Source organism: Mesorhizobium sp. M1217 (assembly GCF_040318275.1).
Classification (GTDB): Bacteria; Pseudomonadota; Alphaproteobacteria; order Rhizobiales; family Rhizobiaceae; genus Mesorhizobium.
Genome location: NZ_JAMYMA010000008.1, coordinates 224,513 through 280,465, shown reverse-complemented (window position 1 = coordinate 280,465; position 55,953 = coordinate 224,513). Strand labels below are relative to the sequence as shown.

Sequence of the window (55,953 nt, the reverse complement as noted above, 5' to 3'; positions counted from 1 at the left end):
CCGATGCCGGACCGCGCGACTTCCAGTACATGCGCCGGACGGCAGAAGACAAAGGCTTCGACGTTACCGTCACCGACGTGACCGAGAAGTACGTGACCGTCGGCATCTGGGGTCCGAATGCGCGGGCGGCATTGAGCAAGGTCGTGGAAAATCCCGACGGACTGACGCCGGAGAATTTTCCCTTTGCCGCCATCAAGCCTGTCAGGATCGCCGGCAAGGACGTGACCGCCTTCCGCATCTCCTATGTCGGCGAGCAAGGCTGGGAACTGCATATGCGCTACGAGGACGGCCTGGCCGTCTGGGACGCCCTGCGGTCGACCGGCGTAATGGCCTTTGGCGTCGAGACCTATGCCAACAGCCGCCGCATGGAGAAGAGCCTGCGCCTGCAGAACGCGGATCTCTTGACCGAGTACAATCTGCTGGAGGCTGATCTTGCCCGGCCGAAGGTCAAGGAGGCCGATTTCTGCGGCAAGGCAAAGCATCTGGAATATCGCGCCCGGGCGCATCAGCCGGCCATGCTTTGCACCCTTGTGATGACGGACAATACCGATTCCAACGGCGTTCCCCGCTATCCGGTCGGCACGATGCCGGTGATGGACCCGCAAACCGGTGAGACGCTGGTCGACGAGCTCGGCCGTCGGTCGTTCACGACCTCGGTGGCCTATGGTCCGACCCTCGGCAAGAATATCGCGCTCGCCTACCTGCCCTGGGCTTATTGCCAGGAGAGCCGCAAGTTGAGCGTCGAATATTTCGGCGAGAAATACCCGGTCGAAGTGGCCGCCGTCGGCTACAGGCCGCTCTACGACCCGGAGAACCTCAATCCGCGCAGCTGAACTTAGAGACGTGCTCGCAAAAACGTGACTGGAACAGCCGCGCTCTCGGCCGGGCTTTCCTCTTTGTCGGTCGTCGATTTTAGCTTACCGTGCGGCATGTCTGCTTTTGCCTGTGCAAGACATCTCGTCTCGGGTGCCGCCGCGCTGGCGTCGGTGCTATGGCCGGCGGCAATCTCCCGCGCCGCCGAGCCGGTTGACGTCGAACTGGTGCTGGCAGTCGACGTGTCCTTGTCCATGTCGCCCGACGAGCTCGAAATCCAGCGCCACGGCTATGCGGCGGCGCTGACGCACGACGACGTGCTGCAGGCAATCGGCGACGGCGCTCACGGCAAGATTGCCGTCACCTACGTCGAATGGGCAGGCGCGACCTGGCAGCAGGTCGTTGTGCCGTGGACGGTAATCGCCAACCGTGCCGACGCCGAGCGGCTGGCAGCGCAGCTTTCCGCTCATCCGCCGGCCAGTGCCAGGCGCACCTCCATCTCCGGCGCGCTGGAATTCGCCAGCGATCTGTTCGCCGAAAGCGGCTTCCAGGGCGTCAAGCGGGTGATCGACATTTCGGGCGACGGCCCCAACAACCAGGGCGCACCTGTCGACATCACCCGCGACGCCGTGATCAAGCAGGGCATCACTGTCAACGGCCTGCCGCTGATGACCAAGGGCGGCGGGTTCAGCAGCGCTTACGATGTCAACAATCTCGACCGTTACTACAGCGATTGCGTCATCGGTGGGCCGGGTTCCTTCATGATCCCGGTCAATGACTGGACGCAGTTTCCGGAGGCCATCCGCCGCAAGCTGGTGCTTGAGCTTGCCGGTCCGGCCTCGCCGCAGCGAGCGGCGGAAGAGGCGGCGCATCCGCCATTGGTCTTGGCACAGGACAGCCCCGTCACCGACTGCCTGGTCGGCGAAAAAATGTGGCGCGACCGCAGCTGGATGTACAACACCCGCTAATGGCGAAGTTTGCTGCCGGCGGTGAGATACCGCAGTGCAGCATCGGCTTCATTGACAAGCCTGCGGGCGTCTGTGACACAATTCCGATCCGAACAAAAAAGGGGAACCGACATGAACAGGATCGGAATTCTTGCCACAGGCTTGACGCTTGTCGCTGGGTTGTGCGCGCCGGCGATGGCCGCCACATCGGTCAGCATCGGCATCAGCGGATGGACGGGCTTTGCGCCGCTGACGCTCGCCAAGCAGGCCGGCATCTTCGAAAAGCATGGCCTCGACGTCACCTTGAAGAAGGTGCCGCAAGCCAGCCGGCCGCTCGCCATCGCCAGCGGCGACTTGCAATGCGCCGCCACCACGGTCGAGACCTGGCTGGTCTGGAACGCCAACGGCGTGACGACCAAGCAGATATTCCAGCTCGACAAATCCTACGGCGCCGACGGCATCGTCGCCCGCAACGACATCAAGACCGTTGCCGATCTCAAGGGTAAGTCGGTCGCGTCTTCGGCGCCGGGCACGTCGCCCTATTTCATGCTGGCCTGGGTGCTCAACAAGAATGGCATGTCGACCAAGGACGTGACGGTCGTCAATCTGGAGCCGGATGCCGCGGCGCAGGCGTTTCTTGCCGGACAGAACGATGCGGCAGTCACCTATGAGCCGTTCATCTCGGCGGTGCGCGAAAAATCCGAGCAGGGGCATATCCTCGTGACCACTCTCGACTATCCGATGGTGCTCGACACCGTCGGCTGCACGCCGGAGTTCCTCAAGGCCAATCCGGATGCGGCCAAGGCGCTTGCCGACAGCTATTTCGAGGCGCTCGACCTGATCAAGAGCGATCCGGCGAAATCCTATGAGACCATGGGCGCCGACGTGAAGCAGTCGGCCAGGGAGTTCGAAGAGTCGGCCAAATACCTGAAATGGGCGGACAAGGCCGAAAACAAGCAGTTCTTCACCAAGGAGTTCCAGGACTTTTCCAAGACCGCTGGCGAGCTTCTGCTGCAGATGGGCCTGATCAAGGAAGCGCCCGACGTCTCGACATTGGCCGACACCAGCGCCGTCGCCGACTGACCGGCAGGATTGTCGCCCGGCGGCGGTGCCCTGCGCCGCCGCTTTTTCATTCAGATCAAAGGACGGTTGACGATGCCGCGCCCCTTGCATCCGGTCTCGCCCGGCATTCGAACCGTGCTCGGCATCTCGTTCTTCGTGCTGTTCGTGGCGTTCTGGGCGTGGATCACGCTTGGCGGCCACGTCAATCGCATCTTCCTTGCCGATCCGCTTTCGATGCTGAGAGACGGCTGGCGGCTGCTGGTCGAGGACCGCTTCTGGCTCGACATCCTCATCACCATCTGGCGCGTCTTCGGCGGGTTTCTGATGGCAGCCATCGTGGCCGTCCCGCTCGGCATCGTGATGGGCGCCTGGAAGCCCGTGGAGGCGTTCCTGGAGCCGTTCGTCTCCTTCGCCCGCTATCTGCCGGCATCGGCCTTCATCCCGCTGCTCATCCTGTGGGCGGGCGTCGGCGAACTCGAAAAACTGCTGGTGATCTTCGTCGGCTCGGTGTTCCAGATCATTCTGATCATCGCGGTCAAGGTCGGCGGCACACGGCGCGACCTGGTCGAGGCGGCCTACACGCTGGGCTCGTCCGACAACGGCATCGTGCGGCGCGTGATCATGCCGGCCAATGCGCCGGAGATTGCCGAGACCCTGCGCCTGGTGCTCGGCTGGGCCTGGACCTATGTCATCGTCGCCGAGCTGATCGGCTCGTCGTCGGGCATCGGTTACATGATCATCAACAGCCAATCGCGGCTGGCGACGGGGCAGATCATCTTCGGCATCATCGTCATCGGCCTGATTGGGCTGTTGTCCGATTTCGCCTTCAAGGCGCTCAACCGTTGGCTGTTTCCATGGAGCCTGGCGTGAGCAAGCTTCTTATTGAAGGCGTCTCGCGCACGTTCGCCGGTGTCGGCGGCGGGCAGCCGGTCCAGGCGCTGATGCCGATCGATCTGGCGGTCGCCGCCAACGACTTCATCACCATCCTCGGGCCGTCCGGCTGTGGAAAGTCGACGCTGCTGAGGATCGTCGCCGGCCTCGAAGCGCCGAGTGAGGGCCGCGTGTTGCTCGACGGCAGGGTGGTGGACCGGCCGGGTCCAGACCGTGGCATGGTTTTTCAGTCCTATACACTGTTTCCGTGGCTGACGGTCGCCGAGAACATCGCCTTCGGCCTGCGCGAACGCGGAATGGCCGACCGCGAGCGCAGCGACATCGTCGCGTCCTATGTCGATCTCGTCGGGCTGAGAGGTTTTGAGAACCATTGGCCGAAGCAGCTTTCCGGCGGCATGCAGCAACGCACGGCGATTGCCCGGGCACTGGCCAACGATCCGGAGATCCTGCTGCTCGACGAGCCGTTCGGCGCACTCGACAACCAGACCCGCGGGCTGATGCAGGAACTGCTTCTCGGCATCTGGGAGCGCCGGCAAAAGACGGTGCTGTTCGTCACCCACGACATCGAGGAGGCGATCTTCATGGCGTCGCGCGTGGTGGTGATGACGGCGCGGCCCGGCCGCATCAAGTCGGATGTTGCCGTCGACCTGCCGCATCCGCGCCACTATACGCTGAAGACCAGCCCGGAGTTTTCGGCACTGAAGGCGCGGCTGACGGAAGACATCCGCGTCGAGGCGATGCGCACGGCCGAAGCGCTTTAACTCGGTGGACTTTCTTCAGCTGATGGCTCGGATCAAGCCGCCAGAAGCTGCTTGCGGTCGACGCGTTCTTGTTGCGGCGAGCGGGCATAGAGTTCGCGATAGCATTTGGAGAAATGCGAGGCGGAAACAAAGCCGCAGGCGACTGCCACTTCGACCACCGGCAACGACGACTGGATCAGCAGGTGCCGGGCGCGGTCGAGGCGGATTTCCAGATAGTAACGGGCAGGGGAGCGCCCCATCTCGGTGCGGAACAGGCGCTCGATCTGCCGTCGTGACAGGTCGACATGGTCGGCGATCTCGATCAGCGAGAGCGGCTCAGAGAGATTGGCCTCCATCAGCTCGATAATGGTCAGAACCTTGGAATTCTGCACGCCGAGACGGGCGCGCAGCGGCAGGCGCTGGCGGTCGGTCGGGCTGCGCACGCGATCGGTCAGCACCTGCTCGCAGACGCGGTTGACGAGGCTCTCGTCGAAATCGTCGCCGATCAGCTTCAGCATCATGTCGAGCGCGGCGGTGCCGCCGGCGCAGGTGTAGATGTTCTGGTCGATCTCGAAGAGGTCGGCGAAGACATTGGCCTTGGGGAACGCCTCGGAAAAGCCCGGCAGGTTCTCCCAATGGATGGCGCAGCGCTTGTTGGACAGCAGGCCGGCGGCGGCCAGGATATGCGCGCCGGTGCACAGGCCACCGACGGCAACGCCGCGATTGTACTCCTCGCGCAGCCAGGCAAAGGCCGATTTGTTCTGGTAGCGCTCGACATTGATGCCGCTGCAGACGATGGCCATGTTCGGCCGGTCCGGTCCGGACATTTTCTTGCGCTCTTCCTCCAGCGAGGTGTTGACGGCGCATTCGACGCCATTCGAGGCGCGCACCGGCTTGCCGTCGATGCTGGCGAGCCGCCAGCGATAGGCTTCATAGCCGAGCATGCGGTTGGCCGAACGCAACGGATCAAGCGCCGTCGCGAAGGCGATCATGGTGAAATCGGGGACCAGGAAGAATACAAACGATCGCCGGATCGGGTGCTTTACGACGTTCACGGATAGATCCTCACGCTGCAATGGCGCGAACAGGATGTCGCGATCAGCATAGCGACATCAGGAAAAACGTTTCCTGTCAATTGGCTAGATGGCAACGGAAAAACTTTATTTGCGACATGGGTCGCAAATGGGCAATCGCTATGCGGCGAAGGGCACAGCGTGCCGCCGGATTCTCCAAACGAGCCGACGCGGCCTGCGCACACGAAAACGCCGCCTCGGCAAAGCCGAAGCGGCGCTGGGTCGACTTCGAAGCAGCGCTAGGCTGCTTCTGCCAAGATTTGCTGTCTCAGGCGACAAAGCCGAGGCGCGCGGCGGCCATGGCACCGGTCTGGCCAGGCATGGTGTTGGCCAGGCGCTGGCGCTCGAGCGCGGTCGTCAGGTTCATTTCGCGGCGGGCAAAGAGGCGGGCAAAAAGCTTCATGATCATCTCCATTCGGTTGCTCAGACGGGTCGCCTTCGCTTGATGGAGTGGGGCAGCTCGTTTGTTGATGATGATATAGGCTTAGGTGAGGGGAAACTAAATCGCAAAAGCGAAGCACTTGATATGAAAAGCGACACGGAATGCGACAAATTTGGGCATTCTGCCCAGGATTTACGATTATTTACAACGTGTTGATTGCCGGCGCGGGCTGCTATGCGACTTGCTCATATGCGTCATGCGGCGGCGACATGGCTCGGGGAAATCATTTGAATACAAACAAAAAGGCCTGCCGGGCTGATCTGCGCGGCAGGCCTTCAGCTGTTGATACACACGGTTACTTTGCTCCGGCCCAAGATCCCACACCATGGCGATTGCCGGTCTTGGCATCGGCAGCTTCGGGCCAGCCGATATCCTTCTGCAGTTCAATCGGCAGCGCGCGGATGGCGCGTTCCGTCTGGTAGCGGGCACGGGCCTCGCTGAACTCGGTCGCGATCCGACCGATGGATGACAGGATAGACATCTCATTCTCCTTCGCGTTGGGCCGGGATTGTCCCGGCGCTTGCAGCGTCAGGCGGTACACCGGGTTTGTTTCAGCTTCATTTCGTGTCGATTGCAGGTCCGTGTCATGGTTGTTTCGGGACCACTTCTACGTGTCTTGCCTTCGATGGAGTTGACTATCCTCCCAAACTGATGTTCAATCAAACGAAATGGAATGATGGTTTGCATCAGAAAAATTGAAGGTCGCTTCCCATGAACGCCCCACTCAATCATCCGCTGCCGCTGCTCGATCTCGACGTCCTGCGCACTTTCGTCGCAATCGCCGAGACCGGCAGTTTCACCACTGCGGCCAATGCGGTCTTCCGCACGCCGTCGGCCGTCTCCATGCAGATCAAGAAGCTGGAGGACATTCTCGGCCGCTCGGTGTTCGCGCGCGACGCCCGTTCGGTGACGCTGACCACCGATGGCGAGATGCTGCTCGGCTATGCGCGCCGGCTGCTGTCGATCAATCGCGAGGTGGTGTCGAAGTTCATCATTCCAGACATTGTCGGGGTGGTGCGGCTCGGCTCGCCGGACGATTACGGCGAACGTGTGCTGCCGCATGTGCTGAAGCGGTTCGCACAATCGCATCCATCGATCGCGGTCGACGTCACCATCGACCAGAGCGTCAATTTGCGCCGGCGCATGGACGACCGGGCGCTCGACATCACGCTGCTCACCAACTCCTACAAGACCAGCGCGATCGGCGCCGAAGTGCTGCTCACAGAGCCGATCGTCTGGGCCGGTGCCAAGGGCGGTTGCGCGCATCTGCGCGAGCCGCTGCCGGTCTCATTGTGGGAAGAGGGCTGTGCCTGGCGGGCAGGGGCATTGGAGGCGCTTGGCCGCGAGGGCCGCAACTACCGCATCGCCTATATGAGCGCACACACGGCCGGCCAGCGCGCCGCGATCATGGCGGATCTTGCAGTCGCGCCGCTGCCGAAATCATTTCTCGGCAGTGACATGGTCGAGTTGTGCCCGAAGGACGGCATGCCTGACATCGGCACCTACAATCTCGCCATGGTGGTGACGCCAGACGCCAGCGCGCCGGTGAAGGCAGTCGCCGACCATATCCGCGCGACGTTTGAGATGTTCAGGGAAACTGGGAAGTTCTGACCCAAACTACGACCTGAGCGGCGCAACCAGATCGCGAGGGGTTCCGTCGCGGTCTGTCCTCTGCAGCGACAACACGCCTGCCGTGGCATGATAACTGTCAGTTTCGTTGGTCAAGAAGGCCACTATACTGTCCCGCGCGCGTCGCGCCTCCGGCATGTCGATCAACGGCCAGACATGGAACATGCCTTGCTCGTGGACGACCTCAATTTCGACGCCGGCCGCGCGTGCCTTTTCCGCGAAGATCAGATTGTCGGGGGTGAGCAGATCGCGTGAACCGGTCAGCAGCAGCGTTTTGGGCAGCACCGACAGGTCGCCGTAAACCGGGCTGATGCGCCAGTCGGTGGGATCTATACCGGCGCTGTAAAGCCGGATCGCCTCGCGGCCGCCAGCAATGCCCAGCCACGGATCGTTGCGTTCAGCCTCATACATTTCTGGGTTGGCGAGCGACACGTCGAGGCCGGGCGAAATCAGCACGTGGCGTGATGGCAAGGGCAGGCCGTCTTGCGCAGCCATCATGGTCAGCACGACGGCCATGTTTCCGCCGGCGGAATCGCCCATGAAGATGATGTCATTCGCCCCGGTTTCGCCGAACATCTGGCGGTAGACGGCGCCGACCATGCCGAACATGGCGTGGAAATCGTGTTCGGGAGCAATGGGATAGATCGGCACAGTGATGCCGAACCCGAGACGGTCGGCCATGTCCGCGATCAGCCGCCAATGATAGGGTGTGATTTCAAAGACGTAAGCGCCGCCGTGCAGGTAGAGAATCCGCCTCCGCTCGCCAGCCTTGGGCGCGATCTCGTAGACGGGGAAGCCGCTGATCGTGCGGGTTGTGATCTCCAGGCGCGACTGCAGCGACGCAGGCGGCTGATGGTTTTCAGTCTTGCGCGCATAGGCGATCCAGCGCTGCAGGTTCTCCGGGCTGGAAAACGCCTTCTTGCGGCTGTACCTGAGGACGAACGACACGACGTGGCTTTTGAGGCTGAGCATACAGATACACGGACTTCGGCTGAGCCGACTAAGAGAACCCCCGACTATTTCGAAGATTGTGTCGCCACCAAAAAAGTCAAGATTTATGCGATCTCAACACGGTGGTTTGATCCCGGCCGGCGACAAAGCGTCCGGCCTATGGAGTCCCTGGCCCAGCGGCGCAGCTCAACGCCGGGGCAGTAATGCGGCGCGCAGCCAATTGCTGGGTGCAGCCGGAGCCGCATTGCGGCCCCGGCGAATACCGAGCAGCTTGCATTTGTCGGTGAATTTCATCCGCGCTGCATGCCCCAGCCGACCGAAAGCTGCTTTTTGCTCGATCGCGGCGACACCGGCCAGCCAATGTCCTTCTGGATCTCAGGCGGCAGGCTGTTCAGGATGCGCAGCGACTTGCGCGCTTCGCGTGCTTTCTTGAAGGCCGCACCATAGCGGCCGAGGCTTTCGAACATCGACATCTTGATCTCCTTTGGAGCGTTGCGGTGGCCGGAAACTGGTTCTGCCTGCCGTTCGATGCCGGTTAAATGCACCGCCTATGTATCTGGCGGATTTCACGAAAACGCGATTTCGTTTCCAGATCGGCGCGATCTGGAAACATTTGCATACAAATGAAAATGGAAGGTATGACAGGCCTAGCGGGGGCGAGTCATCCCCGCCCGCGCCGCGCGGCGTGGCCTTCGCGCGAACGCCGCCGCGGGGCGGCGTCGCCGGCAATGCCGTCTTCGCTCACCGTCTTGCGCGGCGGCAGTTTGACCGCCGCCGAAAGCTTGGGGAACGGGTCGATCTTGTTCGGCAGCGCCATGGCGTAGACGAAATGCTCCTGGAATTTCGGCTCCAGGGCCGTCTCAATCTTCTCGATCCTGCTGACGGTTTCCTCGATCTCGCGGCGATAGCCGCGGTTCAACAGCGCCATGCGGGCACCGGCGCCGGCCGCATTGCCAACGGCCGAGACCTTGTCGAGGTCGCAATCCGGGATCAGGCCCAGCACCATTGCGTATTTCGGGTCGATGAACGAGCCGAATGCACCGGCGAAGTGGATGCGGTCGACATGATCAGTGTGCTGCTTTTCCATCAAAAGCTTGGTGCCGGCATAAAGGGCGGCCTTGGCAAGCTGGATAGCGCGCACGTCGGTCTGGGTGATGGTGATCTTGGGCCCGCCTTCCTTCAGCACATAGGAGAAGGTGCGGCCGTTGGCGACGACGCGCGGCGAGCGGGCGCTCAGCGATCCGTCGACGACACCGTCCTCGGAGATGACGCCGGCGAGATACATCTCGGCGACTACCTCGATGATGCCGGAGCCGCAGATGCCGGTGACGCCGGTCGCCTGCACGCTGTCGAGGAAGCCCGGCTCGTCGGACCAGAGTTCCGAGCCGATGACGCGATATTTGGGCTCCAGCGTTTCGGGATCGATACGGACGCGCTCGATGGCACCCGGTGCGGCGCGCTGGCCGCCGGAGATTTCCGCGCCCTCAAAGGCCGGGCCGGTCGGCGAGGATGCCGCCACGACCCGCTGGCGATTGCCGAGCACGATCTCGGCATTAGTGCCGACATCGACGATCAGCATCATTTCGTCCTGGCGGTGCGGCCCCTCCGACAGCGTCACCGCCGCCGCATCGGCGCCGACATGGCCGGCAATGCAAGGCAGCATATAAAGCCTGGCGCCCTGGTTGAGCTTCAGGCCGATATCCGATGCCTTGATGTGGACGGCGCCGGAGATCGCTAGCGCGAAGGGAGCGCCGCCGAGCTCGGTCGGATCGATGCCGAGGAACAGATGGTGCATGATCGGATTACCGACGAAAACGGAATCCAGTATGTCGTTGCGCTGGACGCTGCCTTCGGCGCAGACCTTGTCGACGAGGCCCGAAATGGCCTCGCGCACGGCGACTGTCATGCCTTCGCGGCCGTCCGGGTTCATCATCACGTAAGAGACGCGGCTCATCAGATCCTCGCCGAAGCGGATCTGCGGATTGGATGTACCCGACGAGGCGGCGACGCGGCCCGACAGCAACGACACCAGATGCATGGCGATCGTGGTCGAGCCGATATCGCAGGCAAGCCCGTACGCCTCGTTCTTGAGGCCTGGCCACAAGGCGATGACCCGTGCGGTCTCGCTGTCGGTGTCCTTGTGGATGGCGGCGGTCGCGGCCCAGTTGCCTTTGCGCAAAATGCCTTGCACCTGCGGCAACAGATGGAAATCGAAATCGAGGCTCTTGAGGCCCCAGTCCTTCATCAGCGCGATTTTCAGGCGGTCGAGGTCGCCGAGCGGCTTGTGCATGTCGGGTTCTTCGATCTCGACATAGCACATGCGGATTGCCGCATCGCGGGCGATGACCCTGGTGTCGGCGTCTTTGCGGATGGTTTGCGCGTTGATGACGGTGTCCTGCGGCACGTCGACGACGAGATCGCCGAGAATCTGCGCCGAGCAGGACAGGCGGCGGCGTTCGGGCAGCCCACGAACGCGCTCGTAGCGCTCTTCCTTTGCGCCCTTGGGCGAGATGTGGTCGTTGGAGGAAACGATCTTGTGCTTGGCGAAATTGCCTTCCTGCACCTCGATCTGGCAACGCCCACAAGTGGCACGCCCGCCGCACACGCTCTCGACATAGACACCGAGCTGGCGTGCGGCATCCAGCACCGGCGTGCCGACCGGAAACCGCCCGCGCTTGCCAGACGGCATGAACAGCACGAGCGGATCGGTGATGTTGACGGGAGAGTTCATACGTTCCAGACTTTACTTTCTACGCTGCTCAGGTCTTGGCCGCGGCAGCGATGCCGCAGTGTTTCGGTTCCTCCCCAGTCCTAGGCCCCATATCGTGTCGGCCAAGCCATGGCTCAACCCCGGGCCATCCGCGCTTCGCGGCCGCCGCGCCTGCGTCCGCCATTGCCATTGCCATCGCCCGGCGCGTTGACCTGCGTCCGGGCGGCAACGGCCTGGCCGCCTTCGGCAGGCTTGTAATCCTTGTAGGTCCTGATCCAGTTGGTGCAGTTCTCATCGGTGCCGTTCAGCACATTGGCGCCACGCACCGCTTCCATTTCCTGCGGCCGCACCGGGTTCATGATCGCCGAGGTCATGCCGGCGCCGATCACCATCGGAATGAAGGCGGCGTTGATGCCATGACGGTGCGGCAGGCCGAACGAGATGTTAGAGAGGCCGCAGGTGGTGTTGACCTTGAGCTCCTCGCGCAGGCGGCGTAGCAGTGCAAACACCTGGCGGCCGGCATCGCCCAACGCGCCGATCGGCATGACCAGCGGGTCGACGACCACGTCATGCGCCGGAATACCGAAGTCTGCGCAGCGCTGAACGATCTTCTTGGCGACGGCGAAGCGCACGTCGGGGTCCATCGAAATACCGGTCTCGTCGTTGGAAATGGCGACGACCGGAACGTTGTATTTCTTGACCAGAGGCAGGATGGCCTCGAGCTTTTCCTCCTCGCCAGTGACGGAGTTGACCAGCGGTCGGCCCTTGGCGACTTTCAGCGCCGCTTCGATCGCCGCGGTCACCGAGGAGTCGATCGACAGCGGCAGGTCGACCAGGCCCTGCACGATCTCCAGGGTCTGCACCAGCAGGCCGGGTTCGGTCTCGTTCGGGTTGACCGAGGTGACGCCGGCATTGACGTCGAGCATGGTTGCGCCGCAGGCGGCCTGTTCCAGCGCATCCCTGATGACGGTCTCAAAATTGCCCGCGATCATTTCGGCGGCCAGCTTTTTGCGGCCGGTCGGGTTGATGCGCTCGCCGATCACGCAGAAGGGCTGATCGAAGCCGATGATGATTTCTCGTGTCGCCGAGGCGACGATGGTCCGGGTCATGAAATCTCTCCATCGTGATATAAAGAGTTCTTTATATCGTTATCTGTTTCCGATCAAGCGAATGCTGACGATTCGCGCTGTCAATGCGCGGTCTTGACCATGTCGACCTGGGTTTCGGTGAGGTCGTCATGCAGTATGTGGTCGAGCCGGTCGGCAACGAGCTGGTCGTCGCGGCGGATTTCGCGCTTCCACGGCCGGCGGCCCTTCAGCACGCCGGACTCGTCGACGATCTCGGCGACATACTCTTCCTGGCGATAGGCCATCACATGGACGCCGGACACACCTGGAATTTCCTTCACCTCATTGATGATGTCGATGCAGAGCTGCTTGCCTTCCTTCTTCTGATCCTGAGCGCCTTCCAGGCGCTTGACGATCTGATCGGGAATGTGAATGCCCGGCACGTTTGAGCGGACCCATCTGGCCGTCTTGGCCGAGGCCAGCGGCCCGACGCCGCACAGGATGAAGCATTTCTCGGTATAGCCGAGATCGCGAACCTTCTGCATGTAGGTGCGGAACATCGGTACGTCGAAGCAGTACTGGCTCTGCACGAACTGCGCGCCGGCGGCGATCTTCTTGCCCAGCCGATAGGGCCGGAAATCAATCGGCGGCGCGAACGGGTTGATGGCCGCGCCAAGGAAAAGCTGCGGCGGCGTCGTGAGTTTACGGCCGGACAGGAATTTTCCGTTATCGCGCATGATGCGGCAGGTTTCGAGCAGCGACATGCAGTCGAGATCGAACACCGGCTTGGCGCCGGGCTGGTCGCCGGCCTGCACGCCGTCGCCAGTCAGGCACAGCATGTTGGCAACACCCATCGCAGCACCCCCAAGCACGTCGCCCTGGATGGCGATGCGGTTCCGGTCGCGGCAGGCGATTTGCATGATCGGGGCATAACCCATGCGGGTCAGCAGCGCGCAAATACCGACCGACGACATGTGGCAGTTGGCCCCGGAAGCGTCGACGGCATTGATCGCGTCGACCCAGCCGTCGAAAATCCTGGCGCGGTTGTAGACGTCTTCCGGATCGGCGCTGTCGGGCGGATTGAGCTCGGTCGTCACTGCGAACTCGCCGCGCCGCAGGACCCGCTCAAGCCGGCCGCGCGAGGTGTGACCGGGCAGGGGATCGAGCGGCAAATGGATGCCGGCCGGATTCTCGTCTGGCTGACGGCCGATCATGCCGACGCTCCGGTGTTCGTAGTATTCTGGGCCGCATTGCGGGCGGCCGCGGCCTGCGCGGTCACCCGCAGCCAGGCGGAGGTTTCGCGCAAGGACTGATCCACCGGCTTCTGCACGTCCAAAATCTTGTCGCCATGCACCATGTTCTGCGAGCCTTCCCAGGCCTTGACCCAGACGCAAGGCATATCAGGCTCGACCTCGCAATTGCCGTTGGCGCGCACACCGCCGCAAGGGCCGTTGCGCAATTGCTTAGGGCAGTTCATCGGGCACGACATGCCGGTCGAGGAAAGAATGCACTGACCGCACATGCGGCAGTCGAACATGAAGCCCTTGACGCGCTTCTCGACGAATTTCACCGGCCCTTCGACACGGCTGTAGCCGATGCCCTTCCATAGCGGGTGGAGAGTCAGGAACATGTCGGCGAATTTGGCGTAGAACCATTCGAGCAGCCGCGAATGCCGCACCGACCAAAGCCGCACCGCAAACGAGCGCTGCACGCGCCGCTGCGGCGACACGTCAGCCGGCTTGTAGTCGGATTTCGGCGCCGCCTTCTTGACGATTGTCGCCTGGGTCACGCCGGCTTGAGCCGTCGTCACCGGCATTGATTGGGGATCAGACATTTTCTTTGCCGCCCGCCTTGACCAGAGCGACCAACCGCTCACGGTCGTATTTCGCATCGAGCTCCTGAAGAGCCTTCTCGGCCTCAACTTCAAGATCGTCACTGACTGGGACGGGCTCTGCCTTGCGCCATTCGGCAAGATAGTCGTCGGTGCCGCCGGCGCCGGTGCGCATGGCGCACATGTCGATCGCCTCGGTGAAGCGCAACGGCAGTTCGCGCTTGGCGTTCTGCCGGCCCTTCTTGATGATGACCTGGGCGGGGATGTCGCGCCAGTAGACGACGATCAGATCGGCCATGAATTCCTGCTCCTGGAGAGCGCCGCGCGTCCAATCGAACGCACAAACGATGCTCTACCACCTAACTCCGTTGCATCGTGCCCTGCGAAGATCGATTCCGATCCTTTGGGCCGATGCAGTGGTTTCGAGCATTGCCGGAAGCGCTGTTGGGCTGCTTGTTATGGGACGACGCGGGGGCCTTCAAAAGCGACGCAATCGACGGCCGCGGCCGAAAGCGGAGTCTCTTCCAGCACTGGTCAGCCGGCGCGGCCATCGAAGCTGCCGACCAGTTTCCTGTGGAAGCGCATGTAACCTCGTTCGGTCGTGCGTAAATGCTCCGCGATGATCGCATGGAAGCGCGGCAGGCGATGGAAGGGAACGGCCGGATAGGAATGGTGCTCGGAATGGTACGGCATGTTCCAAGCCACGAAGCGCACCAGCCTTGAGGTGAAGGTGGTGCGAGTGTTCTCGAGCATGTTGGCGACATGCGGGCACAATGCATGCTCGGCCAGCAGGTAGGCCCGCAAAAACGGCTGTCCGACCAGCACCGGCACGATCCAGACCCACAACAGCAGCGCCGACTGTGCGGCGAGCGATCCGGCCAGCAACACCGCATAGCCGATCAGGAACAGCCGCGCTTCAAAAACCACCTTGCCGCGGCCCTTTTCCGGCACAAAGCCGTCGCGGTTGCGGCCCGCCGCATTGGTTGCGAACACACGAGCCATGCCTATCCAATAGGGGCCGCCGGACAGATAGCGCAGATATTGGCCGATGGTCTCCGGCTTCGGGGCCATCAGTTCGGGGTCGTTGTCCGGGTCGTGGGTGTGGCGGTGATGGGCGAAATGGAAATAGCGGAACCATGCGGGCGGCAGCAGGATCAAGAAGCCGGCCACGGCGGCAACAGCGCGATTGAGCCACGCCGTTCTGAACGCCGTTTCATGGATGGTCTCGTGCAACAGCGTGAAGAAGAAGACGATCAGGATCCCCTGCGGCAAGACGAGAAGCGGCCAGAACGGGATGCGGGCGGCGATCAGTGCGCCCAGCACGACAACCAGCCCGCCATGGACGGCCAGCCGGACAATGCCTGGCCCGTCGACCCGGGCGGTGAGGTCGCGACGTTCCTCAACCGAAAGGCCGGCAATGATGGTGCGGTGGTCGATGTCGCTCATGATGCAATGTTAGCGGCGGGTGGCTGTCGGGTAAATCGGCGCGCGTGTCACCAGACGCCGTTTCTTATCCCGGTCCAGAGATAGAACCAGACCGTCGGATGATACCATTGTCTCGAAGGCAGACCGGGATCGACCGTGCCGAGCTTGCCGGCCAGCGCATCCCTGACCGCCTCGACGCAGATGTCGCGCGAGAATGCCGCCTGCCGCAACGCGTAGCTTGAAATAGTGTCGCTAGGTTGGGGTTTGCCGCGTGCCTGCCGCAACACCCCGCCAGTGTCGACGCCGGCGTCGACCAGATGCACGGTGGTGCCGAAGTTTTCCGCATCGCCTGAAGCCAGCGCCCAATAGCCGCCGTTCATGCCACGATATTTCGGGGCGATGCCGGCATGGTAGTTGAGGACCGGGCAAGGGATTTTCGCCAGCGTCTGCCGCGACAGCAAGCGGCAGCCGGCGAGCAGCACGACACCCGGCTGGATTTTCTCGATCGCCTGCAGGCACTCCGGCGCGTTGGCCGACGAGACCTGGACGATCTTTTGCCCAGGCTTCGGTTCGGTTTGCAGCTTTTGCTCGGCGGCGAGCCGTGCTGCGTGGCCGGCGAAGAAGCGCTTGCCGAGCCGGGTCAGCATCATCGTGCCGAGTTGACCGATGGCCGAGGTCCAGCCTTGCCGCCGCGCCCGCCCGAGAAGCAATTGTTTTTTGGATTCAGGGGTTTCGAGGATGACGCTGACAGGCGCGAGGTGGTCGGCGATGGCGTTGACGATCGCCCAGATATGCGGGCCGCCTTCGGTGACGACGACGATCGGCCGTTGGTTTGTTTTCGACCGTGCCATGCTTCGCGACCCCCGCAAAGAGCTGTTCTTTGTGCGCGAATGCTAGGTTGACCGGGTTAACCCTTGGTGATCGGGGGCGGGCTCAGCGCTTGAATTCGAGGATGTCGAGCTTCGATTCGTAGTGGGGCGCCGGGAACTCGATGCGCCATTCGCTGGCGCTGTGGCGGAAGGCATAGCCGACCTGATCGCTTTCCGGGCCGCTGCCGTAGGGCTTTGCCGGATCGTCGTTGACGTAGAAGGAACCTAGATAGATCGCGCGTTTCTCGCCATCGTCGAAGAAGCGGCCCTTGGTGCGCTGCGAACCGGTGATCTTTTCCAGTCTCCAGCCGGAACCGTCGTCGCTCACCTTGCATTTGAACCAGCCATAAATGACGAGCGGGCTCAATCCGCCGGCCTTGATGGTGCGGCATTGCCAATTGCCGGTCAGGTCCTTGTCGGAGAAGGAAACCAGCGGCTTTGCCAGCAAGGCGTCGAGCTGCTTGACCTCGGCGGGATCGCCGGCCTTCGCCTCATCAAGCGCTGCCTTGCGCGTCTCGCCATATTTGTCGAGGCGCGCCTTGTCGGCAGCGGTGATCAGCTTCTGCACTTCGCCATCGGCGAACGCGGGCAACGCCAAGCAGAGGACAGCTGCTACGGCAAACATAAGGCGAGCGATCATTGGTGGCGTTTTCCCTTTTGATGACTGGAGCAGCCTGTTTTCTTGTCTGGCGCATACCTTAATGTTTCGCCGCGCTCTGTCATCCTTGCTTGAGCATCGACAGCAGAAACGAGGTGGAAAGAATGCGGATCTTGCTGACGGGATCGTCGGGTTGGCTGGGCAGGGCCTTGGCGCCACGCCTGCGGACTCTCGGCCATGACGTCACTGGCCTCGATCCCGTCCCATCCTCGGAAACGCGAATCGTCGGCTCAGTCGCCGATCGCGACCTGGTCATGAGGGCGGTCGAGGAGAACCGCATCGAGGCCATCATCCATAGTGGCGCGCTGCACAAGCCTGACATCGAACATCATCGCAACGAGGATTTCGTCGAGACGAATGTGCGCGGCACGCTCAACCTGCTCGATGCGGCGGCAACTTTCGGCGTTCAGCGCTTCATCTTCACGTCGACGACATCGCTGATGATTACCCAGGCCATCCGCGCCGGCTTGCCCGGCAGGGCGGCTTGGCTAACGGAAGACATGTCGCCTGAACCGCGCAACATCTACGGCGTGACAAAGCTTGCGGCGGAACATCTTTGTCGGCTCTACCATATCCAGTTCGGCCTGCCGGTGATCGTACTGCGCACCGCCCGCTTCTTTCCCGAAGCAGACGATATGGCGCATGTGATCGAACAGTCGGACGCCAACACCAAGGCCAATGAGCTGTTGTTTCGCCGGCTGACGGTGGAGGATGCTGCCGACGCCCACATCGCTGCCTTGGAGAAAGCGCCGCAATTGGGCTTCGACACCTTCATCATCTCGGCACCGACACCTTTCCAGCCCGACGATTGCGCGGCATTGATCGCCGACGCACCGTCGATCGTCGCGCGCTATTTTCCGGATTATCCGGCACTCTACTTGAAGAAAGGCTGGACGATGTTTTCGTCGATCGACCGGGTCTACGATGCGTCGCGGGCGAGGGACCGGCTGGATTTCGTCTGCAAGACGAGCTTTGCCGATGTGCTCGCTGGGCTCGAAGCTGAAGAAAACGGTGCCTAAAGTGTCAGGCCAGGGCTGAGGCCCCAGCTAGTTCCTTCGTCAGGTCGCCGTAGCCGGTCGAGCGGCGCTCATAGGCGAGGCCGAGCATTTTCGCCGCCTTTTCGGCGACCTTGTCGAGTTCCGGGTCGTCGGTCTGGGCGATGTAGATCAGCTTCTCGTAATTGCCGAAATAGTCCTTGATCAGCTCCGGGTGCTTGTCGAGGCCGAGCGGCTTCATGAAGAAGGCATCGAATTGCCGGCAGAGGAAATCGGTCATGTAGAACGACATCATGTCGTCATCGGCAACCTTCGCATAGGCATCCATGCCTTGGTAGAAGGCAAAGCAATGCGGCCCGGCCATGCGCTCGACGCCATGCTTCTCGCAGATCCGGTCGAGCAGGCCACCCGTGCCGCAATCGGCATAGCCGACGAAGATGTGTTTGTAGCCGTCAGCCCTGGCCTTGGCGATTGCCTTGTCCATGGCCGGCGCAATGCGGTCCGGATAGAAATGGAACTCCGCCGGGAGGCAGGTCAGGTCGAGATGGTCGAGCCCGAGCTGCTCCTTGACCGCCAGAACTTCGCGCGCAATCATCCCGCAGGCGATGACGAGCAGCCTGTCGCCTTGATCGGATTGTTGTTTTCGCGCGGTAGTCATGGAACCAGTCTAATCCATCTTCGTTGCTGTCCAGCGAATTTATATTCTGAGGGAGACACCAATCATGAAATTGTTCCGCGTTGCGCCAATCGCTATTCTCGCCTGCGCCCTGGCTGTTTCGGCCTGCGCCAACACGGTGCGCGGCGTCGGAAAGGATATCAAATCCACTGCGAAGGCGGTTGACGATACCGTCAAGAAACCCTGATCTGCACGATTTCAAACATTTGGGAATAAAAAAGCCGCACTGCAAGGCGCGGTTTTTCTCGTCGGTGCCGAATTTATTGACTCAGGCCGAAGCGCGGACGTTGTGCTTGCGCTTCATGAAGTCCTTGGCGGTCTCGACCGCCACCGCGGCGTCGCGGCAATAGGCGTCGGCGCCGACGGCTTTGCCGAATTCCTCGTTGAGCGGCGCGCCGCCGACCAGCACGACATAATCATCGCGAATGCCTTTTTCCTTCATCGTATCGATGACGACCTTCATGTAAGGCATGGTCGTCGTCAGCAGGGCCGACATGCCGATGATGTCGGGCTGATGCTTTTCGATGGCATCGAGATATTTTTCGACCGCATTGTTGATGCCGAGGTCGATGACATCGAAGCCGGCGCCTTCCATCATCATGCCGACGAGGTTCTTACCGATGTCGTGGATGTCGCCCTTAACGGTGCCGATCACCATCTTGCCCTGCTTCGGCGCGCCGGTGGCGACAAGCAACGGACGCAGGATGAACATGCCGGCCTTCATCGCGTTGGCCGACAGCAGCACTTCCGGAACGAACAGAATGCCGTCGCGAAAATCCTCGCCGACGATGCGCATGCCTTCGACCAGAGCCTCGGTCAGCACCTTGTAAGGCGCCCAGCCGCGCTCGAGAAGGATGTTGGTGCCTTCCTCGATTTCTTCCTTCAACCCATCATAAAGGTCGTCGTGCATCTGCTGCACCAACTCGTCGTCGGAGAGTTCCGAAAGGATGATCTCGTCGTCGGCCATTTTTTCTCAGGCTCCTTGCCGGCTGCAACTATCGCGGCAGCTTAAAAATATCGCGCCATTACCTAACCCGCGCGGGCCAGTTGTCCATAGCTGATTTGCGACTTCCCGCAAAACGAAAGCGACCGTAAATCTCTTGGAATTCTTGTCGATTTTGCGACAGGCGTTGGCGCTGGCGGGCCGTTTCGAATAAGGTGCATGGCTACGATCCGGCCAGAGACCGCAATATGCGGCTGCAAATGGATTTCAGGCCGGAACAAGAGCCCGGCCAAAGCAAATCAGGCCAGAACGAAAGCCAGGGAAGAACGATTATGAGTGAGAACGCGCCGGTCGATCAGGAAGCGTCAAACGCACGGCGCGGGCGCGCTGCCAGCGGTGGCGCCGCAGCGCGCCGGGCTGCACGTTCGGGCGGCGGCCCCGGTACACAGCTCACCTATATCAAGCGCAAGATCAACGTCTATGAAGTGCTGGACGAGGAAGGCCTGGCGCTGATCGAAAAGAACACCGACACGGTGCTGGAAGAGATCGGCATCATCTTCCGCGACGACGCCGAGGCACTGCAGCTTTGGAAAGAGGCGGGCGCCGACGTCAAGGGCGAGCGGGTGCATTTCCCCAAGGGCCTCTGCCGCTCGCTGTTGAAGACCGCTCCGTCCGTCTATACCCAGCACGCCCGCAACGGCGAGCGCTCGGTGCAGATCGGCGGCAACGCGACCGTGTTCGCGCCGGTCTATGGACCGCCCTTCGTGCGCGATCTCGGCGGCGTCAGGCGCTACGCGACGATCGAGGATTTCCGGAATTTCGTAAAACTTGCCTATATGGCGCCATCGATCCACCATTCGGGCGGCACGGTTTGCGAGCCGGTCGACGTGCCGGTCAACAAGCGCCATCTCGACATGGTCTACAGCCATATCAAATATTCGGACAAGCCGTTCATGGGCTCGGTGACCGCGCCCGAGCGCGCCGAAGATACGGTGGCGATGGCCAAGATCGTGTTTGGTGACGATTTCGTCGAGAACAACACGGTGCTGACCAGCCTGATCAACGCCAACTCGCCGATGGTCTTCGACGAGACCATGCTGGGAGCGCTGAAAGTTTATTCGCGCCATAACCAGGCGTGCATCGTCACGCCGTTCATCCTTGCCGGCGCGATGAGCCCGGTGACGGTCGCCGGCACACTGACCCAGGTTTTGGCCGAGGTTCTGGCCGGGGCGTCGTTCACACAGCTGATCCGGCCGGGTGCGCCGGTACTGTTCGGCACCTTCGCCTCGTCGATCTCGATGCAGTCGGGCGCGCCGACCTTCGGCACGCCGGAGCCGTCGCTGGTCTCCTATGGCGCCGCCCAGCTTGCTCGCAGGCTCGGGCTGCCGTTCCGCACCGGCGGCTCGCTTTGTGCTTCGAAAATCCCCGATGCGCAGGCGGCCTATGAGAGCGCCAACACGCTGAATTCGACGATCCTCGCCGGCACCAATTTCGTGCTGCATTCGGCCGGCTGGCTCGAGGGCGGGCTCGCCTCCTGCTACGAAAAGTTCATGATGGATATCGACCAACTCGGCATGACGCAGAAGTTCTCCGAGGGTGTCGACCTGTCGGAAAACGGTCAGGCGATGGATGCCATCCGCCAGGTGGGTCCGGGCAGCCATTACCTCGGCTGCGATCACACCCAGGCCAATTTCCAGACCGCGTTCTACCGCTCCAACATCGCCGATAACAATTCCTACGAGCAGTGGCTGGCCGAAGGCGAAAAAACCGCGCCGCAGCGCGCCAACGAGCTCGCCCGCCGCTGGCTGGAGAGCTACGAGGCGCCTTATCTCGACCAGGGCATCGACGACGGGCTGAAGGACTTCATCGCCAGGAAGAAGGCGTCGATGGCCGACGCCTTCACCTGAAAGGAGCCCGAATCAGGCGGGGCTAAAGTCGCCAACATCATCCACAAGGAAGTCTGGCGGAGCGCCTTCTCCGACCCCGACAAGAAGGGATGATTCTCGAGCGCGGCATGGTCGAAACCATCGCGGCCGCGCTTTCCGCCCACGGCCTCATCCTGCGCGGCGGCTTCAATTTTGCGGGCGGTGAGCGGACACCTTCCGGTCTCTCCGGCGCCGCCGCCAGATCCGTCCTGCTGGTGGGGCAGGCAGGCGCCGCACCTTGGCCGCACTTCCTGCGCTGGTTGGAGAAACAGTCACAGCCGATCGACGATCCGCTCGACAGATGGTCGCGCGGAGTGATCGGCGCTGTGGCCGAAAAATTCGGGGCACGCGCGGTGTCACCGTCCGACAGGCCTTATCTGCCGTTCCAGCAATGGGCGATGCAGGCGGAGGGGCTGAAGCCGTCGCCGCTCGGCATCCTCATGCATCCGCAATACGGGCTCTGGCATGCCTATCGCGGCGCGCTGTTGTTCGAGAACGAGATTGCGCTCCACGAACGTCGCGACGTGATTCACCTTTGCGACACATGTTTGGAAAAACCTTGCCTGAAATCCTGTCCGGTCGCGGCTTATTCTGCGGATGGTTTTGTGCATGAAACCTGTCTGGCGCATGTGCGTGGGCAAAACGGCGGACCTTGCCGGACCGGCGGCTGCCTTGATCGCAACGCCTGTCCTTACGGCATCGATTATCGCTATCCGGCCGAGGTTCAGGCCTTTCACATGGCAGCATTCGCGCGCTAGCCAGACAAGACCCCGCTGCACGCAAAGACGTCGACCGTTCCGATCTCAGGATTTTTGGCCGAAAGCCAGCCCCGCCGCGTGAAAGAGACCCATCAGCAGCACCCCGATGGCACCAGAGACCAACGAGACGATGGGATACTGTGCGAAGTTGGCCCCGTACGCGAAGAGGGTTGCCACCACGAAGCTCGCCCAGCCGGCTATCAGATTGGCCACGGCGGAGTTACCGAAGACGCACGGGTAGGAACCCTTGGTTATCCCACTCACGAAATGTGGGACGCCATTGGCGCCAAAAACACCCGCGAAAAAAGCAAGGAATGCCGTCAGCCACATATGAGCTCCGTCCCTTGGCAAATTGAAGCGCGCCGTTCACTTCAGGCCGCCATAGCATGGCAGGCAGTCGGCGAAATTGTGCACAAAGCCAGCGTAAAGCAACCCCGATACGCATTTGTGAACGTGGCGGCTCCACATAGTGCCTTCGATGCAGCCGGCGCCGAACGCCACTGGAAGCGGCTGACGATGCTGTTTGCGGAGACGCTCGGCCAAGGCGCGCCAACCATTACGACGTGACTGCCCGCCAAAAAATTCTTCCCATCACCCAAGGAATCGCCATTAGCCTTCGTCCAACAGGCAAATGATGGCGATGATGCTGGACGAAAGCGAAGCCTCCGACGCCGAACTGATCGGGCGGGCGAAGGGCGGAGACAGGGGTGCTTTCGGCAAGTTGCTCGAAAGGCACTACGGTTTCGTCTATCGCGCCGCCTATCGCTGGTGCGGGAAAAAGGCCGACGCCGAGGATATCGCCCAGGAAGTCTGCGTCCGGCTCGGCCGGGCGATCCGCGACTATCACGGCAGCGGTGCCTTTACGACATGGCTCTACACCATGACGCTGAATGCGGCGCGCGACATGATGCGCAAGACCGCCCGCGAGACGGTCAAGACCGAGGCCTATGGCGCCTATGCGCTGATTTCGGGGGAAACCTCGTCCGAGGCGGAAGACCCGGCCGAGGCGCTCTGGGCAGCGGTGCGCAAGCTGCCGGACAAGCAGCGCGACGCTGTGCTGCTGGTCTATGGCGAAGGGCTCAGCCACGCAGCCGCCGCCGAGGCGATGGCGATCTCGGAGACGACGGTTTCCTGGCACATCCATGAGGCGAAGAAACGGTTGAAGACGCTGATGCGTTCAGCCGGGGAAGTGTGACCATGGTCGACGATAATCAACTGAACAGGCTGCGCGATATCGCAGCACCGGCGCCCGACGCGGATGCAAAGGCGCGTGCCCTCCAGGCCGCGCTGCGCGCCTATGACATGGAAGAAAAAACTTTACCGGCCGCCCAAGGATCGGCAGGCGGGCTTCGTCTCACAGAGCGAGCACAAAGGCTCTGGAGCGAAATCATGCAAAAGAAACTCTTCGCCACGCCGGCCATTGCCGGGCTCGTTGCCCTGCCGATCGCCGGATACGCCACCATCTATATGCTTGGGGAATCCAAATTCGGCGGGCCCGAATTCGGCGGGGACGATAAGATCACCGAAACGCTGGCTGACAAGCCGGCGACCGTCAAACCGCCGGTCGTTGCCGAAGCAGATAAGCAGAAGAAGGCGGACGCCGACAGCGAAAGCCGCGACGCCGGCGAGGCGCTTGTGGCGCCGACATCGCCGCCGAAAGCGGAATCGACCGCGGTCGGCGGGTTGACGCAGCAGGATGTGCTCACCCGCAATGCACCCGAACCGGCGCAGAGCGGCGAGTTTGCGCTGGATGGCGGTGCAAACTCCGTGGCTCCGGCAGTCGATGGTGGCGCGCGGGTCGGACGCATGCCTGGCACGGTTGCCGAGTCCAAGCTGATGGCACAGCAGCCTGCCGCTGCGCCGGCCGACCAGATGCTGCCGCGAGAGGAAAACCGTGACCGGGTCGAGGATTTCAAGACCAATCCGGTGCATGCCGCACTCGAAGACCCGGTCTCGACCTTCTCTATCGATGTCGACACCGCTTCCTATTCCTTCGTCCGGCGCTCGCTGAAGGAAGGTTTTATCCCGCAGGCCGATACGGTGCGCGTCGAGGAGATGGTCAACTACTTCCCCTATGACTGGAAAGGCCCGGACTCCGCCTCGACGCCGTTCAACTCGACCGTCAGCGTCATGCCGACTCCGTGGAACGAGCACACCAGGCTGATGCATGTCGCCATCAAGGGTTTCGACGTGAAGCCGGCCGAGCAGCCCAAGGCCAATCTGGTCTTTCTGATCGATGTGTCGGGCTCGATGAACGAGCAGGACAAGCTGCCGCTCCTGCAGTCGGCCTTTCGGCTGCTGGTCAACAAGCTGAGACCCGACGATACCGTCTCGATCGTCACCTATGCGGGCGATGCCGGTACCGTGCTGGAGCCCACCAAGGCTTCGGAAAAGGACAAGATCCTCGCTGCCATCGACAACCTGACATCCGGCGGCTCGACGGCAGGCGAGGCGGGCATCAAGGAAGCCTACAGGCTGGCGCAGAAATCCTTCGTCAAGGACGGCATCAACCGGGTGATGCTCGCCACCGATGGTGATTTCAATGTCGGCCAGACCGACGACGACGACCTGAAGCGGCTGATCGAAAAGGAGCGCAAGACAGGCGTGTTCCTGTCGGTGTTCGGCTTCGGCCGCGGCAACCTGAACGACCAGATGATGCAGACCATCGCCCAGAACGGCAACGGCACCGCCGCCTATATCGACACTTTGGCGGAGGCCGAGAAGGTGCTGGTCGAGGATGCCTCCTCGACACTGTTCACCATTGCCAAGGACGTGAAGATCCAGGTCGAGTTCAACCCGAACAAGGTCTCGGAATACCGGCTGATCGGCTACGAGACCCGCGCCTTGAACCGCGAGGATTTCAACAACGACCGCGTCGACGCCGGCGAGATCGGCTCAGGCCATTCGGTCACCGCGATCTACGAGATCACGCCTAAGGGCAGCGGCGGCGAACAGATCGATCAGCTGCGCTATGGCCAGGCCTCGGTGAACAATGGCGGTGTCGCCAATGCCGACGAATATGCCTTCGTCAAAATCCGCTACAAGCTGCCGAACGAGGACACTTCGAAGCTGATCACCACGCCGGTGACGTCAGCCAACGAGGTGGCGTCGTTCGACCAGGCCAGCACCGACCAGCGTTTCTCCGTTGCCGTCGCTGCCTTCGGCCAGAAGCTGCGCGACGAGGATGCGACCGCGAAGTTCGGCTACGACAAGATCATGGAGATTGCCACCGCCGCCAGAGGAGCCGACCCGTTTGGGTACCGGTCCGAGTTCCTCTCGCTTGTGCGCCTTGCCTCGGCGCTCGGCGGTAACCGGTAGTGGCAATGATGGCCGGTTTCTTTCAGATGGGATCGTTCTGACAGGGGGAACCGGCCTACGGGCGGGTGAGGCAGGCCGGCGAGGGAAACCTTGCCGGCCTTTTTTCGTGGCTGCACCGCTTCGCGGACCGCGTCGCAGCCGAAAGCGTCAGGCGCGTCCGCGGCGCCGTTCGCGGCGGGCTTCGCTGGTCTCGGCGACGTTGACCGTCGCCTGCTTGTTGCGCATCGGGCCGATGCGTTCGACGATCTGCTCGACGGTCGGGCGATCCGACCTGGTGTGCGCATCGAGCGCCTTGCGCATGGCGGCAAGGTGCTGGAACGAGGTACCGCAGCAGCCGCCGACGATCTTGGCGCCGGCATCGACGGCCAGGCGCACATAATCGGCCATCAGCTCGGGCGTGCCCGAATAGTAGATCTCGGCACCGCGAAATTCGGGGATGCCGCAATTGCCCTTGACGATCACCGTTGCCTCGGGCTTCGCCTCGGTCATGTCGAGCAGCGAAGCGAGAATATCGGAGGCGCCGACACCGCAATTTGCGCCGACACCGAGCGGCGTCTGCGACAGGCCGTCGACGACACCGTGGATGTCCTTCGGCAGCAGCCCCATCATGGTGCGGCCGGCGGTGTCGAAGGAGCCGGTATAGGTATAGGGCAAGCCGACGCGGATGGCGGCTTCGGCGGCGGCACGGATCTCGTCCGGCGCCGACATGGTTTCGATCCAGGCGACTTCGGCGCCGCCGGCCTTCAGGCCCTCGATCTGCTCGGCAAAGGCCTCGACCGCCTCGTCATAGGTCATGGCGCCGAGCGGCACCAGCAATTCGCCGGTCGGGCCGACTGAGCCGGCCACGATCACCTTGCGGCCGGCCTTGCCGGCGACGGCGCTTGCGATCTCGGCGGCGCGCTTGTTCAGTGCGTGGACGCGGTCCTGCGCATGGTGCAGCTTGAGCCGATGGCGGGTCCCGCCAAAAGAGTTGGTCAGGATGATGTCGGCGCCGGCATCGACAAAGTTCTGGTGCAGGCTGGTGATGGTGTCGGGCGCGGTCTCGTTCAAGAGCTCAGGAGCCTCTCCGGCCTCAAGGCCCATCGCGAACAGATTGGTGCCGGTGGCGCCATCGGCGAGCAGGACGCCCTTTTCGGCAAGCAGAGCGTCGATCGGATTGGTCATGTGAAATACGCCTTCCCGGAAGAATAACTGAGATAAGGATATAAAGAATTCTTTATGTGCCGTCAATGTCGACACGGAGAGCAACCGGTCAAAATCGCATCTCCGCCAGCTTTCGTGTGAAGCTGGCCGCTTCATGCGCGTTGACGTCCGCGGCACGGATCAGATTGTCGAAATGGCTGGTCAGGATGCGGATCGGCTGCGTGGCGTTTAGCACCAGATACATGTCGCCGACGTAAATGGCGGCGCGATAGGGCCCGAAGATGGTGTACGGGATCGAATAGCGCATCCGCCCGTCATAGAGAAACAGGCGGAAGGTGGGATAGAGGTCGTCGAGTAGCGTCGCCATGTGCAGGAGCTGCTGGTGGCGGTCGGCCTCCGGAAAGCGGTCCCACACGCCCAGCCCGCGCGCGAAGATCTCCAGCGTGTGGCGCGGCATACAGACTTCCATGTCGGTTTCGGGCCGTCGATTGTAGTCGATGCGGTACTGCGTTTCGCCGGCCTGTGCCTCGCGGCTCTTGTTGGCGATGACGGCTTCATAGTCGACAAGCGCCTCGGTTCGCAGAAGATCGGGAATGCCGGCCGGCACGTAGCGGATTTTCGTTCCCGCCGCCTCGGCATGCCAGCGAGCCAGCAGCGTGCGGTCGAAGCCGTCCGGCGCCTCCTCGATCTCAAGGCTCTCGCGGATTTCACCGGTGACGCCCTCGTCCTGGCTGAGGCCGAGCAGCCAGTCGAGCGAGACTTTGAATTCGGCGGCGATGTTGAGCAGCGTTTCGGCGCGGGGAAGGCGGATCGACGCGCCGGAGAGCAGCTGCGACAGCGCCGAACGGTCGATGCCAACCGCGGCGGCGAAGGCCGACTGGTTCAAATCGGACCTTGTCAAGAGCATTTTCAGGCGCTCGCGAAAGATCGTCGACAGGTCGCGCTTGTCCAAATCTCTACTCTCCCTGACGTGAGCAAAATTTTGCGCCGAAGCGATCTACATGGCGTTTCGAGCGCAAATGAATCTACGAGCTTGTTTACAATAGATAACATCTGCAGCCGAAAATGCGCAATCGCAACAGTTTGTGCGCTTTATCGCGTTGCAGCAATGCAACGCTCCTGACACAATGCTGTCAGGAATCAAACGGGTTCCGGCGACTGGAAGGCAGTGGTCGATAGCATGACGAGCATGGGCAACAGGCGACATGGCGCGGCGACCATCGAATGGCCGACGGTGTTTCTCGCACTTTTCTGCTACGGCGGCTGGCTCGCTACCGGCTTTCTGCTCTGGCCATCCTACCCGCTGTTGGCGCTCGCCCTTCTGGCCCTGATTGCGGCGCTGCAATCCTCGCTGATGCACGAGGCCCTGCACGGCCACCCAACCCGGAACGCGCGGCTCAACGAAGCCGTTGTGTTCCTGCCGATTGGCCTTGTCTGGCCGTTTCGCCGGTTCAAGACCATTCATCTGCGCCACCATGCAGACGAGCGCCTGACCGATCCGCTCGACGATCCCGAAAGCTATTACAAGGCGCTCTGGCAGCACGAAGAGCTGCCGTCGGCTATGAAGTTCCTGCTGAAGGTCAACAACACGATGCTCGGGCGTTTGGTGCTCGGTCCGTGGCTCTCCTGCATCGGCTTCTTCATCGACGACGCCAGGCAGGTTGCCGCGGGCGACAATTCCATCCGCAAGGCATGGCTGCTGCACACGATCGGCCTCGCCGTGGTGTTGCCTGTCGTGCAGTTCGGCTTCGGCATGCCGTTGTGGCTCTACATACTGGTGCCGGTGTGGCTGGGACAATCGCTGATTTCGATCCGCACCTACGCCGAGCACCAATGGTCGGAACATCCGGAAGGCCGCACGATCATCGTCGAGCGCTCGCCGCTATCCTTTCTGTTCCTCAACAACAATCTGCATTTCGTCCATCACAAGAGCCCGACGGTGGCCTGGTACAGGCTGCCGAAGCTGTTTCGCGACCGCCGCGACGAGTGGCTGCGGATGAACAATGGCTACGCCTATCCGAACTATTTCGCGCTGCTCAAGGCCTATGCCTTCAAGGCGAAGGAACCGATCGTCCATCCCGTGCTGCGGCGCATGCCGGAACCAGGACGCGCATTCAAGCCGCGCGTCAGGGCACGCAGCCTCAATGGGCTTGGCAGCGCACCGGTACCCGCCGAGCCGCCGAAGGAATGATCCTTGCGGCATTGTAGGAGCTGCCGCGCGGCAACGCTTTCTTGACCTTGTCAATTTCCCCACATAACGGTCAAATCCCAGCATGGGCGAATTCATTGCGGCTTTGCCGATGTACGACTGGCCGGAAGCGCGGGACGAGGTCGACGCAGAATGGGCGCGGCTGCGCGATGCTTTCAGACAAAAAGGCATCGATGCGCCGGAGACGATCATCCGCCGCAACGGCGATTTGCCCCCGGTGCCTGGCGGTATTCGCGACAATCAGGGAAAACTCATCGCGCCTGATCCGGCGACATTGCCGCCGGACGAGCTGGATTTTCACCGGCTCTGGCTGCACCCGGCGCTGCTCTTTGCGCAAACCTGCTGGGGACCGATGGAACTCGGCCTGTCGCAGCGTGTCCACCTCGTCGGCCAGCCGCGCTACGACGCCTTTGAAGGCGGACAGGGCGAACTCTATTCGAGCGCCATCGTCATGAGGGCGGGCGAGGCACCGCCGGCAAGGTCGCCGGCCGACGGCGGCGCCGTCATTCCGCTCGATCAGCTTCGCGGCAAACGTTTCACCTTCAACAGCCTCGATTCCATGTCGGGCATCATCGCGCCGACACGCGACCTGCAAGCACTGGGCGAGAGTTTGGATATCTTTTCCGCGCTGAGCGAAAGCTGGGGGCACCGCGCTTCGATTGTTGCTGTTGCCGAGGGCAGGGCGGACGTCGCGGCGATCGACTGCGAGAGCTGGGCGCTGGCGCAGCGTTTCGAGCCTGCAGCGCAGAAGATGACGGTCGTCGGCTGGACAAGGCGGCGCAAAGGATTGCCGTTCATCACGGCCAGGACGACGCCGGAAACGATCGTCGCCGCGATGCGCAAGGCGATCGCTACGCTCACGTAAAGCGCGTCGCGTTCGGTCGGCCTCATGCAACGCGCGTTAGATTCTTGTTTTACGCATGTCGTTATCGCAAAACCGCTGCACACTTTTGCGCGACATGCATTAGCTTCGCTCAGCCGCCAAGCAGCCGATTGTCGAGCGGGTAGGTCGAAAGCTTCTCGTTGCCGGTGTCGGTGATCAGGACCTGTTCCTCGATCTTGACGCCTTCGTAGCCGCCAAGCCTGCCGATGTAGCTCTCGACGCACAGCACCATGCCCGGTTCGAGCACGCCGTCCGGTGTGTCGTCGGTCCAGTCGCCGGCATGCGGCAATGTCGGGTATTCGTCGGCCAGGCCGACGCCGTGATAGAGCACCCCGTAGCGCGCCGGGAAGCAGTCTCCCGGCGGCACCGACGAGCCCTCGACGAGGTCGCGGAAGGATATGCCCGGCCGCATCAGCTCGGTGTTGTGGGCGATCTGGTCGGCAGCGATCTGAAACAGGTCACGCTGTTCCTGCGACGGCGGCGCGTCACCGCAAAGCCAGGTGCGCGACAGGTCGGCGCAGAAGCCGTAAGGACCGATCAGGTCGGTGTCGAAGGCGACGAGATCGCCGGCCTCGATCGTCCGCGACGAACACTCCTGGAACCACGGATTGGTGCGCGGACCCGACGACAGGAGCCGGGTTTCGATCCATTCGCCGCCGCGCGCGATGTTGCCGCGATGGAGTTCGGCCCACAATTCGTTCTCGGAGATGCCAGGCCTCAGCGCCTGCTCCATCTCGCCCATCGCCGCCTCGCAAGCGACGATCGCCCGGCGCATGGCAAGGGTCTCGTCGGGCGATTTGATCAGCCGCGCATTTTCCATCACCGCCTCGCCATTGCCGGTCGAAATGCCGAGACGGGCGAGTTCCTCGATGCCCTCGGGGTTGATGTGATCGACCGCGATACGGCGATTGCCGCCGCCATGTTCCAGTACCAGCTCGGCGATGCCGGCTGCCCAGCGGCGGACTTTTTGCCCGGTCAACTCGCCGCTGTAGAGATACGCCCACGACACCGCCGGCCGCACCTCGTCGACGACGCCGGAATGGTCGGAAAGGTGCTCACAGGAAAAATAGTCGAACAGTACCACCGGCCCATCGGTGGCGACGAAACAATGCCTGGTCGGATTGTGCGCGACCCAGAGCTGCATGTTGGTCGCATCGGTCGCGTAGCGGATGTTGACCGGATCGTAGAGCAGGGCTCCCGCATAGTCGCGGCGCTTCAGCTCGGCGCGGATGCGCTCGAGCCGGTATCGGCGCATGGCGGGCAAGTCAGGAGCGTCAATACCCGCCGCCTGCCACTCGGCTTCCGCCAGCGCACCATAGCCCAGCAGATGCTGGTTGAGTTCAGCGGCCTTCAGGCGCGATTTTTTGCGCAGCGCATCGATCGAGTCCTCCGGCTCGAACGGCATGATCTTGCGATGATGACGGGGCCGGTCAGTCGGATTCCTGTCCACCCTCGACTCCTTCGCCAGCGCCTTCCTTGGGCGCCATGGCTCCTTCCATTCTCTTCAGTCGGACGAATGCGCCGGGCCGGGCGGACTTGTCGGTGCCACGCAACAGCGGAACCATGATTTGCCGCGGTTGGCCGTCCGGCTCATAGCCGGCCGCTTTGAGCTGGTCCAAAATGACCGGCCGCGGATCGTCGTGATCAAGCCAGACGAGTACGGCCGGCCCCCGCATCAGCGTTTCGAAATCAGGCACTTCCTGGTCAAGTGCGACCAGTTTTTCGTCGACCAGCCGCAGGTTGCCGACCCATGCACCGTCGGATATTGCAGTTTTCACCGGTCCGTCCGCGGTCAGTTGGCGATAGAGGGCCGGGTAATCCAAGCGGATCATGCGGGAGAGGCCACTGGTCCCGTTTATCTGGACGTACCAAGTGGCGGGCGCGAGCAACACGGCGATGATCGCTCCAGCCGCGATCACCAGGAGCTGCGCATTCCTGCCGCGCGGCGCCAGCCGTTCCATAGTGGCGACGATGGCCAGCGGCAACATGAACAGGACCGGCAGCAGCCAGCGGTCCTTGACAACCGTCACGCCGGTGGCCAGCACAAGTATTGCCAGCATAGCCAAGCCGAGCGCCAAGCTACGCCACAACAGAATTTCCCTGGCCGGACGTTTCGGGTGCCGCTCGGAGAAACGGAACTTCGCCACCCCGAAGGCCAGCGCGGAAACGAGCACCGGCAAGACCGCGAAATTGAAGGTCCCCATGACAAACTTGCCGGCGCCGACAAAGGCCGCCGCGATGCGCCCTTGTTGCGGGTCTATTCCGAACTTCTCGCCTCTCGACAATAAATCGGCGGGATGCATGAGGCTCCAATAGGTGGTTGGTGCCAGCACCAATATCGCGACCGCTATGCTGATTGCGAACTTTGGATCAAGGATGGCGCTGCGCAATTCGCGCAGCGACAGCGCTGCCGCAACAAGGGCCACCACGAGGAAGACATCGTTATACTTGGCAAGAATTGCCGCCGCCGTGGCTAGGCCAAACGCCGCATAGGCAATCATGCTACGCCGTTCGAGAAGATAGGCCATGGTGAGCAGGAGCAGCGAGCAGAAGCCGACGACGGCGACGGAATGCGACAAAGCGCGCTGCGATTCCCAGACGACCTGCGGGATCGTAAACAGGCCGAACATGGCCGCCGCCGCTGTCGCCTTGGTGTAGCCGAACCGCCGCATGGCGGCGAACACGCTGCAGGCGGCGAGGAACAGCACTGAGTATTTGACGAGCTTCAACGTGAAGATACTGGTGCCGAAAACATGCGCGGCCAGCCAATTGATCCAGGTGTAGAGAGGTGGTTGCGAGCCGCCATATCCAGCCCAGAGATACGGTACATAGATCAGCTGCTCCGCATCGTCGATGCCGACGCCGGTTCCCGCCCAAGAGCTCAACAGGGACAGTATGATGGTCTGCAAGGCAAAATAAGCCGCGACCATGACGATCGCCGCCGGGAAGGGGCCGATCCGTCCCTCGGCCAGCCACTCGGCCCATTTCATGTCGTACTTCAAGGAAGTCTCATCGCCCCTGCCGGCACAGTTGCCGGCTGGGCTAGCATGAAGAGCGTGCTCCGCACAATGCGACCGGCTGGCTGCACCTACGTTCGCATCTTTTCGCCACTCGGATCGAAGGGCGGCTCGACGTTGATGCGCGCCGACCGCCGGTGTCCAAGGATCTCGATCTCGAACAGCCCGGCGCTCTCGTTTTCGGCAAGCACTGCCGGTACGTAGCCTTGCGCCATCGACTTCTCGACATAATGCGCATAGCCGCCGGAGGTGACCCAGCCGACCACGCGCCAGTTGCCGTCGACAATACCGCGCACGGCAGACGCGCCTTCAGCGGCGTTCGAGCCGCGCACTTCCTTGCCGCCCGCGTCGAAGCGCGGCGCGCCATAGCCATGCGGCTTTTCTACCGTGCCGAAATCCTTGTCGCCGACCTTGGCCCAGATCGGCTCGTCGCCCATGACGTCGGCATCCGCAGCATCGACGATAAAGGAAACGCGGCGCAGCTTCGGCCCTGCCGCCTGTTCCTTGGCCGCTGCCTCGCGGCCGATGAAATCGTTCTTCTCCAGCTTGATAAAGCGGTCCATCGAACCTTCGAACGGTCCGTAGATCGGACGTAGCTCGCGGAACCAGGTCGGAAAGTTCTTTTCAAGCCGCATCGAGAGCAGGGCGCGCATGCCGAAATCAACAAGTCCGAACTCTTCGCCGGCCTCCTTGATCGCCTTGTAGACCAGACGCTGATAGGCCGGCGCCATCCAGATCTCATAGCCGAGATCGCCGGTGTAGGTGATGCGGTTGACCATGCAGGGCGCGCCGCCGACCGCCATCTCGCGGAAATCCATGAAGCGGAAGGCCTTGGTCGAGATGTCGACGTCGACCAGTTTCTGCAGCAGGTCGCGCGATTTCGGCCCGGCGATGGAGAGGCCAACCAGCGTCTGGTCGAAGCGGTGGATGCGCACCTCCGACGCCCTTGGACCGTCCTTCGGCAGATGCTTCTCGAACCAGCGCATGTGATATTTTTGCGCGGCCGAAGAACCCCAGATCATGAAGCGTTCTTCGCCCGCCTTGGCGATGGTGAAGTCGCCGATCAGTCTGCCGAACTCGTTCAGCATCGGCGTCAGCACGATGCGGCCGGTCTTCGGCATGCGGTTGGTCATCAGCCGGTTGAGGAAATCCTCGGCCCCAGGTCCGGAGACTTCGTATTTGGCGAAGTTGGCGATCTCGGTGACGCCGACCCTCTCGCGTGTGGCGCACACTTCCTCGCCGATCGCGCCGAAATCATTCGAGCGGTGGAAGGACACGATGTCCTTCGGCTCCGAGCCTTTCGGCGCGAACCAGAGCGGGGTTTCGAGACCCCAGCTGTCGCCCATGACGGCGTTGTTGGCGAGCATGGTGTCGTAAAGCGGGGTCGTCTGCGCCGGTCTTGCCGCCGGCAATTCCTCGTTGGGAAAGCGGATGGAGAAACGGCGCGAATAATTTTCGCGCACCTTTGCGTTGGTATAGCGCAGCGTTGCCCATTCGCCGAAGCGCGCAACGTCCATGCCCCAGACGTCGAAGCCGGGGTCGCCATGGACCATCCAGTTCGACAGCGCCAAGCCGACGCCGCCGCCTTGGCTGAAGCCGGCCATGACGGCGCAGGCGCACCAGAAATTGGTCAGGCCCTGCACAGGGCCAACGAGCGGGTTGCCGTCGAGCGCGAAGGTGAAGGGGCCGTTGATGATCTGCTTGATGCCGGCTTTCTCGATGCCGGGAAAATGCTTGAAGCCGATCTCGAGCGACGGCGCGATGCGGTCGATGTCGGGCTGCAGCAGCTCGTGGCCGAAATCCCATGGCGTGTTGACCGGCGACCACGGCTTGCAGGCTTTTTCATAGGTGCCGAGCAGGATGCCGTTGCGTTCCTGGCGGGTATAGATCTCGCCCTTGAAGTCGAGCACGCCGATCATCTCGCGCCCGGTCGACTTGTTGAATTCCTCGACCTCCGGCATCGGCTCGGTCAGGAGATACATGTGCTCCATCGCCAGCACCGGCAGCTCGACGCCGACCATGCGACCGATCTCGCGCGCCCAAAGGCCGCCGCAGTTGACGACATGCTCGGCTTTGATCGTGCCTTGCTCGGTGACGACGTTCCAGGTGCCGTCGACCTCCTGCGTCAGTTCGACGACGCGGTTGCGCAGCACGATCTCGGCGCCGAGCTTCCGGGCGGCTTTGGCATAGGCGTGGGTGGTGCCGGAAGGGTCGAGGTGGCCCTCGACTGGATCCCACATAGCGCCGACGAAATTCGTCTCGTCCATCAGCGGGAACATCGCCTTGGCTTCGGACGGCGTGATCAGTTCGGTGTCCATGCCGAGATAGCGGCCCTTGGCATGGGCGAGGCGAAGGAAGTCCATGCGCTCTGGCGTGTCGGCCATCATGACGCCGCCGGTCAGGTGCAGCGAGCAGGATTGGCCGGAAATCTCCTCGATCTCCTTGTAAAGCTGCACCGTATAGGCCTGCAGCTTGGCGACGTTGGGATCGCCGTTCAGCGTATGAAAGCCGCCCGCCGCATGCCAGGACGAGCCGGAGGTGAGCTCCGAACGCTCGATCAGCATGATGTCGGTCCAGCCGGCCTTGGCCAGATGATAGAGCACTGAGCAGCCAACGACGCCGCCGCCGATAACAACCGCTTTTGCATGACATTTCATGAAGATAGTTCCGTTTTTGAAGAGATTGAATCGAGTGAGCGGGGCGCGAAAACAAAGCGGAAATCGAATACAGCGATGTTTTCGGCCAGCCTGCCATCAAGCGCGGCAAGAATGGTTTCACAGACGGAAGTACGATGTTTCAGGACGTCATGGCTCCAAAGACGCAGGATCGAGTAGCCTTGGGCGCGCATGAAATCATCGCGGCGGCGGTCATATGAACTGCCGGCGTGCTGTTGTCCGTCGACTTCAACAACAAGCCATTTTTCGCGGCAGACAAAGTCTGCAAAAAAGGCGCCGATGGAGAACTGACGCGTAAAGCGATAGCCGCCAAGCTTGCGCGCCTTTAGTTCAGGCCAAAGCAGTGCTTCGGCCTGATTGCCTGCTTGCCGCAGGCTACGCGCTCGCTGGGTTGTGCCTGTTTTGCGGCGGCTGCGCGTTTCATGAACGGCTTCCCCCACTCCGTCGCCGCTTCGCGGCGCCACCTCTCCCCCCTCCGGGGGGAAAGGAAGGGCGCCAACTGGAATCGTTTCGCGCCCTTCCTCTACCCCGTCGATCGGGGGAGAGGTGTCGAGCGAAGCTCGACGGAGTGGGGGTCGACTACTCATCAGATGATCAGAAATCGGTCGGGGCGCCGCCTTCGGCCCGGCGCTTGTCGACGAAAGCATTGAGCTCCTCGCGGATCGCCGGGTCCATATAAGGCTCTTCATAGGAGGCCAGCCGCTCCTTCCAGACGCGATTGGCTTTTTCGAGCGCGGTCGGTGACCCAGCCTCCGCCCAACTCTCGAAATTGCGCCAGTCCGAAATGATCGGCGCATAGAAGGCGGTCTTGTAGCGGTCCTGCGTGTGCTGGGTGCCGAAGAAATGGCCGCCGGGGCCGACCGACTGGATGGCGTCGAAACCGAGCGCCTCGTCGGAAAGATCGAGCGGCGTCAGGAACTCGGCGACCATCTGCAACAGGTCTATGTCGAGGATGGTCTTCTCATAGGAGCAGCGCAGGCCGCCTTCGAGCCAGCCGGCGGCATGCATCATCAGATTACCGCCGCCCTGGATGGCACCCCACAGCGAGAACACGCTTTCATAGGCGGCTTGCGCGTCGACGGTGTTGGCGGCGCAGGTGTTGGAGGTGCGGTAGGGGATGTTGTAGCGGCGGGCGAGCTGGCCGCCGACCAGCTGCGCCTTCATATATTCCGGCGTGCCGAAGGCCGGCGCGCCGGACTTCATGTCGACATTCGAGGTGAAGCCGCCGTAGCCGACAGGCGCGCCCTTGCGCACCATCTGTGCGAAGGCGATGCCGGACAGCGCCTCGGCATTCTGTTGCACCAGCGCGCCGGCAATCGTCACCGGCGCCATGGCGCCCGACAGGGTGAACGGCGTCACGATGACCACCTGGCCCTTGCTCGACATCTGGATGATGCCTTCCATCATCGGCACGTCGAGCTTGAGCGGCGAATTGGTGTTGATGATGGTGAACACCGACGGCTCCGCAAGCAACTGCTCGTGGCTGATGCCACGTGCGATTCTGGTGATCTCGATGCCGTCGACGTTGCGCTCTTTGCCGAGCGAATAGATGTGGAACATCTTGTCGGTCAGCGTGGCGAGGTCACGGATGCATTCGAGGTGTCGCACGGACGGATGGATGTCGATCGGCTCGACCGGATAACCGCCCGTGCAATTCAATATGTTGTGCATCTGCGCAAGCTTGAGAAAGTTGCGGTAGTCCTGCTGGTTGCCCGGCCGGCGGCCGCGGTCGACGTCGGAGCAATTGGGTGCCGACGCCATCATCGAGATGATCAGATTATCGCCACCGAAGCGCACATTATGCGCCGGGTTGCGGGCGTGGATGGTGAATTCCGGCGGGCAGTGCGCAACCAGTTCCAGGATCATGTCGCTGTCGAAGCGCACCCGCTCGCTGCCTTCGCGGACATCGGCGCCATGCGCCTTCATGATGCGCCGGGCTTCGTCATGCAGCACGTCGACGCCGATTTCCCGCAGCACCCGCAGAGAGGCGAGGTGGATGGATTCCAGCTCGTCGTCGGAAACCAGCCGGGTCGGCGTCAGCGGGTTCTTCAACTGGCGAAACGGCGGCTGCTCGAACACCGCCGATCCGCCGGCACGCTTCCCCGCGCGGCCGCCGCGACGGGCGCGGTCGTTTGCCAGTGCCGGTTCGGCGGGCTGAAGGGCGGCGGTCATGATAGTCCTCGTACGCTGCGGCAATGCGGCGGCATAATGGACTGCCGGCCGTCCGGCCATTGCGGAGGCGGCGACCACTAGGACGAGGGAAGCGACATGCCCTGGGGGCAGCCGGCGGGATCGTCAGCCTCTTGATCGCGTTCCGGCTGGCGCAAGCGGTTTTCGGTGCCGGTGCTTACTGCGACGGAACCGAAACGCTAATCCTGCATCATGGACCGGGCGGAACAGAACAGCGGCGAGGCAGTGCAATGGGCGGCGATCACCGGCGTGATCGCGACTGTCTCGGTGTTCGCCATTGCGCAAGGGCTGAGCTACCCGCTGTTGAGCTTCATCCTGCAGCGCCAGGGCGTCTCGCCGGCCATGATCGGCCTGTCGGCGGCAATGACGCCGATCGGCTTCATCGTCTCCTCGCCGTTGGTTCCAGCGCTGGCGCGCCGTTTCGGGGCCGGGCGCACCGCGCTTACTTGCGCGGCACTTTCCGCGCTGGTGCTGGCGCTGATCGGCTGGACGCAAAATGTCTATCTGTGGTTTCCGCTGCGCTTTTTGATCGGTGGGGTCACCAACCCGCTCTACGTGCTGAGCGAAGTCTGGGTGATTGCACTGGCGCCGCCAGCACGCCGCGGCCGCGTCATGGGCATCTATTCGACGATCATTTCGGCGGGCTTTGCGGCGGGGCCGCTGTGCCTGCTTGCGGTCGGCACCGTGGGATGGCCGCCGTTTCTGGTCGGCATCGGCGCATTCCTGTTTTGCGGCGCCTGCCTTGCCTCGGTGCTGGCACGGCTGCCGAGGGTCGACGAGAGCGGGCACCGGGTTTCGGTGCTGGGATTCGTGCCGCAGGCGTGGCTGCTGTTGTCGGCGGTCGTGGTGGCCGCCGGTTTCGAACAGGCAGTGCTCGCCTTGCTGCCGGTCTACGGAACGCATTACGGCATCGCCGAAGCGCGCATGTCGGCGCTGCTGTCGGTGATGATCGCCGGCAACATCGCTATGCAGGTGCCGCTCGGCCTGTTGGCGGAACGACTGACGGCGCGGCTGGTGCGGTTCATCTGTGTGGCGGTGACGGTGCTCGGATGCGTGCTGTTGCCGGTTCTCATCGAGACGCCGCTCATATGGCCATGCGTCTTCATCTGGGGTGCGGTTTCCTACGGCATCTACACGATGTCGATCATCGAGCTCGGCGAGCGGTTCACCGGCTCGGCGCTGGTCGCCGGCAACGCCGCCTTTTCGCTGATGTGGGGCGTCGGCGGCATCGCCGTGCCGCCGCTGGCGGGCGGCGCCATGGATGTTGTTGGCGCAGGCGGCCTGCCGCTCACGCTTGGCGCCATTTGCCTGGCGCTGGGGCTTGTAACGGTCATTCGAAGGCGGATGGTGTGAATGCCTGAAGTCGCCGTTCTGACGCAATGACTTGAATATTAGCGGCCCCGTGTCGATCTTGGCGATGCCGACGCCCGACTCAACCGGAGACCTCATGACCAAATTGAACAGCCAGGCCCAACCGGATCCGGCGGCCGAAGATCCCTTCCTCTGGCTGGAGGGCAGGACTGACCAGCGAGCGCTCGACTGGGTTCATCGCCAGAATGAAATCACTGTCGCCGAATTGCAGGGTGACCCGTCCTACCAGGCAACGTTCCAGACCGCGCTCGACCTGATGACGGCCGAGGATAACATCGCCGTCGGGGCCGCTATCAACGGCCATGTCTATAATTTCTGGCAGGACCGCACGAACGTACTCGGCCTCTGGCGGCGCACCACCGTCGCGTCCTACAAGACCGACAAGCCGGATTGGCAGACGATCATTGACTTCGACAGTCTGGCGGCGGAAGAGGGGGTGAAATGGGTGTTCAGCGGCGCCAGCCGGCTTTACCCCGATTTCAGCCGCTGCCTGCTCAGCCTGTCGCCGGATGGCGGCGATGCCAGCGAGATGCGCGAATTCGATATCGAAAGCAGGTCCTTCGTCGAGGGTGGCTTTCGTGCTCCCGCCTCGAAATCGAACTTCAGCTGGCTGGACGAGGACACGGTCATCGTTTCCGCCGCCTTCGAGGAGGACGACAAGACCCAGTCCGGCTATCCGCGCGTGGTCAAGCTCTGGCGGCGCGGCACGCCACTGGAAGCGGCGATGCCGACCTTCGAGGCGCTGAAGCAGGATCTCGCCGCCGGCGGATCCGTCGAATTCGACGGTGACAGGCGCCACGTCTTCCTGGCCCGGACGCTCGACTTCTTCGCCTCGCACAGTTTCCTGCGGCTGCCTTCTGGCGAGAACCGGCGCATCCCGTTGCCGGACGACGTCACCGATACGGCGCTGTTCAAGGGCCAGCTTGTCTTCGGCGTGCGTACCCCGTGGACGGCGCCGGACGGCACGCTGTGCAAGCCCGACGGGCTCTATTCACTCGATTTCGAGCGCTGGATCGAAACCGGTCTGTTCGGATCCATCGATATCGTGCTCGAGCCGGCGCACCGTGTCTCGATCGCCGGCATCGCCCGCACGCAGGCCCGGCTGTTCATCAATTTGATGGACAATGTGCGCGGCAAGGTCATCGCCGGCGAGCGCAGCGACAGCGGCTGGGAGTTCAAGCCCGTTGCATTGCCCGAAAACGGCAATGTCGGCATCAGCCATGCCGAGCATTTCGGCTCCAGCGTCTCCTTCTCCTTCACCGATTTCCTGACGCCGAGCTCGATCATCTGGTCGGACGATAATGCCGCGGCGCTGGCAACGGTGAAGTCGCAGCCGGCGCGCTTCGATGCGTCGTCCCTGGTCTCCGAACAGTTCGAGGCGCGCTCGAAGGACGGCACGATGATCCCGTACTTCGTCGTCAGGCGGCGCGACCAGGACGGGCCGGTGCCGACATTGCTTTACGGCTATGGCGGCTTCGAAGTGCCGCTGCTGCCCGGCTATGCCGGCGTGCGCGGCAGGCTGTGGCTGGAGAAGGGCAATGCCTATGTGCAGGCCAACATCCGCGGCGGCGGCGAGTTCGGCCCGAACTGGCACCAGGCGGCGCTCAAGGCCAATCGCCAGAATGCATTCGACGATTTCGCAGCGGTGGCGCAAGATCTGGTCAAACGCGGCATCGCCACACCGGCCACGCTGGGCATCCAGGGCGGTTCGAACGGGGGCTTGCTGACTGGCGTCTCGCTGACGCAACGCCCGGAATTGTTCGGCGCGGTGATCATCGACGTGCCGCTGCTCGACATGCTGCGTTACACCGAGCTGCCGCCCGGCGCGTCATGGATGGCCGAGTATGGCGATCCGGCGAAGCCGGAAGAGGCAGCTTGGCTCGCCTCCTATTCGCCCTACCAGCATGTAGACACGGATGCAGCCTATCCGCCGGTACTGCTGACGACCTCGACTGCCGACGACCGCGTCCATCCCGGCCATGCCCGCAAGATGGCGGCGCGGCTGCAGGCGGCGGGCCATGGCAAGACGCTGTTCTTCGAAGAGACCGAGGGCGGGCATGGCGGGCGCGGCGATCGGCGGCCGCAGGCCGCACAGGCGGCGATGAAGTACGTCTTCCTGCAGCGGGCCCTGACTGGCACCAATTGACCGACATCGCTTGACCGGTACGGCTTGAACTGAGGGCTGGAGGCAGCCTAAGGTACATGCATGGCTCGGCTGGCGAAATCGGGGTGCGCATTTGGGGTGGCGGTGACGCCGTCGCCGCGCACGCTTCGCGCCGAGCTGTTGCGGCTGTGCGCCCGTATCGGCTATTCGCCGCCCGCTGTCCTCTAACGAATCCGCCCCGGCGCGAAAGCTGCCGGATTGGTTCAAGAGGAAAGACCAGACATGACCTACCAGAATTATTCGCTGAAGCAGCTTCAGCAGATCGATGCCGCGCATCACCTTCATCCGTTCACCGACCACAAGGAGATGCGCGAGACCGGCTCGCGCATCATCACTCACGCCAACGGTCCGTTCATCTACGATGCCGAAGGGACGGAAATCCTCGACGGCATGGCCGGGCTATGGTGCGTCAATGTCGGCTACGGCCGCGACGAGCTTGCCGACGCCGCCTACGCCCAGATGAAGGAATTGCCCTACTACAACTCCTTCTTCAAATGCTCGACGCCGACGCCGGTTCTGCTGTCGAAAAAGCTGGCGGAGATCGCGCCAAGGCACATCAACCAGGTGTTCTACGGCTCATCCGGTTCGGAGGCCAACGACACGGCGCTGCGCCTCGTCCGCCACTATTGGGTGCTGGAAGGCAGCCCCGAGAAGAACCGCATCATCTCGCGCAAGATGGGCTACCACGGCTCGACCATAGCCGGTGCCTCGCTCGGCGGCATGGATTTGATGCACAACCAGCTCGGCGGCGCCGTGCCCAACATCGTCCATGTGATGATGCCCTATGCCTATGAGTTGGCACTGCCCGGCGAAAGCGACCATGATTTCGGCCTGCGCGCGGCAAAAGCGGTCGAGGACGCGATCCTCGAAGCTGGCGCCGACAAGGTCGCCGCCTTCATCGGCGAGCCGGTGATGGGGGCAGGCGGGGTGAAGATCCCGCCGATGAGCTATTGGCCGGAAGTGCAGCGCATTTGCCGCAAATACGATGTACTGCTGATGCTGGACGAGGTTATCACCGGCTATGGCCGCACCGGCGAATGGTTCGCCGCACAAGCCTTCGACGTCGAGCCCGACACCATCACCACGGCCAAGGCGCTGACCTCCGGCTATCAGCCGCTGTCGGCGCTGCTTGTCGGCGACCGCATCGCGGCGACGCTGGTCGAAAAGGGCGGCGAATTCTATCACGGCTACACCTATGCCGGGCATCCGGTGGCCTGCGCGGTGGCGCTGAAGAACCTCGAGATCATCGAGCGCGAGGGCCTGATCGAGCGCGTCAGGAACGACACCGGGCCTTACTTCGCCAAGGCGCTGCAGGAACGTTTCGGTGGGCATGATCTGGTTGGCGAGGTGCGCTCGTTCGGGCTGATGGGGGCGATCGAGATCGTCAAGGACAAGGTGACCAAGGAGCGCTTCCTGCCGGCCGGCAGCGCGGCGGTGATGGTTCGCGACCACGCCCTTGCCCAAGGCATGATGCTGCGCGCCACCGGCGACACGATGATCCTGTCGCCGCCGCTGATCTGGACGCGCGAGACGATCGACATGGCCTGCGACCGCATCGCCAGGGCGCTCGACCTGGCCGAAGCAGATTTGCGCAAGCGGTAAGATGGAACGATCGCCGGGCGTCCGGTAATCGGGCGCCCGGAGTTTGAATGCCGCTTTATGGCGAAGAGTTCGCCAGGCGAGGCTGTTGGCAGTATCGACGACCACGCGTGATCACTGGCCCGCCTTGACACCGATGACGTGCCCCTTCGCGTCAGTGACCAACATCCCTTTCGATTGGTCCAAGATCACAACAATGTTGCCGAAAGGATCGCGGACACGGGCGCACCGCCCGACCGCGATCTCGAATAGCGGTTGCACAGCCTCACCGCCGGCGGCCAAGAATTCCTCAAACGCGTCGTCCACGTTATCGACCAGGATGTCGGTCTCGGGACCGATATGAAGATGGACAACCAGCTCCGCATCGGTTTCAGGCAGCGCAAAGCCGGCGGCTTCATCGTCCCGCCAAACGAGCGCATGACCGAGACGATCCCCATAGAACGATACGGCTGCATCGAGGTCGCTCACCCGCAATAGATGATTATCGAGCTTGCGGAATAATGGTCTTTTTCGAGGCTCGTGCGCCATTGCGGGACCTCAATATGTGAAGAGATTCGTGCGGCCGTATAGCCTCTAATGAAATAGTCTTCGCGACTATGTCTGCAACTGGGTTGCCTTCAAGCTTTCGAGCCCGCTCGGTGGAAATGGTAGCGAGCCGAAATTCATGTGGGGGTCGTGAGCGGAAATTCAAACTGAGACAGCACCGAAGGGCCGCATCAGCGACGCGGCAATCGGAATAGAGCTCCGACGACATGGCGAAAACGCAAAAACCGCGCTCCATCGGAACGCGGCTTTGCCAGATACGCATGGTGCTTCGCCAACAATACACTTGCGAAACTTACGGCGAAACTTACGGGCTCCGGTACGCGAGACCTGATCCGGAGCGCCGGGCGGATGTCCGCCTCGCAATCCGTTTTAAACGCACATCGTTACTGCAGGGTTAGCAAGAGCTTAAGCAAACCTAAATTTGCAGACTTTCCGCTTTGGGCAGATCGAAAACTATGAAATTTGACCTTACGCAGGGTCACCGCGCAGGAAATTGATGATGCCGGAAAAATCCGCGCCGGCATTGCCTTGTGCGTTGAACAGCGCATAGAGCTGGGCTGCCTCGGCGCCGAGCGGCGTTGCCGCACCGACGCTCTGTGCGGCCTCCTGCGACAGTTTCAGGTCCTTCAGCATCAGTGCCGCTGCAAACCCGGGCTTATAGCCATTGTTGGCGGGCGATGTCGGCACAGGGCCGGGCACCGGGCAATAGGTGGTCAGCGACCAGCACTGGCCAGACGAGGTCGAGGCGACGTCGAACAGCGCCTGGTGCGACAGGCCGAGCTTTTCCGCCAGCACGAAGGCCTCGGCAACGCCGATCATCGAAATGCCCAAAATCATGTTGTTGCAGATCTTCGCGGCCTGCCCGGCGCCGTCGTCGCCGCAATGAACGATGCGGCCGGCCATTGGCTTGAGGATCGGTTCGGCCTTGGCGAAGGCGTCCTTCGAACCGCCGGCCATGAAGGTCAGCGTGCCGGCCGCCGCACCGCCCGTCCCGCCGGAGACCGGCGCGTCGATCATCAGCAATCCGTGCTTGGCCGCGGTGGCATGGGCCTTTCGCGCCGACTCGACGTCGATGGTCGAGGAATCGATGAACAACGCGCCTTTTTTCGCGTTGGCCGCGATGTCTGCGTAAACCGACAGTACATGCTTGCCGGCCGGCAGCATGGTGATGACCGCATCGGCATCCTTTACCGCCGCAACGGCATTGGCCATGATGACGACGCCGTGCTCCCTGGCGATGACGAGGTTTTCCGGCACCAGGTCGAAGCCGTGCACGGCATACCCGGCCTTGACCAGGTTGGCGGCCATCGGATTTCCCATATTGCCGAGGCCGATGAAGGCGATGGTGGTCATAATGGCACTCCGCGGTTTGGGTAAGGCAGGCAGTAGGCAGTAGGCAGTAGGCAGTAGGCGACCTATTCGGGCGCAAGTTTGCTAATAAGTTGGCGAAGCATTTTTCCGATGCCCTCGGTCGCTAACGGTACGTGATAAGCTTGGTCATGCGTGGCAAGGCCAATGCGTTCAGCGATCTCAAGGTGTGTCTCGAACTCCTTCAACGATCCTTGGGCTATCCTGAGAAATTGCTGATAGGAGCCTCTGTTGTCTCGACCATAACCTTCCGCGATGTTTGCAGGAATAGAAGTTGCTGAGCGGCGAATTTGGCTGGTCAACCCATACAATTCTTCTTTTGGCCATGCCTTGGTCAAGGAGTAGGTGGTGACGGCCAGATCCATCGCCTGCTGCCATACGATAAGATCCTTGTACGAATTGATCTTGCCGGTCATCTTCCTGCCTACTGCCTACTGCCTACTGCCTACTGCCTACTGCCTTACCGTACGATCAGCGCGCGAGCGATGATGACGCGCATGATCTCGTTGGTGCCTTCGAGGATCTGGTGGACGCGCAGATCCCGTACCAGCTTCTCGATGCCGTAATCGTGCAGATAGCCATAGCCGCCATGCAACTGCAGGGCGTCATTGGCGACGTTGAAGCCGGTGTCGGTGACGAAGCGCTTGGCCATTGCCGACCATTTTCCGGCATCCGGCGCCTTGCGGTCGAGCTTCGAGGCGGCGGTGTAGAGGAAGATGCGCGCTGCCTGCAGTTCGGTCTCCATGTCGGCGAGTTTGAACTGCAGCGCCTGGAATTGGTTGATCTTCGAGCCGAAGGCCTTGCGCTCGGCGGTGTAGGCGAGAGCCTTGTCGAGTGCCGATTGCGCGCCGCCGAGCGAACAGGCGGCGATGTTCAAGCGGCCGCCGTCGAGCCCGGCCATGGCGATGCCGAAGCCGGCGCCTTCTGCCGACAAAAGGTTTTCCGCCGGCACCTTGCAGTCCTCGAAGACGACCTGGCGGGTCGACTGCATGTGCCAGCCCATCTTGTGTTCGTTGGCGCCGAAGGAAAGGCCGGGCGCATCGTTCGACACGACGAAGGTGGAAATGCCTTTCGGCCCGTCGGCGCCGGTGCGCGCCATGACGACATAGAGGTCGCTGTCGCCGGCACCGGAGATGAACTGCTTGGCGCCGTTCAGCACATAGTCACTGCCGCTTTTGACCGCGCGCGTCTTCAGCGCCGCCGCATCCGAGCCCGAGCCCGGCTCGGTCAGGCAGTAGCTTGCCAGCCATTCCATCGAGGTCAGTTTGGGCAGGAAGCGCCGGCGCTGCTCGTCGCTGCCGAAGCGGTCGATCATCGATGCTGCCATGTTGTGGATCGAGATGAAGGCGGAAAACGCCGGATCGGCACGCGAAAGCGCCTCGAAGATCAGCACGGCGTCGAGCCGGCCGAGCCCCGAGCCGCCGACATCGTCGCGGACATAGATGCCGCCAAGGCCGAGCGGGCCGGTCTCGCGGATCACGTCGGCGGGGAAATATTTGTTGCGATCCCAGTCGAGTGCGTTCGGCGCCACACGATCGGCGGCGAAGGCCTCGGCCATCTCTTGGATGGCGCGCTGGTCCTCGTTGAGTTCGAACTGGCTGGTGCCCGCATCGACAGCGGCGTCCATGGCGTGCTCCCTGATGTTTCCGGCCTGCTGGCCTGTCGTTTTTGGCTTTGCGCGCCGTCCAATCTAGACCAATGATGCCGCCGCGCAACCCGACCGTCTGCGCAGCCGCTGTGTGCGAATGCGCTTTGGAGCAAAGTGTGACGACAAATTTCGACGAACTGCTTGGACGCTTCCATGCCTATCTCCAGACGTTCGATGATGCGCTGGTGCGCGACGCCGTGGCCCGAATCGGCTGGGACATGCCAAGCCGGCCGCTCGAACCGCATGCACTGCCTTGTCTCGTCCTGCTCGACCGTATCGTCGAACTCGCTCCCGCTGCGGCCAAGCCGCTGGCGCGGCTGGTTGCGCAGCGTCGCGGCGATCTGCGCTGGGGCCAGACCTATGGCGAAGCGGATTTCGGCAAGATTTTCATCGACAATTACGGCTGGCTGGAGGTATTCGGCACGCGCGGTCATTTCGTCAATGAAGAGGTCGCGGCCGGCCTGCTGATCCTTGGGCCCGACATCGTCTACCCCGATCACCACCATGTCGCGGAGGAGATCTACGTCCCGCTTACCGGCGGCACCGAATGGCGCATGGGCGATGGCGGTTTTCGCCTTCGAGCGGCGGGCGAGGTGATCCACCATGCCTCTGACGTTAGCCACGCCATGCGCACCGGCAAGGAGCCACTGATGGCGCTCTATCTCTGGCGCGGCGGCCCCCTGGCAGCCAAGTCGACGATCACCGGAACCGTTGCGCAGGGCAGGGGCTGATATGGCCAAGGCAATCATGCTGCAGGGCACGGGTTCGGATGTCGGCAAGACGGTGCTCGTCGCCGGTCTTTGCCGCGCGGCGAAGAACCGCGGCTTGAAAGTGCGGCCGTTCAAGCCGCAGAACATGTCGAACAATGCCGCCGTCGCCGATATTCCCGGCGATTCAAGCGGCGGTGAGATCGGCCGCGCGCAATGGCTGCAGGCGATCGCCTGCGGCGTGCCGCCGACCATCCACATGAATCCGGTGCTGCTCAAGCCGCAGACCGATGTCGGCGCTCAAGTTGTCGTGCAGGGCAAGGTGTTCGGCGAGGCGCGGGCGCGCGACTACCAGGCGCTGAAGGGCCGGTTGATGGATGCGGTGCTGGACTCCTGGGCGAAGGTCGGCGAGGGCGCCGATCTGGTCATTGTCGAGGGCGCCGGCTCGCCGGCCGAGATCAATCTCAGGAGCCGAGACATTGCCAATATGGGCTTTGCGACGCGCGCCGGCGTGCCGGTGATCCTGGTCGGCGATATCGATCGCGGCGGTGTCATCGCCTCGGTCGCTGGCACCCATCTGATCCTGCCGGAGGAGGACCGGCGTATGATCGTCGGCTACCTCATCAACAAGTTCCGTGGCGATGTCTCGCTGTTCGATGACGGCATCGAGGCGATCGAAAAATTCACTGGCTGGCGCTGTTTTGGCATCGTGCCGTGGCTGAAGGCGGCGGCGCGGCTGCCGTCGGAGGATTCCGTCGTGCTCGAACGGCTGGCGTCCGGCCAGAGGCGCGCGCTGAAGATCGCCGTGCCGGTGCTCTCGCGCATCGCCAATTTCGACGACCTCGACCCGCTCAAGGCCGAACCGCAGGTCGAGGTGGTGTTCGTGCCGCCTGGCCAACGCCTGCCGCAGGATGCAGGGCTGGTGGTCATTCCCGGCTCAAAGTCGACGATCGGCGATCTCGTGAAATTCCGCGAGAATGGCTGGGACCGCGACCTTGCCGCGCACAGGAAACGCGGTGGCCATATCGTCGGTATTTGCGGCGGCTTCCAGATGCTCGGCCATAGCGTGCGCGATCCCGACGGCATCGAGGGCAGCGTTACCGAGACGCAAGGCCTCGGCCTGCTCGACGTCGAAACGGTTATGGAGCCGGAAAAGACGGTGCGCAATGTCAGCGCGCGCTCGGTGCCGTTCGATCTGCCGCTCGAGGGCTACGAAATCCATCTCGGCCGCACCACCGGTCCCGACACGCTGCGGCCATCCGCCGTTATCAACGGCGTCGATGACGGCGCCATCTCCGCCGACGGCAAGGTGTCAGGCACCTACATGCACGGGCTGTTTTCCGCCGACGCCTTCCGGGCGAAATTCCTCGAAAGCCTCGGCGTCAAGGGCGGCGGCATCGACTACCGCGCCGAGGTCGAACGGGCACTGGACGAGATCGCAGCCGAACTGGAAACCCACCTCGACTGCGACGCGATTTTCGGGCTGGCGCGTTAGCTGGCGGCTTCGTCAGCCTTCGGCCAGTAGGTGCCGAACGACCAGACATTGCCTTCCGGATCGCGGCAGATGAATTCGCGGCTGCCATAGTCGCGGTCGGTGAGCTCTTCCAGAATCTCGGCGCCGGCGGTTTTTGCCCGAGCGTATGCCGCGTCGGCGTCAGCGACCGCGACATAGATCGACTTGCCGCCGCCCGAGCCGGGCGCGCCGACCATCTTTCCATAGGCATCGTCGCGGGCCGTGCCGAGCATGATGATCGAGGAGCCGAATGCGAGTTCGGCATGGTGCACCACGTCGCCTTCGCCATAGCGGGTGCGGACGCTGAAGCCGAAGGCCTCGCACAACCAGTCGATCATTTTGCCGGCATTTCTGTAGCGCAGCGCCGGGTAAAGCCGCGGTGCTTCGGTGGTGTTCGGCATGGCTGATCTCCTTCGCTGTGTTGGTCGATCAACCCAGTCTGGGCGAAGGCCGGTCGCGCGTCTTGAAGAAATGTTACCTCACGGCGACAGTCGTCGGCGTGACGCCTGCGAGGTCGCGAAACTCGCGCACCAGATGCGCCTGGTCGGCATAGCCGCAGTCGGCGGCGATGTCGGCCCAATCGCTGTTGGCCTTTCTCGACAGGCAAAGCGCGTGGTTGAAGCGGACGATGCGCGAGAGCGTCTTGGGTCCAACGCCGACCGCGTCCGAAAATTTTCCGGCGAGATGCTTGCGGCTCCAGCCAAGCTTCTCGGCCAGCGTCGAGATGCGGGTCCGACCACTCGTCGAGACGATCGTCTCATAGGCCCAGACAATTTCGGCTTGAGTGCCGTCTGTGGTTGCCAACCGGTCGGCGACGAAGGCCTCGGCGATGGCAAAGCGTGTGCTCCAATCCGGCGCATTGCCAAGCCTTTCGCGAAGCGCGATGCCTTCGACGCCGAGCACGTCATCCAGGCCGACCATGCGGTCGGTCAGTTCGCTCATCGGGCGGCCGAAGAAGCGACGAGCGCCGAGCGGGGTGAAATTGATCTGCACACAACAGGCGCCGCCGAAGGATTCGATCACCACCGGCCCGGCGTAAAGGCCGGCGGCAAAACTGGCGAAGCGGTCATTGTCGCCGGGGTCCCTGCCGAGCCCGATGGCAAAGGGTTCGGCAAAGCTGATGACCAGCGGCACGGTCAGCGAGGCATATTCGATGGCGCGGAAATGGCCTGGCATGGTTTCGCGAAAGCCGCATATGTCGGTGACGGCGCCCTGAAGCCGATGGCACGGAGCGCGCCGCACCATCTCGAACCGATCGAGCCCCGAGCTATCATGGCGGCTGCCGTCTTCGCTGTCGGCGGGCATGCACTTTCCTCCGCCACGCGACTTTAACAGACCATCAGTCGGAATCAAAAGCGCCCGGCTTTGGCCGGGCGCTCCGAGTTGCCTGAGATTCGAAGTTGTCTGGTCGTGTTAAGCGCCGCGCATCAGACAGCCGGCGGCCAGCACGATGTAAGCGATGACGACAATCCACGCGGTATTCAAAGGGATGAACGCAAGAACGCCAAGCGCGGCGAGAACGCCGATGATGGCGATGACAAGGGATATGATGAAAATAAGCTGGGTAGGCGCACTGAGATTCATGTCCGGTCCCTCCTCAACATGATTCGTACAGCCGCATAGTATCAGTCGCGCGGTCACACACCAATGAGCGCAGCGGGCTTGCCGGATTGGCCGGCAGTTTTATGGGAGTGGCCAGAACGGTGCCGCGAGTTCGATCACGAAGGGCAATCGCTTCAGACGAATGACAGTTTCCAAATTGTGGCGGAGACCACCAATTGTCGATGTCGCCGCCGCCCCTCATTGCCCTGCCGGGCATTTCTCCCCGTATAGTGACGGGGAGAAAGGGCTGGTCGCAACGTCGGCGCCTTTTCTTGCAGCGTCTGCGATTGGCGAAACCGGTGACGAGAGCGCCCTCTCCCCGTCACTAAACGGGGAGAGGATGCCGGCAGGCAGGTGAGGGGCAGCGCCAACGCCCTAAAGGGGTGAGGAGACGAATTCAAAACCTGAAGCGATTGCCCAGTTCCACCCTTCGCACCCCGTTTGCGCAAAGCCGATTCCGCGCTACCTTCCTGACGAATCGGAAGGGGCTGACGGCGATGGGATTGCTGGACCAGATACGCTCGATCTTCGACGGCGACCCCGGCGTGCGCAAGGTCGCGGACGATCCGGTGCTGTCGGCGGAATTGCTGATGCTGTTCCGCATGATCCTGGCCGACGGGTCGGTCAGCGAAAGCGAAATGACAGCCTTCAGGCGTATCTGCCGGGAAGCCTTCGGCATTCCCGAAACCAGCATCGACAGCGTTATCGAATATCTCAACGAGTTCGGCTACGAGACCAACGGCTCGCAAGCCATCGCTCAGTTTCGTGACCTCGACGTCGAGCGACGCAAGCTGCTCGCCCGCCACATGGCCGAGATCGCCAAGGCCGATTCGCAACTTGCCGGGAGCGAGATGCAGCTGTTGCGCCGCACCCTCGACCTGCTCGACATAAGCCCGGCCGATGTGGTGAAGCCGCAAGACTAATCCGCTCACCCCTGTTCCTGCAGCCGTTTCGCAATTGCCCGATGCAAATCGGGAGCGGCGGCGACCAACGCCTTGGCGGCTTCGGATTGCGGGTGGTCGAGCACTTCGCTCGTCCTGCCGCGCTCGACGATCTTGCCGTCATGCATGACCATCACTTCGTCGGTGATGGCGCGGGCGACGGTCAGATCATGGGTGATGAACAGATAGGCGATGCCGAGCTTCTGGTTGAGCTCGGCGAACAGATCGAGGATCTGGGCGCGGATCGAGACATCGAGCGCCGAGACCGGCTCGTCGGCGACGACCAGCTTCGGTCGCGTGATGATGGCGCGGGCGATCGACAGGCGCTGACGCTGGCCGCCCGAAAACTCGTGCGGATATTTGTCCATGTCTTTAGGCGACAGGCCGACCTCGTGCAGCGCATGCGCCACCATCTCGCGCCGCGCGGCGGGCGCCGGCTTCTTCTCCAGCACATGCAGCGGCTCGGCCACCAATCTCTCGACCTTCTGGCGTGGGTCGAACGAACCATACGGGTCCTGGAACACGACCTGCATGTCGCGCCGCGCCGGCTTCAGCTCCGCCTCGCTCTTGCCGGTGAGGGTTTCGCCACGGAAGCGGATCGTACCGGCCGTCGGCTTGTCCAGCGCCAGGACCATGCGGGCGAGCGTCGACTTGCCGCAGCCGGAGCGCCCCACGAGCGCCACCGACTGGCCGGGCGCCATCGAGAAGGAGACATCGTCGACGGCGCGGATGGGAGCTGCCGGTTTCAACAGCGATATGCGCCGTCCGGGATAGTCCCGCGTTACGTTCGCTACCTGAAGCAGCGGTTTGGCTGATCCGCTGTCATGCGTGCGGGCTCGCGCCGGCAAATGCATCGAGGCCTGCGCCAGTTGGCGCGTGTAGGGGTGAAGCTGTTCGGATAGCGTGCGGGCCGTGTCGCCGGCCTCCATCACCTCGCCATGGCGCAGGATGGTGATGCGGTCCGCCATCTCCGTCACCACGGCGAGGTCGTGCGAGATGAGCAGAAGACCCATGCGGTTTTCCGCTACGAGGTCGCGCAGAAGGTCGAGGATCTGCGCCTGCAGCACCACGTCGAGCGCGGTCGTCGGCTCGTCGGCAATCAGCAGCTTGGGTTTCAGCGCACAGGCAATGGCAATGACGACGCGTTGGCGCTGGCCGCCGGAGAGTTCGTGCGGATAACGCGACAGCGGGAATTGTGCTGCCGGCAGGCCGACCCGGTCGAGCATTTTTCGCGCCCGTTCCTCGGCGTCGGCGCGGCTTGCCCTGGTGTGCCAGCGAATACCCTCGGCGACCTGCTCGCCGATGGTCTTGACCGGATTGAGCGCCGTCATCGGCTCCTGGAACACCATGCCGATATCGTCGCCGCGCAGCGCGCACATCTGGTCCTCGCTGGCGGCAAGGATGTCGATGCCGTCGAAGGTGATGCGTCCGCTGGTGTGCGCCGCCCAGGGCAGAAGCTGCATGACGGTGAGCGCCGTCATCGACTTGCCGGAGCCGGATTCGCCAACGAGCCCCATCACTTCGCCCGGCGCGACGGAAAGTTCGATGTCTCTGAGGATACGGGTGCTGCCGATGGTCAGCGACAGCTTGTGGATTTCGAGCAGGCTCATCGCTGCCGCCGCGATTTCGGATCGAGAATGTCGGCAATGCCGTCGCCAAGCAGGTTCAGGCCAAGCACGGTGACGACGATCGCCATGCCCGGAAAGATCGCCATCCAGGGCGCCACCACCATGCGGGTCTGGGCGTCGAACAGCATGCGGCCCCAGCTCGGCATCGGCGGCTGGGTGCCCAGCCCGACATAGGAAAGCCCGGCTTCGGCCAATATGCCCAGCGCGAACTGGATGGTGCCTTGCACCAGCAGCAGCGTGGCGATGTTGGGCAGCACATGTTCGATGCTGATCAGCGTCCTGCTTTTGCCGGCGGCGCGGGCGGCGAGGATGAATTCGCGCGGCCAGATCGCCAGGGCGCCGGCCCGGGCGACGCGCGCGAACACCGGGATGTTGAAGATTCCGATGGCAATTATGGCGTTGAACGCGCCCGGCCCGAAGATGGCGGTCATCATGATTGCCGAAAGCAGCGCCGGGAAGGCAAAGACCAGGTCGTTCAGCCGCATCAGCACGTCGTCGGCGATGCCGCCGCGCGCCGCGGCAAAGGCGCCGAGCGGCACGCCGATGCCCATGCCGATGCCGACCGCCACCAGCGCCACGGCGATCGAGTTGCGGGCGCCGACCATGATCATCGACAGGATGTCGCGACCGAAATGGTCGGTGCCGAACCAGTGCGCCAGCGACGGCGCCTGGGTCTTGTCGGATATTACCAGCCTGGTGACATCGTAAGGCGTCCACAAGAAGGAGAGGATCGCGACCGCAGCCACCAGTGCGGTGATGACGAAGCCGGCAAGGAACGAACGGTTTCGAAACGCCTTGGCCAGGATGCCGGCAAGGTTCTCGTCGGGGATGTCGATGTGCAGCGTCATTGCCGGCCTCTCAGGCGCGGATCGACCACCGCATAGGAGAGATCGACAACGAAATTGACGACGATGACGGCGGCGACCAGCAGCATGACGACGCTCTCGACCACGATCAAGTCACGCTGGTTGATCGCCTGGAACACCAGCCGGCCGAGGCCGGGTAAGTAGAAGACGTTCTCGATGATGATGGTGCCGGCGAGCAGGAAGGCGAATTGCAGGCCTAGAATGGTGACCACCGGGAGCATGGCGTTGCGCAGTGCGTGCCGCCACAAGACAATACGATAGGGCAGGCCCTTGGCGCGGGCGGTGCGGATGTAGTCCTCGCTCAGCACTTCGATCAGCGCTGAACGGGTGACCCGGGCAAGGATCGCCGCCTGCGGCAGAGCGAGTGCGATTGCCGGCAGGAGCAGCGATTTCAGCGCCGGCCAGACGCCGGCGCTCCAGCCGGGAAAGCCGCCGCCAGGCACCAGCCGCAGCCAGACGGCGAAAAGATAGATCAGCATCAGCGCAAACCAGAAATTGGGCACGGCGACGCCAAGCTGGGCGGCGCCCATAGCGATCGTGTCGCCGGCCCGGCCGCTACGGCTGGCGGAAAACAGCCCGACCGGGATGGCAATGACGGTGGACAGCGCCAGCGCCATCAACGCTAGCGGCAGCGACACGACGAGGCGCTCGCGGACCAGATCGATGACCGGCACCGAATAGGTATAGGAACGGCCGAAATCGAGGCTCAGCAGCCCGCCGGCCCAATGCAGATAGCGCAGCACGACGGGAGCGTTGAGGCCCATCTGGTTGCGCAGCAATTCGATCTGGTCGGCGCTGGCGTTCAGGCCAAGCATCAGCCGTGCCGGGTCGCCGGGAATGATCTCCAGCACGGCAAAGACCACCATCGAGGCCAGAACCAGCGTGACGACGGCGATGGCGAGGCGCTTGAGGAGGTAGGCGGTCATGGACGTTGAGGAACCGCTGTGTTGCCGGACGCAAAAACCGGGCGAAGCTTGCGTTCCCGCCCACCCCCCTCTGTCCTGCCGGACATCTCCCCCTCAAGGGGGGAGATTGGCAGTTTCCACGCTGACACTGTCCTTGCAACGCTAGTGGTTAGCGAAAGCGGCGATGAGGGCTCGATCTCCCCCCTTGAGGGGGAGATGTCCGGCAGGACAGAGGGGGGTGTGACGGAGTGCAACTTTCGCCCTTCTGTCAGCGGCTCAATCCGTCCACTTCACCTTGGTCAGGTCGTTGGCCTGGATGGGGGCGTTTTCCCATAGGCCCTGCAGTTTGGCGTCCCAGACGCCGACCTTCGGCAATTCGTAGAGGAAGCCGACCACGGCGTCATCGGCCAGAACCTTCTGCGCCTCGCCGAGCAGCGTCATGCGCTTGGCCTCGTCGGAGGTAAGGTTCAGCTCGTCGATGATCTTGTCGAAGGCCGGATTGTCGTAGTTGAAGTAATAGTCCTTGCGCGAATAGATATCGATGTCGTTGGGCTCGGTGTGGGAAACGATGGTCAGGTCGTAATCCTTCTTGGTGAAGACCTGATCAAGCCACTGCGCCCATTCGACAGGGATGATCTCGAGGTCGATGCCGATTTCGCGAAGATCGGAGGCAATGATCTCGCCACCAAGCCGCGCATAGGAGGGCGGCGGCAGCTTCAGCGTCGCCTTGAAGCCATTCTCCAGGCCGGCTTCCTTCAGCAACTCCTTGGCCTTGTCCACATTGTGCGGATAGAGGCCGGTGAGGTCGACATAGGCCTTGCTGGCGGGCGACATGTGCGAGCCGATCGGCACGCCGAGGCCGGCCGAGGCGCCGTCGATGATCGCCTTGCGATCGAGCGCAAAGGAAATCGCCTGCCTGACCTGCAGCTTGTCGAAGGGCGGCTTCTTGTTGTTGATCGACAGGATGGTTTCGCCCTCGGTCGAGCCGATCACCACCTTGAAGCGCGGGTCGTCCTTGACCTGGGCGACACTGTCAGGATCGAAGAACGGAAAGGCCTGGATGTCGCCGGAAAGCAGCGCCGGAACGGCGGCGGCGGCGTCCGGAACGATGCGGAACTCGGCCTTGTCGAGGAACACCGGGGCGCCCCAGTAATTGTCCGACTTGACCAGCGTGATCGATGAGCCCTTGGCCCAGTTCTGGAACTTGAACGGGCCGGTGCCGATCGGTTTTTCCTTGTTGGTGTCGGCTGTCTCA

General features: G+C 62.6%; 54 protein-coding genes (2 of these 54 only partly in view). 20 read left to right on the top strand and 34 right to left on the bottom strand.

Annotated elements, in window-relative coordinates:
* The 5 genes from NKH37_RS16470 to NKH37_RS16450 form a co-directional block, all read left to right on the top strand.
* Positions 1–833 carry the 3' end of a GcvT family protein gene (locus NKH37_RS16470; RefSeq protein WP_353005454.1) on the top strand. 1,729 nt of this gene lie to the left of the window's left edge, so only the last 833 of its 2,562 coding nucleotides appear in the window; its start codon lies beyond the left edge, outside the window; it ends in the stop codon at positions 831–833.
* Between the two features lie 96 nt (positions 834–929).
* Positions 930–1,781 carry a DUF1194 domain-containing protein gene (locus NKH37_RS16465; RefSeq protein WP_023719921.1) on the top strand — a complete coding sequence of 284 codons (852 nt, stop codon included), beginning with the start codon at positions 930–932 and terminating at the stop codon, positions 1,779–1,781.
* Positions 1,782–1,892: 111 nt separating this feature from the next.
* Entirely contained in the window at positions 1,893–2,843 is a 951-nt protein-coding gene (locus tag NKH37_RS16460) for an ABC transporter substrate-binding protein (RefSeq protein WP_352861044.1), read from the top strand.
* A 72-nt stretch (positions 2,844–2,915) separates the two neighbouring features.
* Positions 2,916–3,692: an ABC transporter permease gene (locus NKH37_RS16455; protein WP_352484520.1), complete on the top strand. Its 777-nt coding sequence runs from the start codon at positions 2,916–2,918 to the stop codon at positions 3,690–3,692.
* Positions 3,689–4,474 carry an ABC transporter ATP-binding protein gene (locus tag NKH37_RS16450; RefSeq protein ID WP_352640485.1) on the top strand — a complete coding sequence of 262 codons (786 nt, stop codon included), beginning with the start codon at positions 3,689–3,691 and terminating at the stop codon, positions 4,472–4,474. Before NKH37_RS16455 ends, NKH37_RS16450 begins: the two co-directional genes overlap by 4 nt.
* Before the next feature lie 32 nt (positions 4,475–4,506).
* On the opposite strand, the gene NKH37_RS16445 is transcribed toward NKH37_RS16450, so the two are convergent.
* The 3 genes from NKH37_RS16445 to NKH37_RS16435 all read right to left on the bottom strand — a co-directional run bounded on the left by NKH37_RS16445 (position 4,507) and on the right by NKH37_RS16435 (position 6,449).
* Positions 4,507–5,445: a GlxA family transcriptional regulator gene (locus NKH37_RS16445; protein ID WP_302895626.1), complete on the bottom strand. Its 939-nt coding sequence runs from the start codon at positions 5,443–5,445 to the stop codon at positions 4,507–4,509.
* Positions 5,446–5,794: 349 nt separating this feature from the next.
* Positions 5,795–5,929, bottom strand: a complete 135-nt coding sequence (locus tag NKH37_RS16440; protein ID WP_013894968.1) for a hypothetical protein — start codon at positions 5,927–5,929, stop codon at positions 5,795–5,797.
* 334 nt (positions 5,930–6,263) lie between these two features.
* Positions 6,264–6,449, bottom strand: coding sequence for a hypothetical protein (locus tag NKH37_RS16435; protein WP_353005452.1), 186 nt, complete (start codon positions 6,447–6,449; stop codon positions 6,264–6,266).
* Positions 6,450–6,679: 230 nt separating this feature from the next.
* Here NKH37_RS16435 and NKH37_RS16430 point away from each other — a divergent pair, with 230 nt between their 5' ends.
* On the top strand, positions 6,680–7,579 hold the full coding sequence (locus NKH37_RS16430; RefSeq protein ID WP_023676521.1) for a LysR substrate-binding domain-containing protein: 900 nt from the start codon (positions 6,680–6,682) through the stop codon (positions 7,577–7,579).
* Between the two features lie 6 nt (positions 7,580–7,585).
* Here the strand turns inward: NKH37_RS16430 and NKH37_RS16425 are convergent, their stop codons facing one another.
* The 10 genes from NKH37_RS16425 to NKH37_RS16380 all read right to left on the bottom strand — a co-directional run bounded on the left by NKH37_RS16425 (position 7,586) and on the right by NKH37_RS16380 (position 17,090).
* Complete coding sequence (locus tag NKH37_RS16425; RefSeq protein WP_352640484.1) at positions 7,586–8,569, bottom strand: alpha/beta hydrolase; 984 nt, start codon at positions 8,567–8,569, stop codon at positions 7,586–7,588.
* Between the two features lie 269 nt (positions 8,570–8,838).
* Positions 8,839–9,021 carry a hypothetical protein gene (locus NKH37_RS16420; protein ID WP_023719927.1) on the bottom strand — a complete coding sequence of 61 codons (183 nt, stop codon included), beginning with the start codon at positions 9,019–9,021 and terminating at the stop codon, positions 8,839–8,841.
* Positions 9,022–9,209: 188 nt separating this feature from the next.
* Entirely contained in the window at positions 9,210–11,279 is a 2,070-nt protein-coding gene (locus NKH37_RS16415) for an ASKHA domain-containing protein (protein ID WP_352640483.1), read from the bottom strand.
* 113 nt (positions 11,280–11,392) lie between these two features.
* Positions 11,393–12,367: a methyltetrahydrofolate cobalamin methyltransferase gene (locus NKH37_RS16410; RefSeq protein WP_023719929.1), complete on the bottom strand. Its 975-nt coding sequence runs from the start codon at positions 12,365–12,367 to the stop codon at positions 11,393–11,395.
* Positions 12,368–12,447: 80 nt separating this feature from the next.
* Positions 12,448–13,539 (bottom strand): methylenetetrahydrofolate reductase, encoded by a 1,092-nt coding sequence (locus NKH37_RS16405; protein ID WP_023719930.1) that lies wholly within the window; start codon positions 13,537–13,539, stop codon positions 12,448–12,450.
* Complete coding sequence (locus NKH37_RS16400) at positions 13,536–14,159, bottom strand: methylenetetrahydrofolate reductase C-terminal domain-containing protein (RefSeq protein ID WP_352640482.1); 624 nt, start codon at positions 14,157–14,159, stop codon at positions 13,536–13,538. The genes NKH37_RS16405 and NKH37_RS16400 overlap by 4 nt, the downstream gene beginning before the upstream one ends.
* The gene (locus NKH37_RS16395) at positions 14,152–14,454 is read right to left on the bottom strand and encodes a virulence factor (protein WP_023719932.1); all 303 of its coding nucleotides are present in this window, start codon (positions 14,452–14,454) and stop codon (positions 14,152–14,154) included. Before NKH37_RS16395 ends, NKH37_RS16400 begins: the two co-directional genes overlap by 8 nt.
* 236 nt (positions 14,455–14,690) lie before the next feature.
* Positions 14,691–15,602, bottom strand: coding sequence for a fatty acid desaturase family protein (locus tag NKH37_RS16390; RefSeq protein WP_352640481.1), 912 nt, complete (start codon positions 15,600–15,602; stop codon positions 14,691–14,693).
* A gap of 47 nt (positions 15,603–15,649) precedes the next feature.
* Positions 15,650–16,432 (bottom strand): formyl transferase, encoded by a 783-nt coding sequence (locus NKH37_RS16385; protein ID WP_352640480.1) that lies wholly within the window; start codon positions 16,430–16,432, stop codon positions 15,650–15,652.
* A gap of 82 nt (positions 16,433–16,514) precedes the next feature.
* Positions 16,515–17,090 carry a DUF4893 domain-containing protein gene (locus tag NKH37_RS16380; protein WP_352640479.1) on the bottom strand — a complete coding sequence of 192 codons (576 nt, stop codon included), beginning with the start codon at positions 17,088–17,090 and terminating at the stop codon, positions 16,515–16,517.
* 122 nt (positions 17,091–17,212) lie between these two features.
* Between NKH37_RS16380 and NKH37_RS16375 the strand changes: the two genes are divergently transcribed.
* A complete protein-coding gene (locus NKH37_RS16375; protein WP_352640478.1) occupies positions 17,213–18,127 on the top strand; it encodes an NAD-dependent epimerase/dehydratase family protein in 915 nt (304 codons plus the stop codon).
* A gap of 4 nt (positions 18,128–18,131) precedes the next feature.
* Here NKH37_RS16375 and NKH37_RS16370 read toward each other — a convergent pair whose 3' ends face one another.
* Complete coding sequence (locus tag NKH37_RS16370; protein ID WP_023719937.1) at positions 18,132–18,761, bottom strand: DUF1638 domain-containing protein; 630 nt, start codon at positions 18,759–18,761, stop codon at positions 18,132–18,134.
* Between the two features lie 64 nt (positions 18,762–18,825).
* Here NKH37_RS16370 and NKH37_RS16365 point away from each other — a divergent pair, with 64 nt between their 5' ends.
* Positions 18,826–18,966 (top strand): entericidin A/B family lipoprotein, encoded by a 141-nt coding sequence (locus NKH37_RS16365; RefSeq protein WP_023676507.1) that lies wholly within the window; start codon positions 18,826–18,828, stop codon positions 18,964–18,966.
* Positions 18,967–19,047: 81 nt separating this feature from the next.
* On the opposite strand, the gene NKH37_RS16360 is transcribed toward NKH37_RS16365, so the two are convergent.
* The gene (locus tag NKH37_RS16360) at positions 19,048–19,746 is read right to left on the bottom strand and encodes a cobalamin B12-binding domain-containing protein (protein WP_023676506.1); all 699 of its coding nucleotides are present in this window, start codon (positions 19,744–19,746) and stop codon (positions 19,048–19,050) included.
* 308 nt (positions 19,747–20,054) lie between these two features.
* On the opposite strand from NKH37_RS16360, the gene NKH37_RS16355 reads away from it, so the two are divergent.
* Together NKH37_RS16355 and NKH37_RS16350 are read left to right on the top strand one after the other, a co-directional pair.
* On the top strand, positions 20,055–21,629 hold the full coding sequence (locus NKH37_RS16355) for a trimethylamine methyltransferase family protein (protein WP_353005449.1): 1,575 nt from the start codon (positions 20,055–20,057) through the stop codon (positions 21,627–21,629).
* 107 nt (positions 21,630–21,736) lie between these two features.
* On the top strand, positions 21,737–22,405 hold the full coding sequence (locus NKH37_RS16350; protein ID WP_353005448.1) for a hypothetical protein: 669 nt from the start codon (positions 21,737–21,739) through the stop codon (positions 22,403–22,405).
* A 45-nt stretch (positions 22,406–22,450) separates the two neighbouring features.
* Here the strand turns inward: NKH37_RS16350 and NKH37_RS16345 are convergent, their stop codons facing one another.
* Positions 22,451–22,735, bottom strand: a complete 285-nt coding sequence (locus NKH37_RS16345) for a hypothetical protein (RefSeq protein ID WP_353041227.1) — start codon at positions 22,733–22,735, stop codon at positions 22,451–22,453.
* A 304-nt stretch (positions 22,736–23,039) separates the two neighbouring features.
* Between NKH37_RS16345 and NKH37_RS16340 the strand changes: the two genes are divergently transcribed.
* Both NKH37_RS16340 and NKH37_RS16335 read left to right on the top strand, forming a co-directional pair.
* Positions 23,040–23,600 (top strand): RNA polymerase sigma factor, encoded by a 561-nt coding sequence (locus NKH37_RS16340; RefSeq protein ID WP_353005447.1) that lies wholly within the window; start codon positions 23,040–23,042, stop codon positions 23,598–23,600.
* A 2-nt stretch (positions 23,601–23,602) separates the two neighbouring features.
* Positions 23,603–25,723, top strand: coding sequence for a vWA domain-containing protein (locus NKH37_RS16335; protein WP_353005446.1), 2,121 nt, complete (start codon positions 23,603–23,605; stop codon positions 25,721–25,723).
* A 147-nt stretch (positions 25,724–25,870) separates the two neighbouring features.
* Here NKH37_RS16335 and bmt read toward each other — a convergent pair whose 3' ends face one another.
* Positions 25,871–26,887, bottom strand: a complete 1,017-nt coding sequence (bmt, locus tag NKH37_RS16330; RefSeq protein ID WP_023719944.1) for a betaine--homocysteine S-methyltransferase — start codon at positions 26,885–26,887, stop codon at positions 25,871–25,873.
* A gap of 88 nt (positions 26,888–26,975) precedes the next feature.
* Positions 26,976–27,818, bottom strand: a complete 843-nt coding sequence (locus tag NKH37_RS16325; protein ID WP_352861070.1) for a helix-turn-helix domain-containing protein — start codon at positions 27,816–27,818, stop codon at positions 26,976–26,978.
* Positions 27,819–28,046: 228 nt separating this feature from the next.
* On the opposite strand from NKH37_RS16325, the gene NKH37_RS16320 reads away from it, so the two are divergent.
* Entirely contained in the window at positions 28,047–29,057 is a 1,011-nt protein-coding gene (locus NKH37_RS16320) for a fatty acid desaturase (protein ID WP_352814617.1), read from the top strand.
* A gap of 82 nt (positions 29,058–29,139) precedes the next feature.
* Positions 29,140–29,940 carry a phosphate/phosphite/phosphonate ABC transporter substrate-binding protein gene (locus NKH37_RS16315; RefSeq protein WP_353005445.1) on the top strand — a complete coding sequence of 267 codons (801 nt, stop codon included), beginning with the start codon at positions 29,140–29,142 and terminating at the stop codon, positions 29,938–29,940.
* A gap of 109 nt (positions 29,941–30,049) precedes the next feature.
* Here NKH37_RS16315 and NKH37_RS16310 read toward each other — a convergent pair whose 3' ends face one another.
* The 5 genes from NKH37_RS16310 to NKH37_RS16290 form a co-directional block, all read right to left on the bottom strand.
* Positions 30,050–31,363: a M24 family metallopeptidase gene (locus NKH37_RS16310; protein WP_353005464.1), complete on the bottom strand. Its 1,314-nt coding sequence runs from the start codon at positions 31,361–31,363 to the stop codon at positions 30,050–30,052.
* 25 nt (positions 31,364–31,388) lie between these two features.
* Positions 31,389–32,960, bottom strand: coding sequence for a glycosyltransferase family 39 protein (locus tag NKH37_RS16305; protein ID WP_353005443.1), 1,572 nt, complete (start codon positions 32,958–32,960; stop codon positions 31,389–31,391).
* 86 nt (positions 32,961–33,046) lie between these two features.
* Positions 33,047–35,632 carry a GcvT family protein gene (locus tag NKH37_RS16300; RefSeq protein WP_353005442.1) on the bottom strand — a complete coding sequence of 862 codons (2,586 nt, stop codon included), beginning with the start codon at positions 35,630–35,632 and terminating at the stop codon, positions 33,047–33,049.
* Positions 35,629–36,090, bottom strand: a complete 462-nt coding sequence (locus NKH37_RS16295) for an endonuclease domain-containing protein (protein ID WP_353005441.1) — start codon at positions 36,088–36,090, stop codon at positions 35,629–35,631. The genes NKH37_RS16300 and NKH37_RS16295 overlap by 4 nt, the downstream gene beginning before the upstream one ends.
* 154 nt (positions 36,091–36,244) lie before the next feature.
* Entirely contained in the window at positions 36,245–37,822 is a 1,578-nt protein-coding gene (locus tag NKH37_RS16290) for a trimethylamine methyltransferase family protein (RefSeq protein ID WP_353005439.1), read from the bottom strand.
* A 210-nt stretch (positions 37,823–38,032) separates the two neighbouring features.
* On the opposite strand from NKH37_RS16290, the gene NKH37_RS16285 reads away from it, so the two are divergent.
* The 3 genes from NKH37_RS16285 (at position 38,033) to NKH37_RS16275 (ending at position 42,977) form a co-directional block, all read left to right on the top strand.
* Positions 38,033–39,193, top strand: coding sequence for an MFS transporter (locus NKH37_RS16285; RefSeq protein ID WP_352590175.1), 1,161 nt, complete (start codon positions 38,033–38,035; stop codon positions 39,191–39,193).
* A gap of 94 nt (positions 39,194–39,287) precedes the next feature.
* Complete coding sequence (locus NKH37_RS16280; RefSeq protein ID WP_353041226.1) at positions 39,288–41,357, top strand: prolyl oligopeptidase family serine peptidase; 2,070 nt, start codon at positions 39,288–39,290, stop codon at positions 41,355–41,357.
* Between the two features lie 240 nt (positions 41,358–41,597).
* Positions 41,598–42,977, top strand: coding sequence for an aspartate aminotransferase family protein (locus NKH37_RS16275; RefSeq protein WP_352640475.1), 1,380 nt, complete (start codon positions 41,598–41,600; stop codon positions 42,975–42,977).
* A 111-nt stretch (positions 42,978–43,088) separates the two neighbouring features.
* Here NKH37_RS16275 and NKH37_RS16270 read toward each other — a convergent pair whose 3' ends face one another.
* From NKH37_RS16270 to NKH37_RS16255, 4 genes are all read right to left on the bottom strand, one after another.
* The gene (locus NKH37_RS16270) at positions 43,089–43,502 is read right to left on the bottom strand and encodes a VOC family protein (protein WP_353005437.1); all 414 of its coding nucleotides are present in this window, start codon (positions 43,500–43,502) and stop codon (positions 43,089–43,091) included.
* 486 nt (positions 43,503–43,988) lie between these two features.
* Complete coding sequence (gene mmsB, locus NKH37_RS16265) at positions 43,989–44,873, bottom strand: 3-hydroxyisobutyrate dehydrogenase (protein ID WP_353005436.1); 885 nt, start codon at positions 44,871–44,873, stop codon at positions 43,989–43,991.
* Between the two features lie 62 nt (positions 44,874–44,935).
* The gene (locus NKH37_RS16260) at positions 44,936–45,304 is read right to left on the bottom strand and encodes a four helix bundle protein (RefSeq protein ID WP_353005435.1); all 369 of its coding nucleotides are present in this window, start codon (positions 45,302–45,304) and stop codon (positions 44,936–44,938) included.
* Positions 45,305–45,348: 44 nt separating this feature from the next.
* Positions 45,349–46,515, bottom strand: coding sequence for an isobutyryl-CoA dehydrogenase (locus NKH37_RS16255; protein WP_352484186.1), 1,167 nt, complete (start codon positions 46,513–46,515; stop codon positions 45,349–45,351).
* 137 nt (positions 46,516–46,652) lie between these two features.
* Here NKH37_RS16255 and NKH37_RS16250 point away from each other — a divergent pair, with 137 nt between their 5' ends.
* Both NKH37_RS16250 and NKH37_RS16245 read left to right on the top strand, forming a co-directional pair.
* Positions 46,653–47,267, top strand: coding sequence for a dimethylsulfonioproprionate lyase family protein (locus NKH37_RS16250; RefSeq protein ID WP_352484187.1), 615 nt, complete (start codon positions 46,653–46,655; stop codon positions 47,265–47,267).
* A gap of 1 nt (position 47,268) precedes the next feature.
* Complete coding sequence (locus NKH37_RS16245) at positions 47,269–48,738, top strand: cobyric acid synthase (RefSeq protein ID WP_353005434.1); 1,470 nt, start codon at positions 47,269–47,271, stop codon at positions 48,736–48,738.
* Here NKH37_RS16245 and NKH37_RS16240 read toward each other — a convergent pair.
* The 3 genes from NKH37_RS16240 to NKH37_RS16230 form a co-directional block, all read right to left on the bottom strand.
* Entirely contained in the window at positions 48,735–49,157 is a 423-nt protein-coding gene (locus tag NKH37_RS16240; protein ID WP_023719962.1) for a VOC family protein, read from the bottom strand. The two genes, NKH37_RS16245 and NKH37_RS16240, sit on opposite strands and share 4 nt — an antisense overlap.
* A gap of 73 nt (positions 49,158–49,230) precedes the next feature.
* Positions 49,231–50,061, bottom strand: a complete 831-nt coding sequence (locus NKH37_RS16235; protein ID WP_353005433.1) for a helix-turn-helix domain-containing protein — start codon at positions 50,059–50,061, stop codon at positions 49,231–49,233.
* Between the two features lie 108 nt (positions 50,062–50,169).
* Positions 50,170–50,340, bottom strand: coding sequence for a hypothetical protein (locus NKH37_RS16230; RefSeq protein WP_353041224.1), 171 nt, complete (start codon positions 50,338–50,340; stop codon positions 50,170–50,172).
* A 515-nt stretch (positions 50,341–50,855) separates the two neighbouring features.
* On the opposite strand from NKH37_RS16230, the gene NKH37_RS16225 reads away from it, so the two are divergent.
* Positions 50,856–51,281 (top strand): TerB family tellurite resistance protein, encoded by a 426-nt coding sequence (locus NKH37_RS16225; protein ID WP_352861908.1) that lies wholly within the window; start codon positions 50,856–50,858, stop codon positions 51,279–51,281.
* Positions 51,282–51,286: 5 nt separating this feature from the next.
* Here the strand turns inward: NKH37_RS16225 and NKH37_RS16220 are convergent, their stop codons facing one another.
* From NKH37_RS16220 to NKH37_RS16205, 4 genes are all read right to left on the bottom strand, one after another.
* A complete protein-coding gene (locus NKH37_RS16220; protein WP_353005432.1) occupies positions 51,287–52,909 on the bottom strand; it encodes an ABC transporter ATP-binding protein in 1,623 nt (540 codons plus the stop codon).
* Positions 52,906–53,775 carry an ABC transporter permease gene (locus tag NKH37_RS16215; protein ID WP_353005431.1) on the bottom strand — a complete coding sequence of 290 codons (870 nt, stop codon included), beginning with the start codon at positions 53,773–53,775 and terminating at the stop codon, positions 52,906–52,908. The genes NKH37_RS16220 and NKH37_RS16215 overlap by 4 nt, the downstream gene beginning before the upstream one ends.
* Positions 53,772–54,719 carry an ABC transporter permease gene (locus NKH37_RS16210; protein WP_352961663.1) on the bottom strand — a complete coding sequence of 316 codons (948 nt, stop codon included), beginning with the start codon at positions 54,717–54,719 and terminating at the stop codon, positions 53,772–53,774. Before NKH37_RS16210 ends, NKH37_RS16215 begins: the two co-directional genes overlap by 4 nt.
* A 255-nt stretch (positions 54,720–54,974) precedes the next feature.
* A protein-coding gene (locus NKH37_RS16205; RefSeq protein WP_353041222.1) for an ABC transporter substrate-binding protein crosses the window boundary here: on the bottom strand, positions 54,975–55,953 show its 3' portion. 500 nt of this gene lie beyond the right edge of the window; the window shows 979 of its 1,479 coding nt (coding positions 501–1,479); its start codon lies off the right edge, out of view; its stop codon occupies positions 54,975–54,977.

What these genes read in the sequence shown, in the direction of transcription:
- NKH37_RS16215 (WP_353005431.1), bottom strand. Translation starts at nt 53,775, where the DNA reads ATGACGCTGCACATCGACATCCCCGACGAGAACCTTGCCGGCATCCTG.
- NKH37_RS16410 (WP_023719929.1), bottom strand. Translation starts at nt 12,367, where the DNA reads ATGACCCGGACCATCGTCGCCTCGGCGACACGAGAAATCATCATCGGC.
- NKH37_RS16280 (WP_353041226.1), top strand. Translation starts at nt 39,288, where the DNA reads ATGACCAAATTGAACAGCCAGGCCCAACCGGATCCGGCGGCCGAAGAT.
- NKH37_RS16445 (WP_302895626.1), bottom strand. Translation starts at nt 5,445, where the DNA reads ATGATCGCCTTCGCGACGGCGCTTGATCCGTTGCGTTCGGCCAACCGC.
- NKH37_RS16260 (WP_353005435.1), bottom strand. Translation starts at nt 45,304, where the DNA reads ATGACCGGCAAGATCAATTCGTACAAGGATCTTATCGTATGGCAGCAG.
- NKH37_RS16355 (WP_353005449.1), top strand. Translation starts at nt 20,055, where the DNA reads ATGAGTGAGAACGCGCCGGTCGATCAGGAAGCGTCAAACGCACGGCGC.
- NKH37_RS16290 (WP_353005439.1), bottom strand. Translation starts at nt 37,822, where the DNA reads ATGACCGCCGCCCTTCAGCCCGCCGAACCGGCACTGGCAAACGACCGC.
- NKH37_RS16245 (WP_353005434.1), top strand. Translation starts at nt 47,269, where the DNA reads ATGGCCAAGGCAATCATGCTGCAGGGCACGGGTTCGGATGTCGGCAAG.
- NKH37_RS16240 (WP_023719962.1), bottom strand. Translation starts at nt 49,157, where the DNA reads ATGCCGAACACCACCGAAGCACCGCGGCTTTACCCGGCGCTGCGCTAC.
- NKH37_RS16315 (WP_353005445.1), top strand. Translation starts at nt 29,140, where the DNA reads ATGGGCGAATTCATTGCGGCTTTGCCGATGTACGACTGGCCGGAAGCG.
- NKH37_RS16225 (WP_352861908.1), top strand. Translation starts at nt 50,856, where the DNA reads ATGGGATTGCTGGACCAGATACGCTCGATCTTCGACGGCGACCCCGGC.
- NKH37_RS16375 (WP_352640478.1), top strand. Translation starts at nt 17,213, where the DNA reads ATGCGGATCTTGCTGACGGGATCGTCGGGTTGGCTGGGCAGGGCCTTG.
- NKH37_RS16390 (WP_352640481.1), bottom strand. Translation starts at nt 15,602, where the DNA reads ATGAGCGACATCGACCACCGCACCATCATTGCCGGCCTTTCGGTTGAG.
- NKH37_RS16405 (WP_023719930.1), bottom strand. Translation starts at nt 13,539, where the DNA reads ATGATCGGCCGTCAGCCAGACGAGAATCCGGCCGGCATCCATTTGCCG.
- bmt (WP_023719944.1), bottom strand. Translation starts at nt 26,887, where the DNA reads ATGACCAATCCGATCGACGCTCTGCTTGCCGAAAAGGGCGTCCTGCTC.
- NKH37_RS16310 (WP_353005464.1), bottom strand. Translation starts at nt 31,363, where the DNA reads ATGCCGTTCGAGCCGGAGGACTCGATCGATGCGCTGCGCAAAAAATCG.
- NKH37_RS16320 (WP_352814617.1), top strand. Translation starts at nt 28,047, where the DNA reads ATGACGAGCATGGGCAACAGGCGACATGGCGCGGCGACCATCGAATGG.
- NKH37_RS16435 (WP_353005452.1), bottom strand. Translation starts at nt 6,449, where the DNA reads ATGTCTATCCTGTCATCCATCGGTCGGATCGCGACCGAGTTCAGCGAG.
- NKH37_RS16420 (WP_023719927.1), bottom strand. Translation starts at nt 9,021, where the DNA reads ATGTCGATGTTCGAAAGCCTCGGCCGCTATGGTGCGGCCTTCAAGAAA.
- NKH37_RS16415 (WP_352640483.1), bottom strand. Translation starts at nt 11,279, where the DNA reads ATGAACTCTCCCGTCAACATCACCGATCCGCTCGTGCTGTTCATGCCG.
- mmsB (WP_353005436.1), bottom strand. Translation starts at nt 44,873, where the DNA reads ATGACCACCATCGCCTTCATCGGCCTCGGCAATATGGGAAATCCGATG.
- NKH37_RS16395 (WP_023719932.1), bottom strand. Translation starts at nt 14,454, where the DNA reads ATGGCCGATCTGATCGTCGTCTACTGGCGCGACATCCCCGCCCAGGTC.
- NKH37_RS16370 (WP_023719937.1), bottom strand. Translation starts at nt 18,761, where the DNA reads ATGACTACCGCGCGAAAACAACAATCCGATCAAGGCGACAGGCTGCTC.
- NKH37_RS16220 (WP_353005432.1), bottom strand. Translation starts at nt 52,909, where the DNA reads ATGAGCCTGCTCGAAATCCACAAGCTGTCGCTGACCATCGGCAGCACC.
- NKH37_RS16365 (WP_023676507.1), top strand. Translation starts at nt 18,826, where the DNA reads ATGAAATTGTTCCGCGTTGCGCCAATCGCTATTCTCGCCTGCGCCCTG.
- NKH37_RS16285 (WP_352590175.1), top strand. Translation starts at nt 38,033, where the DNA reads ATGGACCGGGCGGAACAGAACAGCGGCGAGGCAGTGCAATGGGCGGCG.
- NKH37_RS16455 (WP_352484520.1), top strand. Translation starts at nt 2,916, where the DNA reads ATGCCGCGCCCCTTGCATCCGGTCTCGCCCGGCATTCGAACCGTGCTC.
- NKH37_RS16270 (WP_353005437.1), bottom strand. Translation starts at nt 43,502, where the DNA reads ATGGCGCACGAGCCTCGAAAAAGACCATTATTCCGCAAGCTCGATAAT.
- NKH37_RS16360 (WP_023676506.1), bottom strand. Translation starts at nt 19,746, where the DNA reads ATGGCCGACGACGAGATCATCCTTTCGGAACTCTCCGACGACGAGTTG.
- NKH37_RS16465 (WP_023719921.1), top strand. Translation starts at nt 930, where the DNA reads ATGTCTGCTTTTGCCTGTGCAAGACATCTCGTCTCGGGTGCCGCCGCG.
- NKH37_RS16400 (WP_352640482.1), bottom strand. Translation starts at nt 14,159, where the DNA reads ATGTCTGATCCCCAATCAATGCCGGTGACGACGGCTCAAGCCGGCGTG.
- NKH37_RS16380 (WP_352640479.1), bottom strand. Translation starts at nt 17,090, where the DNA reads ATGATCGCTCGCCTTATGTTTGCCGTAGCAGCTGTCCTCTGCTTGGCG.
- NKH37_RS16210 (WP_352961663.1), bottom strand. Translation starts at nt 54,719, where the DNA reads ATGACCGCCTACCTCCTCAAGCGCCTCGCCATCGCCGTCGTCACGCTG.
- NKH37_RS16300 (WP_353005442.1), bottom strand. Translation starts at nt 35,632, where the DNA reads ATGAAATGTCATGCAAAAGCGGTTGTTATCGGCGGCGGCGTCGTTGGC.
- NKH37_RS16440 (WP_013894968.1), bottom strand. Translation starts at nt 5,929, where the DNA reads ATGAAGCTTTTTGCCCGCCTCTTTGCCCGCCGCGAAATGAACCTGACG.
- NKH37_RS16425 (WP_352640484.1), bottom strand. Translation starts at nt 8,569, where the DNA reads ATGCTCAGCCTCAAAAGCCACGTCGTGTCGTTCGTCCTCAGGTACAGC.
- NKH37_RS16275 (WP_352640475.1), top strand. Translation starts at nt 41,598, where the DNA reads ATGACCTACCAGAATTATTCGCTGAAGCAGCTTCAGCAGATCGATGCC.
- NKH37_RS16255 (WP_352484186.1), bottom strand. Translation starts at nt 46,515, where the DNA reads ATGGACGCCGCTGTCGATGCGGGCACCAGCCAGTTCGAACTCAACGAG.
- NKH37_RS16430 (WP_023676521.1), top strand. Translation starts at nt 6,680, where the DNA reads ATGAACGCCCCACTCAATCATCCGCTGCCGCTGCTCGATCTCGACGTC.
- NKH37_RS16230 (WP_353041224.1), bottom strand. Translation starts at nt 50,340, where the DNA reads ATGAATCTCAGTGCGCCTACCCAGCTTATTTTCATCATATCCCTTGTC.
- NKH37_RS16460 (WP_352861044.1), top strand. Translation starts at nt 1,893, where the DNA reads ATGAACAGGATCGGAATTCTTGCCACAGGCTTGACGCTTGTCGCTGGG.
- NKH37_RS16335 (WP_353005446.1), top strand. Translation starts at nt 23,603, where the DNA reads ATGGTCGACGATAATCAACTGAACAGGCTGCGCGATATCGCAGCACCG.
- NKH37_RS16235 (WP_353005433.1), bottom strand. Translation starts at nt 50,061, where the DNA reads ATGCCCGCCGACAGCGAAGACGGCAGCCGCCATGATAGCTCGGGGCTC.
- NKH37_RS16345 (WP_353041227.1), bottom strand. Translation starts at nt 22,735, where the DNA reads ATGTGGCTGACGGCATTCCTTGCTTTTTTCGCGGGTGTTTTTGGCGCC.
- NKH37_RS16350 (WP_353005448.1), top strand. Translation starts at nt 21,737, where the DNA reads ATGGTCGAAACCATCGCGGCCGCGCTTTCCGCCCACGGCCTCATCCTG.
- NKH37_RS16340 (WP_353005447.1), top strand. Translation starts at nt 23,040, where the DNA reads ATGGCGATGATGCTGGACGAAAGCGAAGCCTCCGACGCCGAACTGATC.
- NKH37_RS16385 (WP_352640480.1), bottom strand. Translation starts at nt 16,432, where the DNA reads ATGGCACGGTCGAAAACAAACCAACGGCCGATCGTCGTCGTCACCGAA.